62 protein-coding genes, 1 rRNA gene and 1 pseudogene (2 of these 64 cut by a window edge) are annotated in these 55,458 nt (G+C 59.8%); 36 read left to right on the top strand and 28 right to left on the bottom strand.

Features of this window, described 5'->3' with window-relative positions; translation table 11 throughout:
- The 4 genes from KI617_RS13640 to KI617_RS13655 form a co-directional block, all read right to left on the bottom strand.
- Window positions 1-1,507: ribosomal RNA gene (locus tag KI617_RS13640) — 16S ribosomal RNA — on the bottom strand (it extends 31 nt beyond the left edge of the window).
- A 135-nt stretch (window positions 1,508-1,642) separates the two neighbouring features.
- The gene (locus KI617_RS13645) at window positions 1,643-1,825 is read right to left on the bottom strand and encodes a hypothetical protein (protein WP_226447113.1); all 183 of its coding nucleotides are present in this window, start codon (window positions 1,823-1,825) and stop codon (window positions 1,643-1,645) included.
- A gap of 72 nt (window positions 1,826-1,897) precedes the next feature.
- A complete protein-coding gene (gene greB / locus KI617_RS13650; RefSeq protein WP_226447114.1) occupies window positions 1,898-2,455 on the bottom strand; it encodes a transcription elongation factor GreB in 558 nt (185 codons plus the stop codon).
- Window positions 2,455-2,790, bottom strand: a complete 336-nt coding sequence (locus KI617_RS13655) for a hypothetical protein (RefSeq protein ID WP_226447115.1) — start codon at window positions 2,788-2,790, stop codon at window positions 2,455-2,457. Before KI617_RS13655 ends, greB begins: the two co-directional genes overlap by 1 nt.
- Window positions 2,791-2,830: 40 nt before the next feature.
- Between KI617_RS13655 and KI617_RS13660 the strand changes: the two genes are divergently transcribed.
- A complete protein-coding gene (locus KI617_RS13660) occupies window positions 2,831-3,052 on the top strand; it encodes a DUF465 domain-containing protein (RefSeq protein WP_226447116.1) in 222 nt (73 codons plus the stop codon).
- 142 nt (window positions 3,053-3,194) lie between these two features.
- Here KI617_RS13660 and KI617_RS13665 read toward each other — a convergent pair whose 3' ends face one another.
- Both KI617_RS13665 and KI617_RS13670 read right to left on the bottom strand, forming a co-directional pair.
- Window positions 3,195-4,202, bottom strand: coding sequence for an inorganic phosphate transporter (locus KI617_RS13665; protein ID WP_226447117.1), 1,008 nt, complete (start codon window positions 4,200-4,202; stop codon window positions 3,195-3,197).
- Between the two features lie 14 nt (window positions 4,203-4,216).
- Window positions 4,217-4,855, bottom strand: coding sequence for a DUF47 domain-containing protein (locus KI617_RS13670; protein ID WP_226447119.1), 639 nt, complete (start codon window positions 4,853-4,855; stop codon window positions 4,217-4,219).
- Between the two features lie 107 nt (window positions 4,856-4,962).
- Here KI617_RS13670 and KI617_RS13675 point away from each other — a divergent pair, with 107 nt between their 5' ends.
- The 19 genes from KI617_RS13675 to fliD all read left to right on the top strand — a co-directional run bounded on the left by KI617_RS13675 (window position 4,963) and on the right by fliD (window position 20,518).
- The gene (locus KI617_RS13675) at window positions 4,963-5,295 is read left to right on the top strand and encodes a hypothetical protein (RefSeq protein WP_226447121.1); all 333 of its coding nucleotides are present in this window, start codon (window positions 4,963-4,965) and stop codon (window positions 5,293-5,295) included.
- Between the two features lie 19 nt (window positions 5,296-5,314).
- Window positions 5,315-6,361 (top strand): aldo/keto reductase, encoded by a 1,047-nt coding sequence (locus KI617_RS13680; RefSeq protein WP_226447123.1) that lies wholly within the window; start codon window positions 5,315-5,317, stop codon window positions 6,359-6,361.
- Window positions 6,358-7,152 (top strand): ferritin-like domain-containing protein, encoded by a 795-nt coding sequence (locus tag KI617_RS13685; RefSeq protein ID WP_226447125.1) that lies wholly within the window; start codon window positions 6,358-6,360, stop codon window positions 7,150-7,152. Before KI617_RS13680 ends, KI617_RS13685 begins: the two co-directional genes overlap by 4 nt.
- A gap of 201 nt (window positions 7,153-7,353) precedes the next feature.
- Window positions 7,354-9,192 carry a DEAD/DEAH box helicase gene (locus KI617_RS13690; RefSeq protein ID WP_226447127.1) on the top strand — a complete coding sequence of 613 codons (1,839 nt, stop codon included), beginning with the start codon at window positions 7,354-7,356 and terminating at the stop codon, window positions 9,190-9,192.
- Complete coding sequence (locus KI617_RS13695; protein WP_226447128.1) at window positions 9,131-9,406, top strand: hypothetical protein; 276 nt, start codon at window positions 9,131-9,133, stop codon at window positions 9,404-9,406. Before KI617_RS13690 ends, KI617_RS13695 begins: the two co-directional genes overlap by 62 nt.
- A 14-nt stretch (window positions 9,407-9,420) precedes the next feature.
- Window positions 9,421-9,627, top strand: a complete 207-nt coding sequence (locus KI617_RS13700) for a hypothetical protein (RefSeq protein WP_226447130.1) — start codon at window positions 9,421-9,423, stop codon at window positions 9,625-9,627.
- Window positions 9,611-10,048: a hypothetical protein gene (locus KI617_RS13705; RefSeq protein WP_226447132.1), complete on the top strand. Its 438-nt coding sequence runs from the start codon at window positions 9,611-9,613 to the stop codon at window positions 10,046-10,048. The genes KI617_RS13700 and KI617_RS13705 overlap by 17 nt, the downstream gene beginning before the upstream one ends.
- 67 nt (window positions 10,049-10,115) lie before the next feature.
- On the top strand, window positions 10,116-11,429 hold the full coding sequence (locus tag KI617_RS13710) for a DUF2325 domain-containing protein (RefSeq protein ID WP_226447134.1): 1,314 nt from the start codon (window positions 10,116-10,118) through the stop codon (window positions 11,427-11,429).
- A gap of 39 nt (window positions 11,430-11,468) precedes the next feature.
- The gene (hemP, locus tag KI617_RS13715; RefSeq protein WP_226447136.1) at window positions 11,469-11,645 is read left to right on the top strand and encodes a hemin uptake protein HemP; all 177 of its coding nucleotides are present in this window, start codon (window positions 11,469-11,471) and stop codon (window positions 11,643-11,645) included.
- Window positions 11,646-11,749: 104 nt separating this feature from the next.
- Window positions 11,750-12,385: an energy transducer TonB gene (locus tag KI617_RS13720; RefSeq protein WP_226447138.1), complete on the top strand. Its 636-nt coding sequence runs from the start codon at window positions 11,750-11,752 to the stop codon at window positions 12,383-12,385.
- A gap of 2 nt (window positions 12,386-12,387) precedes the next feature.
- Window positions 12,388-13,131 carry a MotA/TolQ/ExbB proton channel family protein gene (locus tag KI617_RS20455; RefSeq protein ID WP_319004113.1) on the top strand — a complete coding sequence of 248 codons (744 nt, stop codon included), beginning with the start codon at window positions 12,388-12,390 and terminating at the stop codon, window positions 13,129-13,131.
- A 1-nt stretch (window position 13,132) separates the two neighbouring features.
- Window positions 13,133-13,558 (top strand): ExbD/TolR family protein, encoded by a 426-nt coding sequence (locus KI617_RS13730; protein ID WP_226447140.1) that lies wholly within the window; start codon window positions 13,133-13,135, stop codon window positions 13,556-13,558.
- A 184-nt stretch (window positions 13,559-13,742) separates the two neighbouring features.
- Window positions 13,743-14,288, top strand: a complete 546-nt coding sequence (locus KI617_RS13735; protein WP_226447142.1) for an iron transporter — start codon at window positions 13,743-13,745, stop codon at window positions 14,286-14,288.
- A gap of 3 nt (window positions 14,289-14,291) precedes the next feature.
- Window positions 14,292-15,812 (top strand): carbohydrate porin, encoded by a 1,521-nt coding sequence (locus tag KI617_RS13740; protein WP_226447144.1) that lies wholly within the window; start codon window positions 14,292-14,294, stop codon window positions 15,810-15,812.
- Between the two features lie 8 nt (window positions 15,813-15,820).
- Window positions 15,821-16,153, top strand: coding sequence for a cupredoxin domain-containing protein (locus KI617_RS13745; protein ID WP_226447146.1), 333 nt, complete (start codon window positions 15,821-15,823; stop codon window positions 16,151-16,153).
- A gap of 184 nt (window positions 16,154-16,337) precedes the next feature.
- Window positions 16,338-17,141, top strand: a complete 804-nt coding sequence (locus KI617_RS13750; protein ID WP_226447148.1) for an FTR1 family iron permease — start codon at window positions 16,338-16,340, stop codon at window positions 17,139-17,141.
- Window positions 17,134-18,525, top strand: a complete 1,392-nt coding sequence (locus KI617_RS13755) for a 4Fe-4S binding protein (RefSeq protein WP_226447150.1) — start codon at window positions 17,134-17,136, stop codon at window positions 18,523-18,525. Before KI617_RS13750 ends, KI617_RS13755 begins: the two co-directional genes overlap by 8 nt.
- Entirely contained in the window at window positions 18,522-19,007 is a 486-nt protein-coding gene (locus KI617_RS13760; RefSeq protein ID WP_226447152.1) for a hypothetical protein, read from the top strand. The genes KI617_RS13755 and KI617_RS13760 overlap by 4 nt, the downstream gene beginning before the upstream one ends.
- A 512-nt stretch (window positions 19,008-19,519) precedes the next feature.
- Window positions 19,520-20,518, top strand: coding sequence for a flagellar filament capping protein FliD (fliD, locus tag KI617_RS13765; protein WP_226447154.1), 999 nt, complete (start codon window positions 19,520-19,522; stop codon window positions 20,516-20,518).
- 118 nt (window positions 20,519-20,636) lie between these two features.
- Here fliD and KI617_RS13770 read toward each other — a convergent pair whose 3' ends face one another.
- On the bottom strand, window positions 20,637-21,029 hold the full coding sequence (locus KI617_RS13770; RefSeq protein ID WP_226447156.1) for a glutathione S-transferase N-terminal domain-containing protein: 393 nt from the start codon (window positions 21,027-21,029) through the stop codon (window positions 20,637-20,639).
- A gap of 391 nt (window positions 21,030-21,420) precedes the next feature.
- On the opposite strand from KI617_RS13770, the gene KI617_RS13775 reads away from it, so the two are divergent.
- Window positions 21,421-22,365 carry a leucine-rich repeat domain-containing protein gene (locus KI617_RS13775; protein ID WP_226447158.1) on the top strand — a complete coding sequence of 315 codons (945 nt, stop codon included), beginning with the start codon at window positions 21,421-21,423 and terminating at the stop codon, window positions 22,363-22,365.
- Window positions 22,366-22,531: 166 nt separating this feature from the next.
- Here KI617_RS13775 and KI617_RS13780 read toward each other — a convergent pair whose 3' ends face one another.
- On the bottom strand, window positions 22,532-23,815 hold the full coding sequence (locus tag KI617_RS13780; protein WP_226447160.1) for a S41 family peptidase: 1,284 nt from the start codon (window positions 23,813-23,815) through the stop codon (window positions 22,532-22,534).
- 342 nt (window positions 23,816-24,157) lie between these two features.
- Complete coding sequence (yjjJ, locus tag KI617_RS13785) at window positions 24,158-25,453, bottom strand: type II toxin-antitoxin system HipA family toxin YjjJ (RefSeq protein WP_404826718.1); 1,296 nt, start codon at window positions 25,451-25,453, stop codon at window positions 24,158-24,160.
- Window positions 25,454-25,706: 253 nt separating this feature from the next.
- On the opposite strand from yjjJ, the gene KI617_RS13790 reads away from it, so the two are divergent.
- A complete protein-coding gene (locus KI617_RS13790; RefSeq protein WP_226447163.1) occupies window positions 25,707-26,087 on the top strand; it encodes a hypothetical protein in 381 nt (126 codons plus the stop codon).
- 31 nt (window positions 26,088-26,118) lie between these two features.
- On the opposite strand, the gene KI617_RS13795 is transcribed toward KI617_RS13790, so the two are convergent.
- The 4 genes from KI617_RS13795 to KI617_RS13810 all read right to left on the bottom strand — a co-directional run bounded on the left by KI617_RS13795 (window position 26,119) and on the right by KI617_RS13810 (window position 28,038).
- Entirely contained in the window at window positions 26,119-26,538 is a 420-nt protein-coding gene (locus tag KI617_RS13795) for a hypothetical protein (RefSeq protein WP_226447165.1), read from the bottom strand.
- On the bottom strand, window positions 26,516-27,106 hold the full coding sequence (locus KI617_RS13800) for an ArsR family transcriptional regulator (RefSeq protein ID WP_226447167.1): 591 nt from the start codon (window positions 27,104-27,106) through the stop codon (window positions 26,516-26,518). The genes KI617_RS13795 and KI617_RS13800 overlap by 23 nt, the downstream gene beginning before the upstream one ends.
- 111 nt (window positions 27,107-27,217) lie before the next feature.
- A complete protein-coding gene (locus KI617_RS13805) occupies window positions 27,218-27,448 on the bottom strand; it encodes a DUF2789 domain-containing protein (protein ID WP_226447169.1) in 231 nt (76 codons plus the stop codon).
- A 107-nt stretch (window positions 27,449-27,555) separates the two neighbouring features.
- Entirely contained in the window at window positions 27,556-28,038 is a 483-nt protein-coding gene (locus KI617_RS13810) for a glutathione peroxidase (protein WP_226447171.1), read from the bottom strand.
- A gap of 280 nt (window positions 28,039-28,318) precedes the next feature.
- Between KI617_RS13810 and KI617_RS13815 the strand changes: the two genes are divergently transcribed.
- The 11 genes and pseudogenes from KI617_RS13815 to bfr (KI617_RS13865) all read left to right on the top strand — a co-directional run bounded on the left by KI617_RS13815 (window position 28,319) and on the right by bfr (KI617_RS13865) (window position 36,644).
- Window positions 28,319-28,783, top strand: a complete 465-nt coding sequence (locus KI617_RS13815) for a PaaI family thioesterase (protein ID WP_226447173.1) — start codon at window positions 28,319-28,321, stop codon at window positions 28,781-28,783.
- Between the two features lie 305 nt (window positions 28,784-29,088).
- Entirely contained in the window at window positions 29,089-30,300 is a 1,212-nt protein-coding gene (locus KI617_RS13820; protein ID WP_226447175.1) for an MFS transporter, read from the top strand.
- Between the two features lie 104 nt (window positions 30,301-30,404).
- Entirely contained in the window at window positions 30,405-31,049 is a 645-nt protein-coding gene (locus KI617_RS13825; protein WP_226447177.1) for an SOS response-associated peptidase, read from the top strand.
- Window positions 31,050-31,101: 52 nt separating this feature from the next.
- Window positions 31,102-31,512, top strand: a complete 411-nt coding sequence (locus KI617_RS13830) for a phage holin family protein (protein ID WP_226447179.1) — start codon at window positions 31,102-31,104, stop codon at window positions 31,510-31,512.
- Between the two features lie 11 nt (window positions 31,513-31,523).
- A complete protein-coding gene (nudC, locus tag KI617_RS13835; RefSeq protein WP_226447181.1) occupies window positions 31,524-32,303 on the top strand; it encodes an NAD(+) diphosphatase in 780 nt (259 codons plus the stop codon).
- 23 nt (window positions 32,304-32,326) lie between these two features.
- Window positions 32,327-33,136 (top strand): alpha/beta hydrolase, encoded by an 810-nt coding sequence (locus tag KI617_RS13840; protein WP_226447183.1) that lies wholly within the window; start codon window positions 32,327-32,329, stop codon window positions 33,134-33,136.
- Window positions 33,137-33,389: 253 nt separating this feature from the next.
- Window positions 33,390-33,647, top strand: a pseudogene (locus tag KI617_RS20390) (FeoB small GTPase domain-containing protein); the annotation flags it as partial.
- A gap of 85 nt (window positions 33,648-33,732) precedes the next feature.
- Window positions 33,733-35,340, top strand: a complete 1,608-nt coding sequence (locus KI617_RS20395; RefSeq protein ID WP_264180014.1) for a ferrous iron transporter B — start codon at window positions 33,733-33,735, stop codon at window positions 35,338-35,340.
- Window positions 35,337-35,594, top strand: coding sequence for a ferrous iron transport protein A (locus KI617_RS13855; RefSeq protein ID WP_226447185.1), 258 nt, complete (start codon window positions 35,337-35,339; stop codon window positions 35,592-35,594). Before KI617_RS20395 ends, KI617_RS13855 begins: the two co-directional genes overlap by 4 nt.
- 72 nt (window positions 35,595-35,666) lie before the next feature.
- Complete coding sequence (gene bfr / locus KI617_RS13860; RefSeq protein WP_226447187.1) at window positions 35,667-36,152, top strand: bacterioferritin; 486 nt, start codon at window positions 35,667-35,669, stop codon at window positions 36,150-36,152.
- Window positions 36,153-36,161: 9 nt separating this feature from the next.
- Window positions 36,162-36,644, top strand: coding sequence for a bacterioferritin (gene bfr / locus KI617_RS13865; RefSeq protein ID WP_226447189.1), 483 nt, complete (start codon window positions 36,162-36,164; stop codon window positions 36,642-36,644).
- A gap of 57 nt (window positions 36,645-36,701) precedes the next feature.
- Here the strand turns inward: bfr (KI617_RS13865) and KI617_RS13870 are convergent, their stop codons facing one another.
- Window positions 36,702-37,775 (bottom strand): Ppx/GppA phosphatase family protein, encoded by a 1,074-nt coding sequence (locus tag KI617_RS13870; protein ID WP_226447191.1) that lies wholly within the window; start codon window positions 37,773-37,775, stop codon window positions 36,702-36,704.
- Window positions 37,772-38,347, bottom strand: coding sequence for a DUF4337 domain-containing protein (locus tag KI617_RS13875; RefSeq protein WP_226447193.1), 576 nt, complete (start codon window positions 38,345-38,347; stop codon window positions 37,772-37,774). Before KI617_RS13875 ends, KI617_RS13870 begins: the two co-directional genes overlap by 4 nt.
- A gap of 163 nt (window positions 38,348-38,510) precedes the next feature.
- On the opposite strand from KI617_RS13875, the gene KI617_RS13880 reads away from it, so the two are divergent.
- On the top strand, window positions 38,511-38,714 hold the full coding sequence (locus tag KI617_RS13880; protein ID WP_226447195.1) for a (2Fe-2S)-binding protein: 204 nt from the start codon (window positions 38,511-38,513) through the stop codon (window positions 38,712-38,714).
- A 148-nt stretch (window positions 38,715-38,862) separates the two neighbouring features.
- Here KI617_RS13880 and KI617_RS13885 read toward each other — a convergent pair whose 3' ends face one another.
- The 10 genes from KI617_RS13885 to hemN form a co-directional block, all read right to left on the bottom strand.
- Window positions 38,863-39,993, bottom strand: a complete 1,131-nt coding sequence (locus tag KI617_RS13885) for a DUF1513 domain-containing protein (RefSeq protein WP_226447197.1) — start codon at window positions 39,991-39,993, stop codon at window positions 38,863-38,865.
- Window positions 39,994-40,020: 27 nt separating this feature from the next.
- Window positions 40,021-41,034 (bottom strand): Fe(3+) ABC transporter substrate-binding protein, encoded by a 1,014-nt coding sequence (locus tag KI617_RS13890; RefSeq protein ID WP_226447199.1) that lies wholly within the window; start codon window positions 41,032-41,034, stop codon window positions 40,021-40,023.
- A 19-nt stretch (window positions 41,035-41,053) separates the two neighbouring features.
- On the bottom strand, window positions 41,054-43,225 hold the full coding sequence (locus KI617_RS13895) for a TonB-dependent receptor (protein WP_226447201.1): 2,172 nt from the start codon (window positions 43,223-43,225) through the stop codon (window positions 41,054-41,056).
- 238 nt (window positions 43,226-43,463) lie between these two features.
- Window positions 43,464-44,510 carry a selenide, water dikinase SelD gene (gene selD / locus KI617_RS13900; protein WP_226447203.1) on the bottom strand — a complete coding sequence of 349 codons (1,047 nt, stop codon included), beginning with the start codon at window positions 44,508-44,510 and terminating at the stop codon, window positions 43,464-43,466.
- 35 nt (window positions 44,511-44,545) lie between these two features.
- Entirely contained in the window at window positions 44,546-44,752 is a 207-nt protein-coding gene (locus KI617_RS13905; protein WP_226447205.1) for a heavy-metal-associated domain-containing protein, read from the bottom strand.
- A 5-nt stretch (window positions 44,753-44,757) separates the two neighbouring features.
- Window positions 44,758-46,515 (bottom strand): putative bifunctional diguanylate cyclase/phosphodiesterase, encoded by a 1,758-nt coding sequence (locus KI617_RS13910; protein WP_226447207.1) that lies wholly within the window; start codon window positions 46,513-46,515, stop codon window positions 44,758-44,760.
- 13 nt (window positions 46,516-46,528) lie between these two features.
- Window positions 46,529-48,718: a heavy metal translocating P-type ATPase gene (locus tag KI617_RS13915; RefSeq protein ID WP_226447209.1), complete on the bottom strand. Its 2,190-nt coding sequence runs from the start codon at window positions 48,716-48,718 to the stop codon at window positions 46,529-46,531.
- Window positions 48,715-49,140 carry a universal stress protein gene (locus tag KI617_RS13920; RefSeq protein ID WP_226447210.1) on the bottom strand — a complete coding sequence of 142 codons (426 nt, stop codon included), beginning with the start codon at window positions 49,138-49,140 and terminating at the stop codon, window positions 48,715-48,717. The genes KI617_RS13915 and KI617_RS13920 overlap by 4 nt, the downstream gene beginning before the upstream one ends.
- A 13-nt stretch (window positions 49,141-49,153) precedes the next feature.
- The gene (locus KI617_RS13925) at window positions 49,154-49,825 is read right to left on the bottom strand and encodes a sulfite exporter TauE/SafE family protein (RefSeq protein WP_226447212.1); all 672 of its coding nucleotides are present in this window, start codon (window positions 49,823-49,825) and stop codon (window positions 49,154-49,156) included.
- Window positions 49,826-49,889: 64 nt separating this feature from the next.
- Entirely contained in the window at window positions 49,890-51,293 is a 1,404-nt protein-coding gene (gene hemN, locus KI617_RS13930) for an oxygen-independent coproporphyrinogen III oxidase (protein ID WP_226447214.1), read from the bottom strand.
- 85 nt (window positions 51,294-51,378) lie between these two features.
- On the opposite strand from hemN, the gene fnr reads away from it, so the two are divergent.
- Entirely contained in the window at window positions 51,379-52,122 is a 744-nt protein-coding gene (fnr, locus tag KI617_RS13935; protein WP_226447216.1) for a fumarate/nitrate reduction transcriptional regulator Fnr, read from the top strand.
- A gap of 4 nt (window positions 52,123-52,126) precedes the next feature.
- Here the strand turns inward: fnr and KI617_RS13940 are convergent, their stop codons facing one another.
- Window positions 52,127-52,519: a DUF302 domain-containing protein gene (locus KI617_RS13940; RefSeq protein WP_226447218.1), complete on the bottom strand. Its 393-nt coding sequence runs from the start codon at window positions 52,517-52,519 to the stop codon at window positions 52,127-52,129.
- A gap of 178 nt (window positions 52,520-52,697) precedes the next feature.
- Complete coding sequence (locus tag KI617_RS13945; RefSeq protein ID WP_226447220.1) at window positions 52,698-53,858, bottom strand: porin; 1,161 nt, start codon at window positions 53,856-53,858, stop codon at window positions 52,698-52,700.
- Window positions 53,859-54,278: 420 nt separating this feature from the next.
- On the opposite strand from KI617_RS13945, the gene KI617_RS13950 reads away from it, so the two are divergent.
- Entirely contained in the window at window positions 54,279-55,232 is a 954-nt protein-coding gene (locus tag KI617_RS13950) for an IS1595 family transposase (RefSeq protein WP_226447230.1), read from the top strand.
- A gap of 7 nt (window positions 55,233-55,239) precedes the next feature.
- Here the strand turns inward: KI617_RS13950 and KI617_RS13955 are convergent, their stop codons facing one another.
- Window positions 55,240-55,458: the end of a TonB-dependent receptor family protein gene (locus KI617_RS13955; protein ID WP_226447232.1), read on the bottom strand. The gene runs 1,974 nt beyond the window's last position; 219 of the gene's 2,193 nt are visible here — the last part of the coding sequence; the start codon falls outside the window, past its right edge; the stop codon is at window positions 55,240-55,242.

Genomic DNA, 55,458 nt, shown 5'->3' on the forward strand with positions numbered 1-55,458 from the left:
CGGCTACCTTGTTACGACTTCACCCCAGTCACGAACCCCGCCGTGGTAAGCGCCCCCCTTGCGGTTAGGCTACCTACTTCTGGCGGAACCCGCTCCCATGGTGTGACGGGCGGTGTGTACAAGACCCGGGAACGTATTCACCGTGACATGCTGATCCACGATTACTAGCGATTCCGACTTCACGCAGGCGAGTTGCAGCCTACGATCCGGACTACGATCGGCTTTCTGGGATTGGCTCCCCCTCGCGGGTTGGCGACCCTTTGTACCGACCATTGTATGACGTGTGAAGCCCTACCCATAAGGGCCATGAGGACTTGACGTCATCCCCACCTTCCTCCGGTTTGTCACCGGCAGTCTCGTTAAAGTGCCCAACTAAATGATGGCAATTAACGACAAGGGTTGCGCTCGTTGCGGGACTTAACCCAACATCTCACGACACGAGCTGACGACAGCCATGCAGCACCTGTGTTCCAGCTCCCTTTCGGGCACACCCAAATCTCTAAGGGCTTCTGGACATGTCAAGGGTAGGTAAGGTTTTTCGCGTTGCATCGAATTAATCCACATCATCCACCGCTTGTGCGGGTCCCCGTCAATTCCTTTGAGTTTTAACCTTGCGGCCGTACTCCCCAGGCGGTCAACTTCACGCGTTAGCTCCGGTACTAAATGGTTTTACCCACCCAACACCTAGTTGACATCGTTTAGGGCGTGGACTACCAGGGTATCTAATCCTGTTTGCTACCCACGCTTTCGTGCATGAGCGTCAGTATTGGCCCAGGGGGCTGCCTTCGCCATCGGTGTTCCTCCACATCTCTACGCATTTCACTGCTACACGTGGAATTCCACCCCCCTCTGCCATACTCTAGCCTTGCAGTCACAAACGCAGTTCCCAGGTTGAGCCCGGGGATTTCACGCCTGTCTTACAAAACCGCCTGCGCACGCTTTACGCCCAGTAATTCCGATTAACGCTCGCACCCTACGTATTACCGCGGCTGCTGGCACGTAGTTAGCCGGTGCTTCTTATTCCGGTACCGTCATCCACACAGGGTATTAACCCATGCGTTTTCTTCCCGGCTGAAAGAGCTTTACAACCCGAAGGCCTTCTTCACTCACGCGGCATGGCTGGATCAGGGTTGCCCCCATTGTCCAAAATTCCCCACTGCTGCCTCCCGTAGGAGTCTGGACCGTGTCTCAGTTCCAGTGTGGCGGATCATCCTCTCAGACCCGCTACAGATCGTCGCCTTGGTGAGCCTTTACCTCACCAACTAGCTAATCTGATATCGGCCGCTCAATCAGCGCAAGGTCCTAAGATCCCCTGCTTTCCTGCTCACAGAATATGCGGTATTAGCGTAACTTTCGCTACGTTATCCCCCACTGAAAGGTACGTTCCGATATATTACTCACCCGTTCGCCACTCGCCACCAGGATTGCTCCCGTGCTGCCGTTCGACTTGCATGTGTAAGGCATGCCGCCAGCGTTCAATCTGAGCCAGGATCAAACTCTTCAGTTTAATCCAACAATATAACTCGCATTCTCACTGACGGTAGATTGCTCTACCTGAATGGATTTCTCCATCCTTACTTCAGTGCGTTTGCCTTTAATGCTTTTTTGTGACCAAAGTCACTTCGCATCAAGACACCCACACTTATCGGTTGTCCAATTTGTTAAAGATCAATTCCACCGCGCCAAACCAGAAGTCCGTCAGCAGCAGAGAGGCAAGATTATGAAGCAAACCCCTCACCCCGTCAAGCACTTCAGCAAAATTTCTTGCTTCGCCTGACTCTTCCACCCCGCCGAAAAAACCCGGCGCTGCAGAAGAGGTGCGCATTATATAGAACCAAAACCCACCGTCAACACCTTTACAAAAATAACACCAACAAAACTCGCCTCTCCAACAAAATCAGGCTATTGCCTCATAACGAACTTCAAGAATATCTATTTCCCGGACACCAACAGGACTTTGAAAGCGGATCGAATCACCTTCCCGAGCTTTTATAAGGGCTCGCGCCAAAGGAGATATCCAACTGATGCGCCCTTTGGATACATTGGTTTCATCTACACCAACGATCGTGTAGGTATTTGCAATGCCGTTTGCGTCAGCAATTGTTACTGTGGCGCCAAAAAATATCTGATCGTTACCACCCTGACGCAGAGGGTCAATCACTTCAGCCACATCGAGACGCTTAGTCAGGAAGCGAATGCGGCGATCTATCTCACGTAATCGCCGCTTACCATATATATAGTCGCCATTTTCGGAGCGGTCACCATTTGATGCGGCCCACGAGACAATCTCAACCACATGTGGGCGCTCCCTTTTGACGAGGTGCTCAAGTTCACTCTTCAGCCGATCATGTCCGGCCGGCGTAATGTAGTTTCGCGTTCCCGCAGGAAGCTTTAGTGACGGCTCAAGCTCTTCGTCGTCATCGCCATCAGCCTCCCGTACAAACGCTTTATTCATTAGTAGCCGATACTGTAATGCTCGACATCAATCCGAATCAGTTCGCGACCTAGAAGGGCCGCCGTATATTTGGCAAATTGCTCGGCCCAGATTCGCTGATCGCGAAATCGGTTTTCCCCTGCATATTTTGCGACGCTCAGAATGCGATCAACGGCAAGGATTTTGCCGGTCGGGGTAGCCACATCGCATTCCAGCACTGTAAATTCATGGTCGAACCACTTGCGCGCTTCTTCAGGCGCAGCCCCGGCGGGAAACTTGAATTCGAATTCTTTTTCTTTGCCGAACGAGACGATTACATGGTGCTGCATTTCTCTCTCCTCCGTTGATCTGTTCAAGGTATTCTAGCAAAACAACAGAAGCTGTCAGGAGTTGTCAATGTCACTTCACCCGCTGAGCGGAGCAGAAATCAGCGATATCCGTACCCAGCTGCATGAATTGCAGATTGAGCACCGCGACCTTGATCTGGTGATCACTCACCTGATCGAGAATCCACCGCCGGACGACTTGCTGATTCGACGCCTGAAAAAACGCAAACTACTGTTGAAAGACCGCATTCTGCAATTGGAGGAGATGCTGGTACCAGATATTCCCGCCTAGCGATTGCCCGGAGGTAGGCGAAAAAAAATCCAGTAAACACTGCCGAGTAAGCAGGCAATTGCCAACTCCCAGAGGATGGTAAAGCACCATACGCTTCCTGCCAGCATCGCCAGCAGGAGCGCAAAAGCGATGATCCTGAAGGTCAGAGAATCAAGGTACCGACGTACCAAGCCAATGCTGCCATCGCAGCACTGCAGGGAATGGTCAGAATCCACGCCCAAACGATACCACCTGCCACCCCCCAACGGACTCGACGAGCACCGCGCGTCGAACCAACTCCGGCAATCGCGCCGGTGATGGTATGGGTGGTGGAAACAGGAATACCGAAGGCCGTTGCGAGAAACAGGGTAATGGCACCGCCGGTATTGGCACTGAAGCCACGGGCTTGGTTAAGTTTGGTGATGCGGTTGCCCATGGTCTTCACAATACGCCAGCCGCCAAACATGGTTCCGAGACCCATCGCTGTGTAACACGAGAGCACAATCCAACCCGGAATGGCATCAGTGGTCTTGGATATACCCGCGGCAATCAGCAACATCCAGATGATGCCGACGGTTTTTTGTGCATCATTGCCACCGTGCCCAAGGCTATAGGCCGCAGCAGACAATAACTGGAAACGCCGGAAGTGTTTATCGACCTTGCGTGGCGCCATGTTTCGACAGATCCACGAAATGATCACCATCAAGGCACCACCGATCACGAAGCCGAGAAGCGGAGCCACGAAGATGAACGCGATGATCTTCAAAACGCCAGCCGATACCAGGCCGCCAAAGCCTGCTTTGGCGACGGCAGCGCCGACCAAGCCACCGACCAAGGCGTGAGACGAAGATGACGGAATGCCGTAATACCAAGTAATGATGTTCCAGACGATGGCGCCGATCAACGCTCCGAAGATAATGTAATGATCGACAATCGACGGATCGATGGTGCCCTTGCCGATGGTCAAGGCTACCTTGAGCGGAAACAGGAAATAGGCGAGAAAATTGAATACCGCAGCCCAGATGACGGCTTGATGCGGTTTAAGAACCCGGGTTGAGACAATAGTCGCAATTGAATTAGCCGCATCGTGGAAACCGTTCATGAAATCGAACAGCAAGGCAACAATGACCAGGGTAATGACGACCCCGAGGCTGATATTAAGGGAGTCCATTCCGAGCTACCCGCTCAGGAGTTTTCTAGAACGATGGCCTCAACAGTCCCGGCCACATCCTTGCAGCGATCGGTCACTGACTCGAGCAGTTCGTAAATTTCCTTGAGCTTGATGACCTCACGCACATCCGGCTCTTCGCGGAAGATTTTGGACATAGCACCACGCAAGGAGCGATCGGCCTCAGACTCGAGTGCATCGATTTGGTGGCAGAGCTTGAGAATTGCCGGGGCGTTATCCATGCTGTGCAGGAGTTTGACGACCGACTGAACGCAAACGCAGCAGTTCTCGGTAACTACGGCCATTGCCTTGGCGTCCTGCGGAACCCGACGAATATCGTAAAGCGAAATTGATTCAGCCACATCCTGCATGATGTCCAGGATGTCATCCATGCCATTGATCAACTGATGGATTTCATCTCGGTCGAACGGCGTGATGAAGGATGTGTGGAGTTGTGACAGCGTGTCGTGGGTAATTGCATCTGCCTTGCGTTCAAGTTCATCAACCTCTTCAGCAAATTTGGCCGCCAGTTCCGGCTGATCTACCAAGGCAGCGATCAGGTTGGACAGGGCCTTCCCTCCTTGAGCGATCAAATCCGCATGCGAGTTGAAAAGGTCAAAATACTTGCCTTCTTTTGGCATCAAACGACCAAACATGACAGTTCCGTGAAGTTATTGTTACAGAGGTTGATTCTAGCACGCAGCCTGAATGGGCTCATCCCTGGATCGCTGATGAAGGAACTTCTTCCCGCTAAAATTGACCAATGACAGATTTTTCATTCTCACCCGATGCCTTCGGCGATCGTTTCGAAATTGGCGCATTGCCATTGCCGCGCCCGCCCGCTGGCTATGCGGTACAGATGCTCGATACCGATCGCTTGCTGGATCGGCAATCCGGTGATTTTCTTCCGGTAAGATCATCCGGACTCCAGGCGCTTTTCGAGAGCTTTGACGCGGCGTACGCAGCGGCTCGGGCCTGGGTGGAAACTCGCGCCACAGATCCGGACCAGCACCAACTGGCCATCGTCCCGGCGGGCTACGATGCAATTCTGGAACGCCACATACTCATATATGGCGTTCTCGGCGGACAACCATGATTCATTTCGGAGACTTCCCATGACCCCTTTCCAAAAAAAGCCGCTTGGGCGCAACAACTTTCAAGTTCCCGAAGTCTGCCTTGGCACCATGACCTTCGGCGAACAGACCAGCGAGAGCGATGCGCACGCCCAACTCGACTTTGCACTGGCCAATGGCATCAATTTCATCGACACCGCCGAGATGTACGCCGTCCCGCCACGCGCGGAAACCTGTGGCGCCTCGGAAACCATCGTTGGCCACTGGTTGAAGGGACAAGCCCGCGACAAGGTGCTGATCGCGACCAAGGTAGCCGGCCCCAGCCGCAACCTGCACTGGATTCGCAACGGTCCGCCAGCGATGGACGGAGCCAATATCCGGGGTGCCATCGAGGGTTCTCTGCAGCGCCTGCAGACGGACTACGTCGACCTCTATCAACTGCACTGGCCCGAGCGCAACCAGCCGATGTTCGGGCAATGGCAATTCGATCCGGACAAGGAGCGCGACGGCACATCCATCCGCGAACAACTCGAAGTACTCGGCGAACTCGTGCGGGAAGGCAAGGTCCGCCATATTGGTGTTTCGAACGAGCATCCGTGGGGCATCATGCAATTCACCCGGCTGGCCGATGAACTGGGCCTGCCGCATATCGTGTCGACGCAAAATTCCTACAGCCTGCTGAACCGGACCTTTGAAGCCGGACTGGCCGAAGTCTGTCATCGCGAGCAAGTCGGCCTACTTGCCTACTCGCCGCTCGCTTTCGGGCACCTGACCGGCAAATATTTGAACAGACCGGATGCACCGGGCCGCCTGACCCAATGGCCAAGCTTCGGACAACGCTATACCAAACCCAACGTTATCCCTGCCGTTCAGGCTTACGCAGAACTGGCCAGAAAAAACGATCTGACACCAACCCAGTTGGCACTTGGGTTCACCCGATCGCGCTGGTTTGTTGCCAGCACCATCATCGGCGCCTCATCACTTGAGCAACTGACGGAAACGCTCCCCGCCACGCAGACACCGATGTCGCCAGAAATTCTCGCCGAGATCGACGCTATCCACCTGCGTTATACCAACCCTGCACCATGACCGAAGCGCTGTTTCCACGCCTTGCCGAGGCACTCGCTGCGACCGACATCGCCGAGAAAATTGCATTGACGACGAAAATCGCTGCCGAGTGGAAAAGCGGCAAATTGGATTGGCGAGACACAGCGCCAATCCCCCTGCTTTGCGGCCGCCCGGCCAGACCAGCACTGGTAACGCACAAGGAGGTGCTCCAGCGCAGTCCGCAAACGCCGGAAGGGCGAGCGCACCTGTTGCACGCCATCCTGCATATTGAATTCACCGCGATCAACCTCGCCCTTGATCACGCTGCCCGCTTCCGCACCATGCCTGAGCAGTACTACGCCGACTGGATCGGTGTTGCCGCCGAAGAAGCCGAGCACTTTCTGCTATTACAAGAGCGCCTGCAGTCGCTGGGGCATGAGTATGGCGACTTCCCCGCCCACGCCGGACTCTGGGAAATGGCCGAGAAGACAGAAAACGACGTCCTGGACCGCATGGCGCTGGTACCCCGCCTGCTCGAAGCGCGCGGCCTGGATGCGACACCGCCCATCCAAAGAAAACTGGAAGCGGCCGGCGACCATCAAAGTGCCCGCGTACTGGACATCATTCTGCGCGATGAAATCGGCCATGTCGGGCTTGGCGATCGCTGGTTTCGTCACCTTTGTGCCGAACGTAACCTGGAACCGGAAAGCACTTACCGCGAGCTCCTTACCCACTACAAAGCCCCATGGCCACAGGCCCCGATGAACGAATCCGCCCGAATTTCAGCAGGATTCAGCCCGGATGAACTGGCGGGATTGGCAAAAAAAAGGTAGAATAATCAACTCAATGCGTTGATGCATCGCCCGCAGTAACTCCGAGCAGCCCCCGGTCTTTCAGGTTCTTGTGCAGGATTCACCCCATTGATTCATTCCCCGGCATGGCTGCGTCGGGGTCACCCAGGCCGCCCGACCTTCGGGCCAATCCGTCGCCAGTTATAACAACGTCAAAGGCGGCGAGGAAAGGAAATAGCATCTATGTCGACACCTGTCGAAAGCTTTGCCGATCTCGGTTTAAGCGACACCCTACTCAAGACTCTCACTGAAATCGGCTACGAAACTCCGTCGCCCATTCAGGCCCAATGTATCCCTGTTCTGCTCGAAGGTCATGACCTGATCGGCATGGCCCAGACCGGCACCGGCAAGACCGCCGCGTTTGCGCTGCCGCTGATGGAACAGATCGACGTCAAGCTGATGAAGCCGCAAGCCCTGATCCTGACGCCGACGCGCGAGCTGGCCATCCAGGTTGCCGAGGCGCTGCAAAGCTACGCCAAGAACCTGCCCGGCTTCCACGTGCTGCCGATCTACGGCGGCCAGAGCTATACCATCCAGCTCAAGCAACTGTCGCGCGGCGCCCACATCATCGTCGGCACCCCGGGTCGCGTCATGGACCACCTCGAGCGCAAGACACTCAACCTCGACAACCTGAAGACCATGGTTCTCGACGAAGCCGACGAAATGCTGCGCATGGGCTTCATCGACGACGTCGAGTGGATTCTCGAACGCACCCCGGCCCAGCACCAGACCGCCCTGTTCTCGGCCACCATGCCGGAACAGATTCGCCGCGTTGCCCAGAAGTATCTGGTCGAGCCGCGCGAAATCAAGATCAAGTCGGCCACCGCCACTGTGGCTGCCATCCGTCAGGTTTACTGGCAGGTTTCCGGCATGCACAAGCTGGACGCCCTGACCCGCATTCTGGAAGTTGAAGAAGATTTCGACGCCGCCATCATCTTCGTGCGCACCAAGACCGCGACCGTCGAACTGGCCGACAAACTGTCGGCCCGTGGCTACGCCGCCGCCGCCCTGAACGGCGACCTCAACCAGCAGATGCGCGAACGCGTCATCGAGCAGTTGAAGTCTGGTGCCCTGGACATCGTCATTGCGACCGACGTCGCCGCTCGCGGCATCGACGTGCCGCGCGTCAGCCACGTGGTCAACTACGACATTCCGTACGACACCGAAGCCTACGTGCACCGTATTGGCCGTACTGGCCGCGCTGGCCGCACCGGCAATGCCATCCTGTTCGTCGCACCGCGTGAAATCCGCATGCTGCGTACCATTGAGCGCGCTACCCGTTCGCCGATTGCCCCGCTGACCCTGCCGAGCCGTGCCGATGTGACCAACAAGCGCGTCGCTGACTTCAAGGGCAAGGTAATTGAAGTATTGAACGCCGAAGGCCTGGATTTCTTCGCCAACATCGTCTCGCAAATTGCTGAAGAGCAAAACGTCAGCGCCGAGGAAGTCGCTGCTGCGCTGGCCATGATGGCCCAGGAAGGCAAGCCGCTGCAGATCGCCGGTGAAGATCCGCGTCCGGCCCCGGCTCCCCGTCCGGGCAGCTTTGGCGAAAGCGATCGCAAGCCGCGTTTTGAAGACCGCGGCGATCGTCCGCGCTTCGAAGATCGTGGCGAGCGGCCGCGTCGTGAAGACCGCCCGGCCCGTTCGGCTCCGGCTGGCGACATGGTGCGCTACCGCATCGACGTGGGTCGGGATCATGGCGTCGAAGTGCGCGACATCGTCGGTGCTATCGCTAACGAAGCCGGCATTGAAAGCCGTTTCATCGGCCGTATCGGTCTTTACGACGAATCCAGTACCGTTGAACTGCCGGCCGGCATGCCGGGCGAAGCCTCGAACGCCCTGAAGCGCACCCGCATTCGTGGCGTGCCGATCAACCTGCGTCCGGATGAAGGTCGTCCGGATGGCGCCGGTTCTGGTGGCGGCGAACGCAAGTTCAGCGGCGAGCGCAAATTTGGAGGCGGTGATCGCAAACCTGAAGGCGATCGCGGCGGCTTCAAGAAAAAGAAGTTCGGCGACCGCTAAACCAGCGTTCTCCCGCAAAAAGCCACGGCAAGTCTGTGGCTTTTTTGTGCCATTTTCATTGTTGAGAATTATTCTTGTTTACATCCTACAAAATATCCTTAAGATAGGAATCGTTCTCAACAATCCAAACACCATCATGCACTCGCTACTGGCCCATGTTTCGATTGCCGCCCTGCTGCTCGGCTGGGCGCTCTTCACCTTGACGCCCATCTGATCCGGAGGAAATCCATGCCATCAAGCCACCTTTGGGCCGGCGCACTTAGCCTGCTCCTGATTCACGAAGAAACCGGCTGTGTTCATTCGGCGCTGAATGCAGCCCGACTGCTTGAGCAATTGATTGAAATCGAAGATCTCGACGACGATACCCGCCGCCTCTGCGAGCGGGCCAGCAGCCGTCTGACTCGACAGGAACCCCGCCATGCTTGCGCCGCTTAAGGATCGGAGCATTCTCGAACGCGATGATGCTGCCGAGCAACCAACCGAAAGCGACTTGCTGGCTGAAAATTTCGCGCTGAAGCAGCGCTTGCGGGAAGTTCGGCAATTTCAGAAAAGAACGGCAACCGCAAGCACTTGCCGGATTGTTGCCATGACCAACGAAAACTTCCGGCTGGCCGAACTCAATCGAAACCTGCAGCAACGAATCGATGAGCTGGAATCCGGGCAAGCGATCATCGGGCTCGGCCAGCAGTTGATGACATTGCAGCAGGAAAACGACGAACTGTGCGATGCCGCGCAGCGCGTCTGGTTTCTCGACCGCACGCTCTGTGCCGCCCACCACGAATGTGAACGTCTGGCCCGAGAACGCGACGCTGCCCTGGCTCGCCTCCAGTCACGCACCGACAGCCTGATGGGCTGATTCTTCAACCTGCCAGCCAACCGGGCTTCCGGCGAGCCAGCCAGCGAATTCCCCCTGGAGTCCGAGCATGCCCGAAATCCCCTACCACGTTGCCGGTGGATCGTTTGCCAGCCGTCGCCCTGAACCACTCGAACTGCATCACGCCCCGCCGTTCCCGGCATCAAGCCTGGCAGCCACGCCATTGAGCTCACGCCGCCGCAAGTTGTGGGAAATCCCCCACAAATTTCATTGCCCGGTGATAGGCAGCTGTTTTCAGGCCAGCGAACTGCGTTCTCTGATGAACAAGGTAATGCACCTGCCTCGCGATACCAGCGATTTCGTGCTGCATACGACGGCCGTAGGCACCTGCGAAACGCGCACCCGCCTCGCCGAAGTGCTGCACAAGACGCTGGAAAAGCGCTTTCACCTGACCATCAAACGCTATGCCGCCGCCAAATGCGCCGAAGAGGTCCGCGAAAACTGGCAGCGCGCCGTGCAGAACGGTGCCGAGATTCCTGCTGCGCTGTGGGCGGCTTGGACGCATCCGGCCTGCGACGCCCTGCTGGAGCAGGAAATTTACGGCGACATCCACATGATTCAACATCAGGTAGGCAGCGGCACGCGAACCGATCTCAAGACCCTGCAAGCGGTTCGGGAAGAAAACACCGAGTTGCGGCAACTCATCGAAAGGGTACGCCGGGAAGCCGAAGCGGCTCGCCATGAAAAAGCACTGGAAACCCGCCTCCTGGGCGAACGAATCGTCGAGTTGCGGGCTGAGCAAACTGGCCGCGATGCCTGCATTGCCAATCTTTCCGCCCAGCTCGGCGCCTTGCGCGACAGCCTGCCCAGGCTCAAGGAACGCCAGACGCTGGCCCGCCGAGCCGACGATGCAGAAGCAAGAGCCACGGCACTGACCGCCCAGTGCCGCAACCAGCAACTTGAAATAGAACGCCTGCAGATCAAACTCAGAAATGCCGAGCAACCCACCTCCACCGATTCCTCCGACAACGCCGACAACTCAGCCGTTCCGCCGGGCAACGAGCGGCTGGACGGCAAATGCGTACTTTGCGTAGGCGGACGGGCTGGCGCCGTCGAAGCGTATCGCGATACGGTGGAACGGCACGGCGGCCGTTTTCTGCACCACGACGGCGGCCTGGAGGAAAGCCTGCATCGGATAGACGGGGTGCTGGCGGCGGCCGATCTGGTCATCTGCCAGACCGGATGCATCAGCCATAACGCCTATTGGCGGGTCAAGGAACAATGCAAACGCACCGGCAAGCCCTGCGTTTACGTCCGGGGCAGCGGGGTTTCAGCCTTCGGCCGGGCACTGGGCAATTTTGGCACACCGGCAGACAGCGATAGCTTGATCGACGAAAGCATTGTTGACAATAATTCTCATTAACGAAATAATACGAACCATTCTCGTTTGCGTTAGTCCTTCATGAACCAGCCACCAAATCTGCCCTGTCAGAACCCTCCCCCCGCTTCCGGCAATGACCGGCCGCGTGTCCATAGCAGCGACTTGCTGCAAGGCACTTCGGCCGTCGAGATCGAACATGCCGGCCAGCGCTACCTGCTGCGGGTCACCCGCGAAAACAAGCTGATCCTGACCAAATAGTTTTCCCTCCGTTGTAAACCTCTCGTTCCCATAGCCAGCAAGCAGAACGCCAGCAAGCCAAGGGTTTTTTGCAGCACTTTGGGGCGACAAGCGAACAAGAATTTATGAGCTACGCCCTCTCCCGTCCTTCCTCCACCCGTCGCGGTGGCCTGCTGGGCATCGTCGTCGGCGCCCACATCGGCGTCATCCTGATCGTCATGGCGGCCAAGACCGTGGCGCCGCAGATCATGGAAATGCCGCTGATCGTCGACCTGATCCAGCCGGCCCAGGAAAAACCGCCCGAAGCCAAACCCCTGCCGGTCGTCAAGCCACAGCCGGTGCAAACCCGTCCGACCCCGCAAAAGCCCGTTCCGGTCATCGAGGCAACGCAGAGCACCCAGCCGGCACCTGCCGCCCCGGTCGCCACACCGCCCGACGTCAAGCCGGCCCCACCCGCCCCGCCGGCGCCTGAGCCGATGGTCCAGGCCCGTTTCGACGCCGACTACCTGAAAAATCCGGCCCCGCCCTACCCACCGCTGTCGAGACGCATGGGCGAGGAAGGCAAGGTCGTGCTGCGCGTTTCCGTCAGCCCGCAGGGGATGGCGGAAAGCGTCGAGATCAAGACCTCGTCGGGCAGCCAGCGTCTGGACGAAGCGGCGCAGAAAACCGTCCGTGTCTGGAAGTTCATCCCGGCCAAGCGTGGCGACATCGCCGTCCAGAGCTTCGTCCTCGTCCCGATCATTTTCAAATTGGAGCAATAGCAATGCAGGAAACCGCACAAAACGCCTTCGGCTTCGCCCACCTGTGGGCGGCCGGCGACCTCGTCTCGCACACCGTCGCCTACATCCTGGCCGCGATGTCGATCGCCAGCTGGTATTTGATCCTGGCCAAGGCCTGGGACTGGTATCGCACCCGCCGCGCCGCCAAGGCAGTGGCCGGCTTCTGGGCCGCGACCAGCGTTGGCGAGGGTATCGAGAAGCTGCGCCAGAGCGGCGAGGACAGCCCCTACGCCCAGCTCGCCGAGCAGGCCAACTGCTGCAATCATGAATGCGAAGCCGTCACCGGCCGCCTGGCCTCCCGCTTCGACCCGGCCGAGCAGATGGAACGCGCGCTCCGCCAGCAACTGATGGTGACCCAGGCCGGCATGGAAAACGGCCTGACCCTGCTCGCCACCACCGGCGCCACCGCCCCCTTCGTCGGCCTGTTCGGCACAGTGTGGGGCATCTACCACGCCCTGGTCGCCATCGGCCTCTCCGGCCAGGCGGCGCTGGAAAAGGTCGCCGGCCCGGTCGGCGAGGCGCTGATCATGACCGCCGCCGGCCTCGCCGTCGCGCTGCCCGCCGTCTTCGCCTACAACGCCTTCACCCGCGCCAACCGCGTCGTGCTGGCCGATCTCGACGCCTTCGCCCACGACCTGCACGCCTTCTTCACGGTCGGCAAGCCCTTCGTCGCCAACAGCGCCCAGATCCACCCGATGCGCGCCCGCGCTGCCGCCGAGGTTGCATAACATGGCCATGGGTTCCTTCAATTCGCCGGGCAGCCAGATGCCGACGGCGGAAATCAACATGACGCCACTGGTCGACGTGATGCTGGTGCTGTTGATCATCTTCATCATCACCGCGCCGCTGATGACGCACCAAGTCAAGGTTGACCTGCCGCGTGCCGCCAGTACGCCGACGCCGGAGAAGCCGATGACGCTGCAGGTGTCGATCACCGGCGAGAACCTCATCTACGTCGGCAACGACACGGTGGACCGCAACGGCCTGGAGCAGAAGTTCCGCGAGGCCGTGGCCCAGGACGCCAACGTCGAGATGCACCTCAAGGCCGACCGCAACACGCGCTACGAGACGGTCGCCGAGACGATGAGCGCCGCCCGCCGGGCCGGCCTGACCAAGATCGGTTTCGTCACCCAGCCAGGCAGCGAAAACAATTAAGGAGACGCTGAAATATTCGTCATTCCCGAATTAATCAGCAGCGACCCGACAACAAGAACATCAGCCCGTCTTCAAGCCTTTTAACCAACTAACGTCCTCAAGCCAGCCAGTCGCCCCTGCCATCCAGATTCGATCAATCGGCGGGAAAGGCCAGCCAGCCAGAAACTTTTCAGGGAGCTCCACCATGTTGTCCACCAAAAAACTCATCTCCGCCCTGGCACTGGGTGCCGCGCTGGCCGCTCCGGTCCTGGCCCTCGAATACCCCATCGGTGTGCCGCAACAGCGCGCCGGCATGGAAATCGCCGCTGTTTACCTGCAACCCATCGAAATGGAACCGGAAGGCATGATGCGCAAGGCCGCCGAATCGGATATCCACATCGAGGCCGACATCCACGCCCTGGCCAACAACCCGAACGGCTTCGAGGAAGGCGCCTGGATGCCCTACCTGCTGGTCAAATACGAAGTCTCCAAGATTGGCGGCGACTACAAGGTGGCCGGCGATTTCATGCCGATGGTTGCCAACGACGGCCCGCACTACGGCGAGAACATCAAGTTGGCCGGCCCGGGAAAATACAAGGTGAAGTACACCATCCTGCCGCCCTCGGAAAACAAGCAGGCCCACTTCGGCCGCCATACCGACCGCGCCACCGGCGTTCGCCCCTGGTTCAAGCCGTTCGAAGTCGAATACGAATTCACCTACGTCGGGATCGGCAAGAAGGGCGGGTACTAAGCCATGAAACTCGCCCAACTGACCGCTGCGCTCGTCGCGGCGGGGCTGGCCCTGCCTGCGCTGGCTGGCCCCAAGGAAGCCGATCTGCTCAAGAAGCTGACGCAACGGCTGGAGAAACTGGAGGCGCGGAATGCCGAACTCGAGAAGAAGCTCGAAACTCGCAACACTGACCTGGAAAAGCAGGTCAAGACACTGAAGAGTGAAAGCGAAGCCATCACCGCCGGCCTCGATAGCCCGCGGATGTCACAGTACGAGCCGGAGCTGACCGTGCGTCTGAAGGCCGTCGAGAAGGACGCCCTGGAAATGAAGAAGGCCGCCCGGATCGCCGAAGGCCTGGAAGGCATCAAGGTCGGTGCCTCGCTGGCGACGGTGGGCCAGAAGGCCTACGGTCTGCCCGATGGGCTGGAAAACGGCACCTCGCAACTCAACTACCGCGCCGACGTGTCGGTTGAACTGCCGCTCGCCCCGGTTGGCGACATCGAACACAAGCTGTTCGCCCACCTGCGCATGGGCCAGGGTCTCGGCCTGAACGCCGCCTTCTCCAACCTCGGCCACTTCGCCAGTGCGCCGAACGCCCTGGCCTTCCGTGCCTCCGGCGCCAGCCCGGACGACTCGGTCGCCATCCTCGGCCAGGCCTGGTATCAAGCCGCGATCCCGCTGCCCTTCCTCGGCTTCAAGCCCTATTCCCGCGAAACGCTGGAGCTGACTTTCGGCAAGATGGACATCTTCGGCTTCTTCGACCAGAACGCCGGTGCCGGCGACGAAGGCAAGCAGTTCCTGAATTCGGTTTTCGTGCATAACCCCTTGCTCGATGCCGGCGGTGAAGTGGGCGTCGATGCCAATGGTTTCCAGCCCGGTTTCGTTGCTTCCTACCTGAACTGGTTCGACAAGCCGCAGCCATGGCGCGTCTCGATCGGCCTGTTCGGCGCCGGCGACCGCGGCTCCAACTACCAGCGCAGCCTGTCCTCGCCGCTGCTCATGGTGCAAGCTGAAAAGCAGTTGCGCTTCGACGGCCTGCTCGGCAACTACCGTGTCTACGGCTGGAACCGCAGCCAGGGCACCGACTTCGACGGCACCCAGACCAAGCACACCGGCGTTGGCGTCTCCGTCGACCAGCGCATTGGTGACGGCGTGACGCTGTTTGCCCGCTACGGCAAGCTGATCAAGGGCGAACTGCCGTTCAACCAGGCCCTCACGGCCGGTGCCGAGATCAACGGCAGCTATTGGGGCCGTGCCGCCGACGCCATCGGTATCGCCGGCGCCTGGCTGCAATCCGGCAAGGGCTACCGCAACTACTATGCCCTGAACGGTGGCGTTTCGGCATGGCTGGACGATGCACAAACCACGTCGGCCTACAACTTCGTGCCGCAGGGTGCCGAGAAGGTTGCGGAAATTTACTACCGCTATCACCTGTCGCCGCAGTTCCAGTTGTCGCCTGACTTCCAGGTCGTCACCAACGGCGGCGGCAATGCCGATGCCAAGTCGGTCAAGGTCTTCGCCTTGCGCGCCAACATCGCTTACTGAGGAAACCCATGAAACACGCTCTCCATTCCGTGGCGCTCGCCCTGTTGCTGATGGCCGGCCAGGCCATCGCCGACGACATGCCGACCTTCAAGGTCTTGATGAAGGACGGCAAGATCATTCCGGCAACTGTGGAAGTACCGGCCAGCACCCGCTTCCGCCTGGAAATCAAGAACGAAGGGCCGGGCGCTGCGGAATTCGAGAGCATCGAACTGAAGAAGGAACTGGTGCTGGCGCCCGGCGTCACCCGGAACATGGTTTTCTTCCCGATGAAACCGGGCACCTACAAGTTCTTCGACGATTTCCACCCGGAAACGGGGCAGGCCAAAATCGTCGCCAAATGAAGTCTCGCTACCAACCCAATGCGCTTCAGTTAAGGCGGAAAACCCTTGAATTCGTCATTCCCGCGAAAGCGGGAATCCAGTCAATCGGCTATCGGTGGATTCCCGCTTTTGCGGGAATAACGCTTAACTGAATCGCATTGCCCCTACCAGCCAGCCAAATCAACCAGCCAGCAAGGAACACAGTATGGGTAACGCATTTTTTGTCGTTTGGCGGGAAAGCCTCGAAGCTTTCCTGATCGCCGGGATTCTTTTCGCCTGGCTGCAAGCCAATGACAACACCGGCAAGGGCAAGCGCGCCCTCTTTCTCGGCCTCGGTGCCGGCGTCGGCCTGGCCCTGCTGCTCGGCTGGGCGCTGCTCTCGGTGCAGGATGAGCTGACCGGCGAGGCGCTGGAAATTTTCCAGACCGCCACCCTCTTCGTCGCGGCCGGCCTGATTACCCAGATGGTGTTGTGGATGCGCAAGCACGGCCGGATGATCAAGGCCCGGCTGCATGCCGATCTCTCTGCCGCGGCCGAAAAATCCGGCTATCTCGGCGTCGCCGTCGTCGCTGCGCTGGCCGTGGCCCGCGAAGGCGCCGAGACGGTCATCTTCCTCTACGGCCTGGCCCAGGGCGGCGAAATGCAGGCGCTGGCCGTCGGCACCGTCACCGGTCTGGCTGCCGCCACGCTGACCGCATGGCTGGCCGCAAAATCGCTGGCCAGGCTGAACATCGCCCTGCTGCTCCGCTTGTCGTCCATCCTGCTGCTTATTCTCGCGTCCGCCCTGCTCGTCGCCGCCCTCGACCGTCTGGTCGGCGCCGGCTATCTGCCCCCCCTGCTCGACCCGGTGTGGGACAGCTCGCTGCTGATCGACGACACCACCCAGGGTGGCAAGCTGTTCGCCGATTTCTCCGGCTACCGCGCCCGCCCAGCCCTGTCCGAACTGCTGATCTGGGCCGGCTATTGGGCCGGTGTGCTGTTTGCCTGGCGGAGAACCGGCCGTGGCTGAGCAAGTCCTCAAGTTCTACCCGCAAAAGCCGGCCAGCCGACTGGAAAGCCTCGGCCTGTGGCTGCGCCGCCATCGCGGGGCTATCGTCGCCGTGCAATGGCTGATTGTCGTTTTCTATTCGGTGCTTGTCGTCATTCCCGCCTTCCTGCCGCTGCCGCCGGATCAGGCGCACATCTGGGACAACCTGCGTCTGTTCGCCCAGTTCTGCTTCTGGGGCCTGTGGTGGCCGGGCGTCATGATCGCCACGGTAACCCTCGGCCGCGTCTGGTGCGGCCTGTTCTGCCCGGAAGGCTTCATCTCCGAGCGGGTCAGCCGCTACGGCCGCGGCAAGGCCCTGCCGCGCTGGCTGAAATGGCCGGGCTGGCCCTTCATCGCCTTCGTGGGCACCACGGTTTACGGCCAACTGGTCAGCGTTTATGAATACCCCCAAGCCGCGCTGCTGGTGCTTGGCGGCTCGACCGTTGCCGCCGTCGTCATCGGCCTGCTCTACGGCCGCGAAAAGCGCATCTGGTGCCGCTACCTGTGCCCGGCCTCTGGCGTTTTCGCCGTGCTGGCCAAGATCGCGCCGATGCACTACAAGGTCGACCGTGCCGCCTGGGATCGCCATGAAGGCGAGTTCGAACCGGTCAATTGCGCCCCGCTGGTCGATGTGCGGCGCATGACCAGCGCCGGTGAATGCCACGCCTGCGGCCGCTGCGCCGGGCAGCGCGATGCCGTCAGCCTGAGCTGGCGCTCGCCCTTCAGCGAAGTGCTCGACCCGCATAACGAAGCCAAGACCGCCGACGCCATCACCCTGCTCTTCGGCGTGCTCGGCGTCGCTACCGCTGCCTTCCAGTGGACAGTCAGCCCGTGGCTCCTGCACATCAAGCTGGCTGTGGCCGAATGGCTGGTCGAGAACGACCACTTCGCACTGCTCTCCGACGACGTGCCGTGGTGGCTGCTCACCCATTACCCGGAAGCCAACGATCTGTTTACCTGGCTCGACGGCAGCCTGATCCTTGCCTACCTGCTGCTCGGCGGCGCCCTGATCGGCAGCCTGCTACTCATCGGCACGGCCAGCGCCAGCCGCCTGCTGCGTACGCCGCAACTAACCTGGCAGCGCTTCTCGATCGCCCTGGCGCCGATGGCCGCCGCCAGCGTCATCCTCGGCCTGACCATGCTCACCGTCACCCACCTCAAGGCAGAACATTTCTGGCTCGGCTGGCTGCCCTGGTTCCGCAGCACCTTGCTCGCCCTCGGCTGGCTGGGCAGCGTCACGCTGGCCCTTCTGCTGGTAGCCCGTTCTGGCGCTGGCAAGGCGCGCCAACTGGCAGCTGGTCTGATCATGCTCTGGCCGCCCAGCCTGATCTGCACCATCTGGGTTCTGGTCTTCTTCGTCTGGTGAACCCCGCCATCCCCGCCCCCTCGCCACGGGCCGGCCTGGTCGATCTGGTCGGCCTGCTGCTCACCGTGCTGGCGCTGGTCGTCACCTACAAGCTGACCCGGCCGCCACCGGTCATCCCGGTGACCGACCTGCCGGCAGCCACCTGCGATCTGCAACGCGAAACCTGCCACCTGGCCCTGCCCGGCGGCGGGACGCTGGAACTGCGCGTCGCAGGCCGGCCGGTTCGTCCGAACCAGCCCTTCGTCATCGAAGCCCGCAGTGAAAACACCACCCTGCATCCACTGGAAGTCGTCATACGGGGCATCGAGGTTGTCATGTCGAACACTGCCAAACCCTTCGAACCCGATGGCCAGGGCGGCTACCGGCTAGAAACCTCGCTGCCCATCTGCACCGTCAGCCGAATGACCTGGGAAGTCAGCGTGACCCTCGAAGCAGACGGCGAGCATCTGCGCTGGCCCTTGTTTTTTGTGACCGAGGGCTGAAGTGCTCAGCTTCAATTCACAACCTGGCAGCCCGCTTCCCACTTCCATTTGATTTCTTTCAGCGCTTTGCGAAGTGCTCTGCGGCAAGCTCTACCCGGGGATCTTCGGCAATTTCCTTACCCCGGCGCGCCGGAAGCGCTTGCGAGACAGGTAATTCAGCAATAACGGGGGGTCAGGCCTCTACTGTTATTCGCTACTACCATTCGGTCAGATGCCAAAAACAGCCAAAAAACGGCCAGTTTCTCCTTGGCTGGTCTTGCCGCTCAGCCGTCAAAAATCACCTGCCTTGCCGGGAACGTGTCGGCTGGTTTCTGGTCTGTCATTGAACGTTGAAGTACTGCCCGATACGTTCCGCTGCCTTGGGGTTCCTTGTGCTGCAAGCGGGCCGACCGGGAGGTTCTGCTTTGCGCCGCTACGACCCAAGACCGTGCGGAAGAGCGGTGTGATTGTTGCTTGTAATTAGACTTGAAGCAGGGCGAGGGCCTTTGGCCTTCGAAACAGTTGGAGGCGTTATGTCGGTCAATGGAATTAACAGCAACAGTCTCGATTTCTCAAAACTTCTGGGCGGCAAGGCAACGACGCCGGTAGCCGGCTCGGCTGGAACGGTGGATTTCTCGTCCGCGCTGAAGTTGCAGATGGCCAGTATTGAATCGCAAACGGTCGGTTCGCTGGTTTCGTCCGCGCTGGGCTCTGGCAAGGCGTCGGGCGGGGCGAACTTCGCCGATATTCTCGGGGCCGGCAACACGGCGGGCACTTCATCTCTGGAGGCCTTGCTGGGCAGCGCCGCCAGCATGAGTGGCACGAATGGCGTTTCGGCGGCGGGGCGCAACATGGCGTTGTTCGATCCGGAGTCGGCCTACCGAATGATGACGGACATCAACGCCAAGGCCGTCGCCTACAAGGCCGAGGCGTCCGAAATGGGCGATATGAAGTCCTACGTTTCGACACTGCAGCAGGAGGCTATCAAGCTCGGCAGCAGCGATGTATCGACCGGCGGCGAGGATATCCGCGGCCGCGTGCAGGCATTTGCCAATGCCTACAATGGCTGGATGCAGCGCTTCGGCAGCGAGTTGAAGGATGGCGGCATGCTGGCGGGCACGCAGGCGGCCAAGGTGTCGCAGTGGGAACTGGAGCAGAGCATCGCCAATCCATTCAATGGCGCCAAGGACGGGCTGCACGGCATGGCTGACCTCGGCCTGAGCATTGATCCGGTGACCAAGCTGGCGACCGTGAATAACGCCCGGCTGGATGCCGCGCTGGCCAACAACAAGACGGCTGCAATGGGCGCGATGCACGAATTCACCGCCAATTTCGCCAAGTCGGCTGAGCTGTTGAACTCAGCCGGCAATTTCATTAATAACCGTCTGGACAATCTGTCCCGCGTCATTGGGTATATCGACACCAACATGGCGTCCCTGCAGGTCGAATTTGGCCTGGGTGACCCGGCTAAACCGACCGGGCAGCAGGCCAAGGCACTGGCCAATTACAATGCGACGCACGGCATTGGATGAGTTGGCGGTTTTAGCGTGAATGAAGAACAGCAGCCTGACTTGAAAGAAGCCGAGGCTACTGCTCAAACAGGCTGGAAAACACGCTGAAAAACGGGCCGTTCAATATCGGCCTGGTACGTCAGGCGGCAGCAAAACGGCTGCGTAGATACTTGATGATCTCGCCGGATTCGTACAGCCACTGCGTGTTGCCGGCCGGATCGGTGATTTTCAGGCAGGGCACTTTTGCCTTGCCGCCACCGTTCACCAGATCATCCCGATTGGCTCCCGGTTGTTGCGCATCCAGCTTTTGCACGTTGAGCGCCAGACGCCGCATCTCCTGGCGCACCTTGATGCAGAACGGGCAGGTCTTGTACTGATAGAGGACGATGCTGGCGCACTGCTGATCGACCTCGGCCTGACTCGCGGCTGGCCGCGACATGCCCTTCGGCCGGGTGACGAATTCGCCGAGCAGCATGAAGGGGCCGAGAATGACACGAAGTGTTTTGAAGAAAGCTCTGACGACTGTTTTCATGAGTGATGACTTGATTCCGTAAAAAGATGGGCTTAAGGCAGTCTATACGCTATGGAGTTCCTCGCGGCTGACGATAACCTGTACAGCGGCAATCGGTGTCACCTCTGATGTCACCAATAAATCGCCCCCCCAATTCTGTTCAGTTAAGAGGAAAAACCTTTGAATTGGTCGTTCCCGCGCAGGCGGGAACCCAGAAATTTCAACGCACTGGATTCCCGCCTGCGCGGGAATGACGCTTAACTGAACGGTATTAGGGTCAGCCGCCTATTGTTTAATGCCATTATTCGCCGCACGACGCCAGACTTGGCAGCTTGGTTGCAGCGTCGTCATCGGCCTCGGGTTTTCGAGGCATTTTCTGGCCGCCGCAGCCTGCAATGAACGGGGAAATTTTATGAGCCTGTCGATGGACGAATTCCGCAAGCAGCTTCAGGAAGCCGTACTTGCCGCGCAGGAGAAGGCAAGACGGGCCGGCCCACAGCCCTGGCACGGCTTCTGGTATCACCGGCCGGACGAGGATTTTCCGCCCCGCAGCGTGCGCCGGCCGGAGGACTATACCGGCGGCGAACACCTGGCCATCGCCTGCACCCAGACCGAGCTACCGGCCAAGGCCCAGAAGGCGCTGGTAGAGGCCTGGTGCGAGTTCCTGCCGACCCTGAATGGCGTCCGCTATCTGTGGTTCCAGTCGCGCACGCCGCAGGAACTTTTCGACGCCGCCTGCCGCATCCCGTCGCTCGAAGGCCTTTACGTCAAATGGAGCGGCATCTCCTCGCTGGCTGCCCTGCCGGCGCTGGGCAGGCTCAAGGCGCTGCATCTTGGCAGTTCGCCCGGCGTGACGAACATCGACGTGCTCGGCGAAATGTCCTCGCTGCGCTGGCTGGAACTGGACAATCTCAAGGCAATCACCGACCTTTCGCCACTCTCCCCCCTGACGGCGCTTGAAGGCCTCGGCTTTTCCGGCGCCGAAGGCAAACGCCAGACGCTCACCACGCTGGCCCCGCTCGCCAACCTTACCCGGCTGCGCTGGCTGCACCTCGGCGCGATTCACGTTGCCGACGGTTCGTTACGCCCGCTCGGCAATCTGACTGCATTGCGCTGGATCGGACTGGGCAATTTCTTCGACGTCAGTGAATTTGCCTGGCTGGCCGCCGCGCTGCCTGAAGTGACATCGGACTGGACGAAACCCTATCTCGACCTGAGCCACCTCGGCATCCGCTGCAAAAAGTGCCGCACGCACGCCATGGTGATGCTGTCCGGCAAGGGGCGCGGCACGATCTGCCCGGAATGCGATGCCGCGAAGCTGCAAAAGCAGCTGGCTGCCTTTCTGCCGGCCCCATAGGCACCTCACCGGCCCCAAGCAGCCGGCGTTCGAGGCGCTCAAGCGCTAAGGCAACCTGCTACAGCAATGGTCGCCACCCGCGACTGGCGACCTTGCCGCCAGCGCCTTCGTACAGATGCCTGATGATCTCGTGAATCGCCCCGTTTTCACTTCCCTTTGTTTTCTTTCAGCGCTTTGCGAAGTGCTCGGCGGCAAGCGCTATACAGGGGTCTTCGGCAACCTCCTTACCCCGGCGCGCCGGAAGCGCTTGCGACACCGTTAAATCAGGGCGGATTCCCTGCTCGGCCCATGACTTGCCCGAGGCCGTGCGCATGACTTCGGTGGTGATTTTGATCGCACTTTTATCCTTCAAGGGGAGCAGTGTCTGGACACTGCCGATTCCAGCCGTTGTCTGACCGATGACGTAGGCCCGCCCGGCTTCCTGGAGGGCTGCTGTCGCTGCTTCGGCGCCCGAGGCCGTTCCATGGTTGACCAGGACGACTAACGGAATTTTTTGCGCCGCAGCTCTTAGCAAGGCATTGTCGAAGAGGGGGCGCGGATCGAAGTTTTTGGAGCTTGCATCCTGCTGGCGAGCACGATACGTTCGCTCCCCCTCGCGGCGGGACGCCATGGTTATCACCGCCGCATCCTCGGGCAGGAAGCCTGCTGCCAGGGCGATGGCGCCATGAAGCAGGCCGCCGGGGCAGTCGCGCAAGTCGACAACAACGCCTTTCAACGGCCGCAATTGCAGGATCAGCAGGGCGCGGAGGGCCTCCGCCAGTTCTTCTGCCAGAATGGCGCCCAGCTGCGGAATCCGGATGTAGCCCAGTCGTTCATCGATTACCTTGGCAGTGATGCTGGCTTTATGGATGCGCTCCCGCCTGACCTCGTAGCGCACCGCCTCGGACGATTCAGGCAGCATCACTTCGAGCGACGCGACGGACCCCACGGGTCCCCGCAAGGCCGCGGCCACTTCCGGCAGCGACATGGACGCTGCCGGTTTCCCGTCGATGGCGACGATTTGGGTGCCTGCGCCGATACCTGCTTGGGCGCTGGGACCGCCGTCAATCACCGAAACGATCTCGGCACCAAGCTCTGACTTTCTAATTTCCAGCCCGATAGCAGCGTCCCCTGGGGAACCCATGAGGGTCTTCAATTCCTGGGCGTTCAGATAGGCCGAGTGCGGATCGAGCCCCCCGACCATGGTGCGCAGACAAGCGTCGGCCTGAAACCGGGCCGGCGCCGCAGGAATCAGGCTTGCTGCGGCGACACACCGGTTTACCGCGGAATTTAAATCGGGAGCGGGATAGTAGCCGTCTCGAATTGCCTGCAGAACGAGCGGCACTCTGGGATCGCTTCGCAGCCTCTGCATGACGGAACTGACATCCGGCGAGTATTGGGCGACGGCTACCCCGGGGGCCGCCACTACAACAACCGCTGCCCCAATTCCGCAGATCTTTTTGAAGGACATCGGCGCGCACCCGAAAAATATGACGTACGGGAGGCTATCACTGAATAGCAGTGCCTACAAATTGGTCAAAGTGGCGGCGAATATTGGATTTCCGAGCATCTGTGGTCAACGCCGAGGCACAAAATTTCCAGGTGCTCAGCTTCGGAATACGAATGCGTTTCCCCTCTGAGGGAAAATGCTGGAAGTGTTTCTCAATGCTGACAAAACGCTGCATTTGTCCAACATGAGAAACACTATGCCAGCCAAAACCGGCCTCCCCAGTCCATAGTCATCGAAGTGTCGTTTTTTCGGTTGCACCCAAGGCCAGCCGTTGCATCTATGGTCGTGGAAGCCGCTCACGCGCTACCCCAGCCGCCCAATCCGCTCCCCTGCCATCTGCAAATGCCTTCCCAGAGCAGAGAGGCATTCGCCAAATCCGACACTGAATCCCGGTTCATTGTTCAGGCCCCCCAGATAGGCTAGTGCCAGTAGCAGAGCCTTGTGCCACAGCGCGGTGCTGATCTGACTGTCGAATCCGACAGCGGGCAGTGTGGCAGGGAGTTCGCCGCTGCTGCGTGGGGCGAAGACCATGGGGAGCATGTCGTAGGCCGGGGCTAGCTGATAGGGGCGGCCGCTGTCGGTAACGAAGGAGAGGTTGCCGGGGTGCATGTCGGTGTTGCCGATCAGTGTGCCGAAGGCGTGCAGCAAGCAAGCGGCTTCGTGCGCTTGGCTGGTGATGTGGCGCTCGGCGAGCAGGCGGGCGGTGATTGCTGGCCAGCCGCCGCGGCCAAGGCCGATGAATTCGGCATCCATCGCGCTGAGCGAGATGAGGCCGCGCCGACCGTGCGGGCCGATACGGTCGAAGCGTTCGACTTCGAGAAAGCGTTGCGGGCCGTGATCGAGGATGCGCGTGGCGACGGCGGCGATGCCGTTCTCGCGCAACAGCGTGAGTGCGTGGTGCTCGGCCAGCAGCAGGTCGCGCCACCGTTGGGCGATTGGGTTGTCGGCGCCCGCTTCGACATCAAGCGAAAACTTGACGAGCACGTGGCGCGGGCCGTTGGCGGTTTCGGCATAGGCGCCGAACTTGGGTTGCTCACCACCGGCCGAAGAAGCCGGGGCTTCGCCGCTGAGCGCTTGCCGGGCTCGTTCGGCGTAAGCGGTGGCGAGCGAGGCTGCCGGCACCGCCACCGGCTCGGGGCGCTGGATGAAGTGCTCGCGGCCGGCGTCGCCGAGTATTAGGTTGCCAACAGCATCGTTACCCGGCTGGCTGAGCAGGGCGCGCAGGATGTGCTCTTCCTGCCAGTCGCCCAGGCGGGGTGGCAGGCCGAGCGATTCAGCCTGAGCGGCGACGAAGGCTCGACCAAGAAAACCTTGCGGCCGCATGTCGTCGAGCCACCAGGGGAAACCTTCGCTGTGGCTGGCGCTACCCTCGGCGTTGGTCATCACGTAGCCGGTGGGCTGCACCGGGCTAAGTTGCCCGAGCGCTTCAACCTGGCCTTCAGGCGTAACACGGTAGATAGGAACATCCAGCATGGCCAGCAAGGGCCGGCGCAGCGCGTAGTGAATAGATCGATAGGGGCCGAAGCGGATAATCTGATTGCCCAGCGTCTGGATGACACGAGACAGCGTGGCTTGGCTAATACTCGAATTTTCGGCCAACTGCCGTGCTGTTAGCGGGCCGCTAGCAAGTAATGCTCTGACGGTTAGCGCGTGATTTGCCTGCACTTTGAATCGATTCATGAATAGATTGACGAATAGATCATAGTCAAAGTAACGCAGATTGGCTATCGCTAAAACAGGGATATGCAACCCATTGGTCTCGCCTGCCAATTGACAATTTGACCAGCATTCAGGCTTTCTCCGCCCCCGCCCTTCTGCGAAAATCCCGGCTTTTCCAGCCCTCAGCCCAACCATGATCCAAGGCCAATTCCGTTCGTCCATCCTGCAGGTGCCGGCAGAGGTGACGCCGCTCAAGTTCCGAGGCTATCTACGCAAGGAGATCGAGACGGTGCAGGCGACGGCGCAGAACGAGGAGGACATCATCGTTGTCCGCTTGTTCGTGCTGGAAAAGGTGCTGTTCGGACTGGGACCGAAGAAGGTCGACAGCATCCTGCAGGGCGTTGTCGGGAAATGCCCGAACATTCAGCGTATCGAACTGGAGGCACTGGTACGGCCTTTGACTCTGGATGAAATGCAGGAAGCCGCCGATGAGGCGCAGGAAACGCTGCAGGCGCTGAGTCATCGGGTGATGGCTTCGGGTGGCAAGCTGGGGCCGGCTACTGGCGGGAATTAATCTGCAGTAAACAAGGTTTATCCGGAGCGACTCAGTTTTCGATCAGCTTGCCAGCGTCGGCAATCAGCCCGGCCACCAGCGTGCACAACTCCGTGATGGTGGATTCTTCAACATCGAGAAAACCTTCGTACTCGGCAAGATTCCGTTTCTGGTGGGCGCTATCCAGAATGCGCCATTGAATCGCCGACCAGCCGAGGGTGTGGGGCAAGCACTGGAAGACGGTATAACGGTTTTCGCTGCGGTAGCCGTGCCAGCGCAAGGCGGCGAGTGCTGCCGCATGGGCGGCGTTATAGGCGCTGGTGAAACGGCCTTCGGCGGAAAGATTACCGAGTTGGGCGTCGTTCAATCGGGTACGTGCCATGGCCAGCATTCGCCTGGCTTCGGCTTCGTTGCGCGGCTCGGCTTTGAGCTGACCGATGCGAACCAGATTATCCAGCGCTGGCTGGCTCAAGGTCTTTTCCGATCAGGGGCAGGATGGGTTGGGCAAGGACACGATTGATGAAGGAGTCCGGCTCGGCAAGTCGTTTTGAATATTCGGATGGCGTGTAGCAGTTGGGGTTGATCTTCCGCCCAAGTTGGGTTTCCAGCGGCAATAACAGGCTCAGGATTTCGTTGAGGGAGAGGTTTTCTCCAACCAGCATCAGGTCGATATCGCTTTGGGCGGTGTCGGTTTGTTTGGCGACGGAGCCGTAGATGAACGCACTATCCAGCCGGGCGGCTATGGGCTGCAAGGCTTCGCGCAGCAAAGGGGCGGCGCCGAGCGTTTTGCGCGTCAGCGCGACCAGTTCTGCGTAAACAGGGCTTTGCGGATTGGCTTGAAAACGCCGAAGGTTGCCGACACGTTCCGAAAGAATCAGGCCTGCATCGACCAATCGGTTCAATTCCCGTTGTAGCGATGCGCTGCCCAACTCTGTCAGGCGACGCAATTCGCTCAGGTGATAGCTCCGGTCAGGCTGACCGAACAACCAGCGGAACAGGCTGGCCTGGCTATCGGAGAATAGTGCGGAGGCAATCGACATGGCTAAATATTAGCACGATCATGCCAATATTTGGATCGAGCTTGCTAACAGCCGGTTTCCAGCCAGCAGTTATTCTCCCCGCCGATCCCGGATGTTTCGATTCGCAAACGCCTATCGCAGGCGCCCGTTGAGCTCGTCGATCACCGCCGACCAGTCGGCGTCTTCGATGATTTCCTCCTTGAGAAAATCCCTTTGCGCCGAGGTCCAGAAGGGCGCCCGGTAGAGGGCTATATCGTTTTCCAGCGGGCGATGGGCGGCGATGAAGTTTTCGACGGCGGCCTCTTCGCTGGGCAAGCCGAGTTGGGCAAACAGGTTGTTCATGGTGTGCAGTTGGGCTTGCATGGCGGACTCCTTTTTCGCAACGGCTGACTATTCGACGGATACGGGCGGCTGCAGTTCCGTTGCGAGGAAGCGATGGCGCTCGGCTTCCATCGCTCCCCCGGCAAGCCTTACAACTGGGCTTCGACCGCCTCCACCAGTTCATCCGGCCGGGTGGCCGGGGCATAGCGGTGAACAACCTTGCCTTCGCGGTCGATCAGGAATTTGGTGAAATTCCATTTGATGGCCTCGGTGCCGAGGATGCCGGCTGCTTCGTGCTTGAGCCAGGTGTAGAGCGGATGGGCGTTGTCGCCGTTGACGTCGATCTTGGCGAAGAGCGGGAAGCTGACGTCAAAACGCGTCTGGCAGAACTGGCCGATGGCTGCGGCGTCGCCGGGTTCCTGCCCGCCGAACTGGTTGCAGGGGAAACCAAGGACGACGAAGCCCCGGTCCTTGTACATCCGATAGAGTTCTTCGAGGCCGGTGTATTGCGGGGTGAAGCCGCATTCGCTGGCGGTGTTGACGATCAGCAGCACCTTGCCGCGATAGGCGTCGAAATTCTGGAGGTCACCATTCAGACGTTGGGCGTTGAAGTCGTAGAGGGTTTGGCTCATTTTGATTTGATCGTTCCGGTTCAAGTCGTTGCGTTCAAGGGCGGGTTCAAGACTATGAGTAGCGATGTCGACATTGGTTCGACGATTCGTTGCATCCCTTGGTCAGGCTTGCCATCGCGGCCTGTCGCAAAACCGGCATTTGCGTCTGCCGGAAAAACTTTGGTTTGTTAAATCAATAACGTTGCCCATGGCTGAATTTGCACGCCGGCTGTCCGCCTGAACAGTGGCCGCCATGCAAGAGCTGGCCTACGATGCCGTTTTGCCAAAAAAAGGAAACAGCATGCAGGCATTTCAGGATTACTACCCCGAGAACCTGGCCCATTGCTACGGTTGCGGCCGCAACAACGAGCACGGGCATCAGATCAAGACTTTCTGGGAGGGCGACGAAACCGTCACCCACTTCCAGCCCCGTCCCGAGCACACGGCGATTCCCGGCTTTGTCTATGGCGGCCTGCTCGCTTCGCTGATCGACTGCCATGGCACGGGCACGGCCGCCGCCGCGATGTACAAGGCGGAGAACCGCAGCATGGACAGCCTGCCGGCCTTTCGCTTCGTCACCGGTTCGCTGCAGGTCAGTTACCTCAAGCCGACGCCACTCGGGCCAGTACTCGAAATTCGCGGCAAGGTGAAGGAGATCAAGGGGCGCAAGGTCGTGGTCGAAGCCACGGTATACGCCGACGGCGTGGCCACGGCACGTGGCGAGGTGGTCGCCCTGCAAATGCCTGACACCTTTGTGGCGAACTGATCTCGGGCGGTTTTCGCGCGGCGTTGGTTGATCCGCCAGCAAACCCTCCCCAGCCCTCAATACCGTTCTGTTCAGCGCCATTCGCGGCCTCGACACACCCGGGACTCCGCTTCTCGGCGGGCGAAGCGGGAATCCGGTACGTTGAAATCCCTGGGTTCCCGCCTACGCGGGAACGACGAATTCGAAGGGTTTTAACCCTCTTTCAGCCGCGCTTTCCTTGAATTATTCGGCGCCACGCGGTCGAAGCTATCAACTGCCGCCCCGGGCAGCGTATCCTTGCTGCCCACGCCGTATTTCCCGCCCCCATGACCACCGCGCTTTCTCCCCGTGCCGAACGCTTCTTCCTGCTGACGCTGGCGGGCATCCAGTTCAGCCATGTGCTGGATTTCATGATCATGATGCCGCTCGGGCCGATCCTGATGGCGGCCTTCGGCATCGGCACGCACGAGTTCGGTCTGCTGGTGGCGTCCTACAGTTTCAGCGCGGCGCTCTCCGGGATACTGGCGGCGACTTTCGTCGACCTGTTCGAGCGCAAGCGGCTGCTGCTGGTCAGCTTCACCCTGTTTGCACTGGCGACGCTGGCTTGCGGCCTGGCGCCGAGTTATTCGATGCTGATGCTGGCCCGCGGTCTGGCCGGGGTTTTCGGCGGCATCATGGGCGCACTGGTGCATACGATGATCGGCGATGCCATTCCCTTTTCCCGGCGGGCCAAGGCGAGCGGCATTGTTTCAAGCGCCTTTTCGGTGTCGACCATTGCCGGCGTGCCTTTGTCGCTGTGGCTAGCCAACCATCTCGGCTGGCGGGCGCCGTTCGTGATGATCGCTGCGCTGAGCGTGGTCTTTCTCGTGGTCGGCCTGCGCTTCCTGCCGGAGTTGCGGCATCACCTGAGCGAGGAAAAGCGTGCCCACCTGTTCTCGGCCACCTTCAGCGTGCTGGGCGACAGCAACCACCTGCGCGCCCTGCTGTTTTCGGCGCTGATCATTTTTTCCGGCTTTACGGTCATTCCGTACATCACCGTCTATGCGGTCAACAACGTTGGCATCGCCCAGCAGGACATTCCCATCGTCTATCTGATCGGCGGGTTTGCCACCTTCATCAGCGCCCGGCTGATCGGGCATTGGGCCGACAAGCACGGCAAGGTCGAGGTTTACCGCAAGGTGGCGCTGCTGGCCATTCTCCCCTTGCTGGCAGTGACCCACGCCGGGGTGCTGCCGCTATGGATCTGGCTGATCTGCACGACGAGCTTTTTCGTGCTGACTTCGGGGCGGATGATCCCGGTCATGGCGATCATCTCTTCGGCCGCCCAGCCCAAGCTGCGCGGTACTTTCATGTCGTTGAACGGCACCGTGCAATCGCTGGCCATGGGCCTGGCCACCACGCTGGCCGGTTTTGTGACCTCGCTCGATGCCAGCGGCCGGATCGTCGGCTACCCACTGGTCGGCTATGTCGCCGTCGCGGCGAATCTGCTGGCGATCTGGTTTGTCTCGCGCATCGTGATGCATGGACGGAATACGTAGGCACTCTCGAACACAGACTTCTGCCTTCGCGAGAGTCCGTGCTTGATTACCGTGTCAACAATACTGTATAAACCACTGTATATCGTATCACCGGAGATGCCGCCATGTGCGGAAGCTACGAACTCAGGGCCAAGGCCAGGGAGCTGAACAGGCAGTTTCCGCCGCTTCATCTTGGCCCGCCCGAAATGCCCCATGGCGTAGAAATGCGGCCGGCCGAGCCGGTGCTGATGATCACTGCCAACGGCGCCAGCTATCGGGGCAGCCAGGCCCGCTGGGGGCTGGTCGGGAGCTTTCTCGACCGGGAACCACGCACCCCGCCAATTACCTTGCCTGGTGAAGGCCTGGTGACCAAACCCTTCTACAGCAAGATCCTGAAGAGAAACCGCTGCCTGATTCCGGCGACTGCCTTTTTTGAATGGCAGTCGCCTGCCAAGCGCAGACAGAAGCTGCGCATCAGCCACGCCAGGGGGAAAGTCCTGATGTTCGCCGGCATTTTTGACCACCATCCACTGGCCGGAACGACCTGCGCCATCCTGACTACCGCCGCCGATGCAACGCTCAACGACATTCATGACCGCATGCCGCTAATCCTCGATCGTGAGCAAGGCATGTTCTGGCTGGGCGAGCATGCCGAATTTCCGGACGAAGCCTTCGAGGTGCTTCTGCAAAGCGCCTCACCACAGCCGCTGGTGATCGAAGCGGTCATCGAAGAAGCGCCTTCGCCGCAGTTGTCGCTCGCCTTCGCTTAAACTGCGAACTGGCTACCGGGCGGACTGCGCTCATTTCAAAGAAGGTAAAGACATGTTCGACAATCTGGCGGGGTTTTTCATCCAGTGGGGCATCACGGCCCTATGCCTGTGGGTGGCCAGCCTGGTATTCAAGGGCATCCGTTTTTCCAGCACATCGTCGCTGATCGTCTCTGCCCTGCTCCTCGGCTTTGCCAATGCCGTCCTCCGGCCGCTGGTGGTCTTCCTGACCCTGCCCATCACGCTGATTACGCTCGGTTTCTTCCTGCTGGTGATCAACGCGCTGATGCTCTTGCTGGTCGCCAAAGTCGTCAACGGCTTCACGATTTCCGGTTTCTGGACGGCCTTTTTCGCCAGCATGTTCATCTCGATCCTGAGCATGGCGCTGGGCACGCTGGCGCCGAATGCCGAAATGACGATCTACCGGCTGCCCGAGCATCGCTCGGCGCAGACCATCTCGATGTGAGCCGCCGCAAGATGACTCAAACCGCTTACTGGATTCTGCGATACGAACATCGCCTGCTGACGATCACCGGAAATGGGGCAGAGTCGATTTTTCCGTCCGGCCTGGCCGCCGACTTTGGCCATCCGGCCAACGCACTGCCCATCGGCGAATTGCATGGCCGCCCCTGCTACGCCGCCGATGTCGCGCAATTGCCGGAAATCCCCGGCAGCGAACCAACGCCCCTGCGCGCCATCTTCCAGCTTGCCGGGAGCGAAACCTTTGCCCTGGCCGGCCGCGCCACGCAGTTGCTGGATTGGCAGAACAACCATCGTTTCTGCGGCAAGTGCGGTAGCGCAACCGTCATGAAAACCGGCGAACTGGCCATGCATTGCCCGGCTTGCGGGCTGCTGGCCTATCCGCGGATTTCACCGGCGGTGATGGTGCTGGTCCGCGATGGCGACAAGCTGCTGCTCGGCCGTAGCCCGCACTTCAAGCCGGGCGTCTACAGCGCCCTGGCCGGTTTTGTCGAACCCGGCGAAACGCTGGAGGAATGCGCTGCCCGCGAGGTTCGCGAAGAAGTCGGCATAGCAATCACCAACCTCCGCTACTTCCACAGCCAGCCCTGGCCTTTCCCCAACTCCTTGATGGTCGCCTTCTTCGCCGACTATGCTGGCGGCACGATCACACCCGACCCGAAGGAAATCGAGGCCGCCGACTGGTTCCCGCTCGACGCGCTCCCTATCCTGCCGGAGCCGATCAGCATTTCGCGCCGGCTGATCGATGCAGCCTGCCAACAAGCCGATAAATCTTAAAAAACCAACCAGAAAACAGCAAAATGACCCGACGCAAAACCAAGCTTCACCGCCACCCCACCACTCGTCCAGCCGCACGCGCCAACCTGCTTTTCGTTCATGGCGGCTACGTGGATTCGAGCTGTTGGCAACATAACTTCATCCCGTTTTTCCAAGGCCATGGCTACAACTGCTACGCCGTAGACCTGGCCGGCCATGGTGCCAGCGATGGCGGCGAGCGCATTGACGACTTTGGCATCGACGATTACGCCGCCGATGTGGCGCATGCGATTGAGCAGATTGACGGGCCGGCTATCGTTATCGGTCACTCGATGGGCACGATGGTGCTGGAACGCTATCTCGAAAAAGGCGAAGCAATTGCTGCCGCCCTTCTTTCGCCCGTCCCACCGACCGGCACGCTCCCCAGCGCAATCGGCCTGACGACGCGCTTTCCCGGCTTTCTGCAAGCCATCGAAAAAACGCTCAACGGCCAGATTTCCGACGAAATCGAAGAAGTCTTGACCCGTGCCTACTTCGCCAAGGACATGACCGTTCAGGAAGCCAGGCGCTTTATGGAGATTGTCGTCCCTGAGTCGCAGAAAGCGATTGCAGAAATGGCGACTGTCTTGATGCAGCGGCCAAAATCGCGCCAAAAACTGCCTGTTCTGGTCATGGGCGGTGAAGAGGATGCGGTGTTTTCAAGTTCCATGCTCTATTTTTCAGCCGTGCCATGGCGGGCCGAAGTGCGGCGCCTGCCCAATCTCGGTCATGTCCTGATGCTTGATACGCAGTGGGAGTCAGCTGCCAATGCGCTGCTCGAATGGATGGACAAGCTGGTTCCGGCGAACGATTAAGTAGCTGCTGATTTATTCGAAAATGTCATTCCCGCGTAGGCGTGAATCCAGAAAAATCAACAAATTGGATTCCTTCCCACGCGGGAATGACGAATATTTCAGCGTCTCCTTACGTTATTCCACCGGGCATTTGATAACGCCTCTCAATTGCAAAAACTTGGCGTAGATCATCAAAAGCTGATGTGATCCGGCGTAAAGTAATGCTCGGCTCGGCACCGGCCGGGCATTCAGCAACGCCAGAAACCCATAGAACGTGACTACCTCTACACCAGCCGCCAACGCCATCCTGCTCGTTGGCCACCCCAACGTCGGCAAATCGGTACTTTTTCATCGCCTGACCGGCGCCTACGTTAACGTTTCGAACTACCCCGGCACCACGGTCGAAGTCACCCGGGCCAACACCCGTTTCGACCGCGAGGCGGTGCTGCTCGACACCCCCGGTGTGCTGGCCCTGCCGTCGCGCAGCGATGACGAGCGAGCCACCATGCGCGCCCTGCTCAACGAGTCGTCGCGTTGTCTGGTGCAGGTGGGCGATGCCAAGAACCTTCGCCGGACGCTGACCTTGACCAGCCCTGCTGGCCGAACTCGGCCTGCCCATGGTGCTGGCCCTGAACATGCACGACGAAGCCGCAGCCCGCGGCGTCATGGTCGATATTCCCGCACTCTCCGAAGAATTGGGCATCCCGGTGCTGGCCACCGTCGCCACTGGCGGCGAAGGCATCGGCGAGCTGACCAACAATCTGGGCCATGCCGGCCGGGCCGAAGCCCTGCTCCGCTACGACCCGGAAATTGAAGCCGACATCGGGCTGGTGGCCGAAGCCATTAGCCGCGATGCACCGCACCCTCTGCTGGCGGCGCGCGGGCTGGCCATTCTTTATCTGGGCGGCGACTCGGTCGTCGCCGACTGGCTGGCCGAGCACGCCGGCGAAAACCTGCCGAAACTCGAAGCGCTCCGCCAGTCTGCCGCCGAACGGGCCGAAGGCGACCTCCCGGCCCTGCTTGCCCGAGAACGCACCGAAGCCGCCGATACGCTGGCCGCCAGCGTCATCCAGCGCGCCGTCAAAAGTACGCCGCTGCTGTCGCAACGCATTGGGCAGTATGTCGTGCATCCGCTGTGGGGCATCCCCATCCTGCTTGGCGTGCTGTTCGCCGTCTATGAATTCGTTGGCGTCTTCGGCGCGACAACCCTCGTCGGCCTGATGGAAGAAGGCCTGTTCGAAGGCATCCTCAATCCAGCCTTCACCAATCTGGTCAACGCCGTCGTTACCGCGCCATGGCTCAGTGAACTGCTGGTCGGCCAGTACGGCCTGTGGACCATGGGCATGACTTACGCGCTGGCGCTGATCCTGCCCATCGTCACCACCTTTTTCTTTGCCTTCGGCGTGCTCGAAGATTCGGGCTACCTGCCGCGCCTGACGGTCATCGCCAACCGGCTGTTCGCCTTGATCGGCCTCAACGGCCGTGCGGTGTTGCCGATGGTCCTCGGCCTCGGCTGCGTGACGATGGCAACGCTGACGACGCGCATCCTGCATTCGCCGCGCGAACGGCTGATCACCATCTTCCTGCTGGCGCTGGCCATCCCCTGCTCGGCGCAACTGGGCGTCGTGCTCGGCATGTTGGGCGGGGTGTCCTTTACCGCCGTGCTGATCTGGGCGCTGGCCATGCTCGGCGTCCTGCTGCTCGCCGGTTTCCTTGCCGCCAAGCTGATCCCCGGCCGGCGCATTCCGCTGGTCACTGAAATGCCGCCGATGCGCCTGCCCATTCTCGGCAACGTGCTGAAAAAAACCGGTGGCCGGCTGAAGTGGTACCTGATCGAAGTCATCCCGCTCTTTTTGCTCGGCACCTTCATCATGTACGCGCTCGACAAGTTTGGCGCCCTGCCGGCCATCATCGAAGCGGGTGAACCGCTGGTTTCCGGCTGGCTCGGCTTGCCGAAAGAAGCCTCGGCCGCCTTTGTCATGGGTTTCCTCCGCCGCGATTTCGGGGCCACCGGCCTGTTCGCAATGGCCGACCACCTGAGCCCGATCCAGGCGGTAGTCGGAATGATCACCATCACCCTGTTCATCCCCTGCTTCGCCAGCCTGATGATGATGGTCAAGGAACAAGGCGCCAAGGTCGCCCTTGGTATGGTCGCCGTCATCGTCCCCTTCGCCTTCTTCATCGGCGGTCTGTTCAACCTCCTTCTCCGCGCCGTCTGGTCATGAGTCCTGCCCACGAAGCCCGCCTGCCCCTCGCCTTCATCCCGCCCGGCAGCGAAGTCCGCCTTACTGCGCTGGGCGACGAAATCGACCCGCTCCAGCGCGAACAGCTGACGGCCTACGGTCTGGCCGAGAATCGGCCGATCCGGGTACTGCAGCAACGGCCGATGACCGTCATTCTTGCCGACGAAGTGGAACTAGCGCTCGAACATGCGGTCGCACGACATATCTGGGTAGAAAAGCTGGCCGTCGACGCCTAGAATGGGCGCTCAGGCAAGCCAGCCGATTTTCGCCAGCCAGCCTCCCGATTCCCACGACCTCCGGAGAACGCCATGAAGGGCGACAAGAAAATCATCGATATCCTGAACGACCTGCTGACTGGCGAACTGACCGCCGTCGATCAATACCTGATCCACGGTGAGATGTATGCCGACATGGGCCTGACCCAGCTGGCCGAGAAATCCATCCACGAATCCGATCACGAGCGCCAGCATGCCCGCGCGCTGATCCAGCGCATCCTCTTCCTGGAAGGCAAGCCCGATCTTTCCAAGCGCCATGTCATGAAGATCGGAAAAACCGTGCCGGACATGATCAAGGCCGACCTGGCGGTTGAATACTCGGTAGACGGCGATCTCAAAAAAGCCATGGCCGCCTGCGAAAAGGCCCAGGATTACGTCAGCCGCGACATGCTTGGTGTCCAACTCGAAGACACCGAAATGGACCACGCCTACTTCCTCGAAAAGCAGATCAGGCTGATTGAGCTGGTCGGTCTGCAAAACTACCTGCAGAGCCAGATGGGCTCCGGCAGCCCGGCCTAAGGAGCAACCATGAAAGGCGACAAGAAAGTCATCGAAGCCCTGAACAAGGTGCTCAAGAACGAGCTGACCTCGATCAACCAGTATTTCCTGCATGCCCGCATGTTCCGCAACTGGGGCCTGGAAAAGCTCAACGACTACCAGTACAAGCAGTCGATCCGCGTCATGAAGGAAGCCGACGAAATCATCGAACGCGTCCTTTTCCTCGAAGGCCTGCCCAACCTGCAGAACCTCGGCAAGTTGCTGATCGGCGAGCATGTGGTCGAATGCCTGCAAGGCGACCTGAAGTACGAACGTGAAATCCAGCATCCGCTGCTGATCGAATCCATCGCCCTGTGCGAGGAGCTACAGGATTACGTCAGCCGCGACCTGCTCGAAGAACTGCTCGAACATTGCGAAGAAGCCATCGACTGGCTGGAAACCCAGCAAAGCCTGATCGAAAATGTGACCCTGCCGAATTATCTGCAGGCTCACATGGAGCCGGGCGGCGACTAATCCCTCACGCCCCCCGTGCCAGCCGCAGCGAGTGCTGCGGCTTTTTTTACGCCTGAATCAAGGGCAGGTCGCCGGATCGGTGGCGTAAGCCGCCAGACCGACACTGCGCAAGCGCTCCAGATAGCAAGCGTAGTGGCTTTGCCAGGCAAACGCATGATCGTCCGCCAGCAAGCCGGGCAGGTTGGTCAAGTCAATTTCAGCCACCAGCAGGCGCTCCCCACCCGTTGCCTGCAGCAAGCCTTCGACCAGCAGCATGTCGGAGAGCAGCCAGGCCAGATGCCGCGAACCGCCAAGCAGAGCGGCTGTTTCCTCATGGCTCAAACGGGCCAGCCGTTCGATGGCCGCAGTCAGCTCGGCGCGCTGAAACCCTGCTCCTTCGCCATTGCCGACAGAAAACTGGCGGACCGCCGGCAATACGCCCCGGCTGACCGGGCGACTAATCGCCGTCATGCTGACCGGTTCAGGCAGTGCGCTACCAACCACCTTCAGCTTTTCGGCCAGCAGGTCGCGCGCCATCGCCAGTTCGTCACCGGTCATTGGCTGCAAGCTGCAGGGGGTTGATTCCGAATTGCGTATTTCCCGACAAAGATGGCGGTGCCAGACCTTCTGGCCCAATGTTTCACCGAATGTTGTCCGCTCCCCGGCTATCTGCAGGCTGCCGCCGCCGATATCGAGCACATGCGTTGTTTTCAGGGCATCACCCAACAGTTGGCGTGCCCCGAAATAGCCGTAGGCTCCCTCTTTCAACTGGGGAATGACCAGAACCGCCACGCCGCTGGCCGACCAGATGCGCTGAAGGATGCTGGCCAGATCGCCGGCGCCCTGATCTATCGCCAGCCGCCAGGCCGAGAAACCGCCGCCGACACGCTCGCATTCCTTCGAGAAACCTGCCTTCTCCGGCAAATCCTGGAGCGCCGTGATCGTCGGCGCTACCGTCTCTTCCAGGCTACGCCCGGCCCACAGCGGACCAAGGTAATCGATATCCCCGCGCGCCGTCACGCTACTGTTGTCTGCCCCGGCCCGAATACCGGACGAACCGATATCGAAGGCGACGCGACAAGACGACTCAGCCGCAACGGCTGTTGCCAGCAGGGCAAAAACCAGCCCGCCAAGCGTGCGTCGTGTGATCAAAGGTGGAGATATCCCATCACACCAGCCACCAGCCCAAGACCCGTTGCCCCCAAAACACCGGCCAGCAGCCAGCGCTTTCGCGTCAGCAGGGTGATCGCCGCCAAGGCGATGGCAATTTGCAGCAAGGTCGTGGCCAGCGCCCAGCGCTCATGCACATGCATTTCCGCCTCGCTCTTGTGATCAGCTTCCTTGGCCGCCGCCTCAAGCTTGTCGGCCTCGGCCTTGATTTCTTCCTTTTCCTTCTTGTAGCGCTCGACGGCTTCCTTGAACTTTTCCTGCGCCTCGCCCGTCGTCAGCGTGACCGACAACTCGGCCAGATTCTGCTTGTTGCTCTTGGCCTGGTAGTAATTCCATTGGTTCGAAGCCGAGGTTTTCTGAATGGCCGCCTCGTTCTTGTAGAGCAGTGCCGCATTCTGCGAATGGCCACCCATGTAGCCAAAAATGGCGCCGACCGTTGACAGGATGGCTGTCAAGACAGCCAGACGCGATGTGAAACTGTCGCCGCCATGCTGGGCAACATGCTCGACCTCATGATCGTGCGGACCATGGACGTGAAAACCGTGTCCTGACATTGAATTCTCCTTGTATCTGCGGGGGACCACACAAAGTGGCAGGGCGAATTCTAGCGCCACCGGCCGAATATTTTCGGGAAAAGCAAAACGCGTATTGACATTCATTCTCATCTACATACAATGAGAACTGTTCTCAATAGATATCGTTCGTGGAGTTCCGTTCATGTACGTATGCGTCTGCCAGGCAGTTACCGACCGCCAGATCCGCGAAGCCGCGCAAGATGGCGCTCGCACCCTGAAAGATCTGCGCCGCGATCTGGGCGTGACCCGCGATTGCGGACGGTGTGCCTCCTGCGCCAGGGAATGTCTGGCCAAGGCCAATCAGGGCGAAGACAAACCGGGCAAGGTCATGCTCAAGGCAGCCTGAGACAAAGGCACCGAACAAAAAAGCGGAAGCTAATTGGCTTCCGCTTTTTCGTTTCAACGGGGGTACACCGCCATTTTGGTCCTACCCCTGATATCAAGGCCCGCCCACTGCATTGCCAGCTGATTCAGCAGATACCGGCCGGCCATGATCACGCCTCGCTGATCAGCGTCCAGTGGTTATCCAGCGCCATCGGCTTCGGCCAGGGCAGGAAGACTGCCTTGGCGGTCGGGTGCCAGCGCACCAGCCCCAAACCGGTGCCCACCAGCACGCCACCTCCGGGATTCGGTCCAGACCATTCAGTCAGTGCATAGGCTTCCTGCAGCTCGACAATCGGTACCAGCTTGTCGGGAGCACCCGGATGCCAGAGCTGCGCCAGGCCAACCTGGTTGCTGGACAGGGCAAAACCACCGTTGTAGGCGGCCGCGATATCGCCCGCGTAGCCCGCGCCATCACTTGCCCGGGTCGGCATCAGCAGTTCGTCGCCATCCAGTACGGCAAGAATCGGCGCCGCAGCTCGCCGGGCAGCATCGTCATGCTCGGCCTGCATGGCCACACCGAGGTAAGCACGACCGGTCGTGGAATGGCTCCAGGCCAGATGTCTGAGGCTAAGTCGGGAATCGTCCACCGTCCATTTGCGCAGGAGCTTTCCATTCGCGCCATCGAGCCTGACCAGCGAGGAATCCATGCGTTGCAGGTCGAATTTCTTGTCGGTCGGCGTCCGCGGAATGCCGCCATTGGCGATCATCAGATGGCCGTCAGCATCGAGCAGCAACTGGTGCGGCTCCATGCCGTGGGTATCCCATTCGTCGATTTTCTTGAGCGATACGCGATCACGTACGCCGATCCTGCCACGGCCGCTCTTGAAATCGGTTTCGGTGGTGTAGATCACGTCGCCGCTCAGGCTGGTGATGGCGTGGCCATTCAGGCGCGCGGTGGAGGCATCGTCCTCAAGGCTGATCTGCCGGCTTACTGCACCTTGGGCATCGATGCGCATCAGCCAGGCACCGGGACGAACTCCGGTCACCAGCAGGCTGCCATCCGCTTCCGGCAGCAGGCCGTGCGGACGCGTCGGCAACGGAACAGCATGGCGAATTTCCAGCTTTTTCTTCTGCCAGTCCGCCGCCAGCACCCCGCCGTAATAGGTATCGCCGGGATTCGGCCCACGCCATGCGGCAGCGATCAATGCCGAGCGTGCTTCACTCCCGGCGGCGGAAGCAAGCCCGACTTGCGGCAGCACGCCGCAAACCCCGAGCATTTTAAGAAAGTGACGTCTGTTCATAGTCATCATCATTTGATGCATTCCTTCTCAGCGATAGCCGGCTCGGTCGAGCAGCTTCTGGGCCGCCACGACGTTCTTGGCCAGGGCACCAATCGGCAGCATGTCGGCCTTGAACTTGCCCATCGCCTCCAGTGCCGGATTGCCGGTCACCACACTGGACACCACCGGCCATTCATTGTTGCCGTCGGCGAAGTAGCGCTGAGCCTCATCGCTGGCCAGGTATTCGAGGAACTTGACTGCTGCTTCGACGTTCTTCGAAGTCTTGACTACGCCGGCACCGGAAATGTTGATATGCGTACCGTGATTCGCCTGGTTGGGCCAGACGATGCCGACGCGCTCCATCATCCGGCGCTCTTCGACCTTGTCGGAACGGATCAGGCGTGCCAGGTAGTAGGTATTCGACACCGCCACCCCGCACTCACCCACGGCGACCGACTTGATCTGGTCGGTATCGCCGCCCTTCGGCGCCCTGGCGAAGTTGGCAACGACACCCCTGGCCCACTCCTCGGTCTTCGCCTCACCATCGTGTGCAATCAGCGAGGCGACCAGAGACAGGTTGTAGGGATGCGACCCCGAACGACTGCAGACCTTACCCTTCAGCTTCGGGTCAGTCAGCGATTCGTAAGTCGCCACATCCTCGGCCTTGACCGCGCTACGGTTGTAGATGATGACGCGAGCCCGGGTCGAGAAGGCAAACCAGGTTTCTGTGTGCAGGTGCGCCGGGATGCGGCTTTCCAGCAGCTTCGACCTGACCGGTGCAAACAAGCCCAGCGCATCCGCATTGGCCAGGCGCGCCGCATCGACCGTGATGAACACATCGGCCGGGCTGTTGCCCCCCTCGTTGCGAATGCGCTCCATCAACTCGTCCTCCTTGCCATCGATCCGGTTGATCTTGATGCCGGTCTGTCGGGTGAAGTTGTCGTAGAGCTTCTCGTCAGTCTGGTAATGACGGGCGGAATACAGGTTGAGGACTTTCTCCTGCGCCCGCACGCCAACACTCGCCAGCACCGCTAGCGCGATCAGGGCCAATTGCTTTTTCATGAACGTGACTCCGTTGCGATCAGAATTTGTACTCGGTGCTCAGAATGAAGCGGCGAGCCTGGCCGGGCACTGTAAAGGCGCCGTTGTCATACAGGGCGTCGTAATACACTTTGTCGAAAATGTTCTGGACGTTGAACTTGACTGCGTACTTCGGCTGGTCGTAGGAAATCATGGCATCCCAACGGGTATAGGACGGCACCCAATTCGGATTGAAGGCTGCCGTACCCGTCGGAGCACCGCCGTAACGCTGACTCTTGTACTCCATGCCGCCACCGATCTTGAAGCCGTAAGGCAGTTGATAGGTGGTCCACAGGTTGAACGTCTTCTTTGGCGTATTGCGCGGCATCTTGCCAATGAAGTTGACGTTTCCGTTGCTCGGTGCCACTTCAATAATCTCGGCATCGATCAACGACAGGCCGCTGAACACTTCCCAGTTGTCGGTCAGGCGCCCGGCCAGTTCCAGCTCCAAGCCGTTGGATTCACGTTTTCTCGTCAGGACTGGATTGTTAGCCGCCGTATCGAGATCGGTGTTGCGCTCCCAATCCTTGGTGGCGTGGTATAGCGCCGCCCGAAATGCGAGATCCCCGCCCAAAAGCAACCATTTCGCCCCCAGCTCGACGACTCGTGAGCGTTCGGCCGGATACTGGCTACCAGAGGATTGGTATAAGTCAGATGTCGGGCTGAATGAATCACTCCAGCCCAAGTAGTAGTGCTGGGCAGCCGTCGGCTGCCACGACAATCCACTCCGATAGCTATTCTCGCCAAAATCACCCTTGAACGACGTTGCCGTGTTGCCTGATACCGAGACGTACTCCGAGCGCATTTCGTCACGGCGCAAGCCTAGCGTCAGTTTCCAGTCTGGCACGAACTCGAGCGTGTCCTGGACGTAGGCGCTATACGTATCGCCCTTGTAGCTGCTCGGGGGTGCAGAGGTGAACTGTCCCGGCTTGTACAGCGGATTGGTCGCCGTTCCCAGGTTCCGCAAGGACCAGCGGATCGAGTCTTCGTTGAGATATTCGACGCCAGTCACCAGCTCGTTCTTCATGCCGAACAGCATGAAGTTCGTGCTCAAGTCGCTCTGCAGCACATAGTTGTCGGTTTCGAACTGGCGGGTCTTGGCCTGCTGCTGTGTGCTGTTCGCGGTCAGCGTATTTTGCCCGGCCACCGCCCAGTATGAACGCTTGTAATTGGCTGCCCGCAGCACAGTGCGCCACTGGGTATCCGGCGAAATCTTGAACAGGTAATTCATGGTGGAGACATTGGTCTCGCTGTCATCGAAGTTGGCATCGACACCGTAGTAATTGCCAGCCTTGGCCATCGTTTCATTGGGCCTGCGATTCACGAAGGGGATGCCGTAGTCGGCTCTATCCTGCGTTTTGACCCACAAGTGACTCAGCGTTACTTCATGGTTGGTTCCCAAGCCGAAGGAAATGCTCGGTGCGAAGCCCATGCGATGGATTTCCGGCTCCGTGCCGGTATACGGATTGCTGCGAGCACTACCCTCATCGCGATTCATCACATTGATGCGGAAGGCCGTCGTATCGCCAATCCGCTGGTTCAAATCAGCCTTGACCTCCTGAAAGCCATCGGTGCCGACACCGACACCCACCTTGTTGATGCCGTACAGCATCGGCGTCTTGCTGACCTGGTTGATCACGCCGCCGGCCTGACCGCGCCCGAAGAGCATCGCCGCCGCACCGCGCAGCACATCGATCTGCTCCAGATTGAACACTTCGCGGTTGTATTGGGCGGTATCGCGAATGCCGTCGAGATACATGTCGCCGAAGGTATAGAAACCGCGCAGGTTCATATTGTCGCCAGCCCGCCCGCCTTCGGCCGCATTGAAAGTCAGGCCCGAAACGTTGCGCAGGGCTTCGCGCAGCGAGTTCGCTTCCTGCTCCTCGATCAGTGCCCGGGTTACCGTGGTGATCGCCTGCGGCACGTCATGCGGATCCTGCACGACCTTGCCGACGCGGGTCTTGGTGGAGCGGTAGCCATCCGGCTGGTCCTGCGTGGCGGTGACGGTTACCGCCTTCAGGGTCTTGTCATCCTCGGCCCAGGCTGAGCCACCGATAGTGAATAGTGCCGTGGCAACAGCGGCTGCCACCGGCAGCATTTTGCCGAACGGCAGGGCGACATCAGAGGAAGAAGCAGACGAGGCCTTGCGCCCCGACATTTTGGCAGTTTTCACAGGCAAACCTTTTTGTAGTCAGTCGGTAATGGCTGGCTGGCATAAAGGCTGGCTTGCCGAACGTTGGGTTCGTATGCGCGCCAACCCTGGTGAGAGAAAGTCAGGAATCGAATCCTGAACTCACCGGGTTAGCGCAAACGATAATGCGAATATATCGCATTTACAAATTAGAAACAACTTGCCCCTGCCCAGCGTTTATTAATACGGGAGCAAAGTGTTGTTTATTGCATCAGGAACGTCAGATGACGTCGATACCCGGCTCGCCTTCAGCCATTTCGCCGACGACCGAAACGTGCGAGAAGCCGTGCTGCAGAAACAGGGAGAGCACTTCGGTGACCGTATCCGGCGAGCAGGAAACCAGCAAACCGCCGGAAGTCTGGGGATCGGTCAGCAAGGTCTGTGCGATGCCTTCGAGGCCGGTGGCGATGCGCACTCGCTCGCCGTAGCTTGCCCAGTTGCGCCCTGAAGCGCCGGTCATCAGGCCGGCCTGCAAGAACTCGCGGGCCTTGGGCAAGACCGGCAAATCCTGGTAATTGACCGTCGCCCGCAGGCCGCTGCCCTTGCAGACTTCCAGCAGATGGCCGGCCAGCCCGAAGCCGGTGACATCAGTCACGGCATGAACACCATCGAGACAGGCCAACACCGGTCCCGGCGTGTTGAGCTGGGTCGTAGTCTCGACCATGGCTTCGTAATCCTTGGCCTGGAGTTGGTCTTTTTTCAACGCGGCACTGTAGATGCCGACACCCAGCTGCTTGCCGAGAACCAGCTTGTCGCCCGGCTTGGCCCCGGAATTGCGCTTCAGGTGCTCCGGATTGACCAGGCCGATGGCCACCAACCCGTAGATCGGTTCCACCGAATCGATGGTATGACCACCAGCAATCGGGATACCCGCTGCCCGGCAGACATCCTCGCCACCTTGCAGAATCTGGCCGATGGTTTCCAGCGGCAGGACATTAACCGGCATGCCGACCAAAGCCAGAGCAAAGAGCGGCGTCCCGCCCATGGCGTAAACATCCGAGATGGCATTGGTTGCTGCGATGCGCCCGAAATCGCGGGGGTCATCGACGATGGGCATGAAAAAATCGGTCGTCGCGACAATCGCCTGCTGCGAGTTGATCTGGTAGACCGCGGCATCGTCGCTGGTCTCGGTACCGACCAGCAACTGCGGCGGAATGATGCTGCCCGTGGTGCCGGCCAGGATTTTCTGCAATACGGCGGGCGCGATCTTGCAACCGCAGCCACCACCATGGGAAAGCTGGGTCAGTCTTACTTTTTCTTGCGGCACGGCTGTTCTCTCGGGAAATGCTTGTTGAGCTGTTTTTATTCGGCGTCGAAGCCGGCGTCCTCGATGGCATTGACCAAGGCATCACGGGTCACCACCTGCGGATCGAAAGCAACGCGGCCCTCGGCCGCCTCCAGGGAAATCTCGGCGCTGCTCACGCCTGCCAGGGCGCTGAGTACGCCAGAGATATTCTTGACACATCCTTGGCAGCTCATGCCGCCAATCTTGATCACGGTGTTTTCCATTGCTCTTACCTGTTGATAAATGGTTGAAGACGCAGCATATCGGCCATTCCATCCGCCGACATCGGGCGACTGAAATAGTAACCCTGGGCCATGTCGCACCCCATTTTACGCAACAGCGCCAATTGTTCGACTTTTTCTACACCTTCGGCCAGTACCGTCATGCGCAGACTGCGCCCCATGCTGACGATGGTCGAGGCGATGGCCCAGTCATCGGGGTCGGTTTCGAGGTCATTGACGAAGGAGCGATCGATCTTCAGTTTACCGACCGGAAAACGCTTCAGGTAAGCCAGCGATGAATAACCGGTACCGAAGTCATCGAGGGAGAGCTCGACGCCCATCCGGTGCAGGGCTGACAAGGTTCCTAAGTTGATATCCGCATCGTGCATCACAGTGCGTTCGGTCAATTCAAGCTCAAGGCGACTGGCGTCCAGACCCGAGGTGGCCAGCGCCCCCGCCACCATCTCGACAAAGCCGGCCTGACGGAACTGCACGGGAGCAACGTTGACGGCCATGCAGATCGGGGGCACCCCATCGTCGCACCAGGCTTTTGCCTGCCGACAGGCTTCGCAGAGCACCCAGTCGCCAATCGGATTGATCAAGCCCGTTTCTTCGGCCACATGAATGAAACGGTCCGGCATGATCAAGCCCAGTTCCGGATGCAGCCAGCGAATCAGCGCCTCGACACCGATGATCAAGCCAGTCTCCAGATTCACCAGCGGCTGGTAGTGCAGGATAAATTCGTTCTGAACCAGCGCCCGCCGCAGATTGCTTTCCATCAGCAAGCGGTCGAGCGTCGTTGTATTCATTTCTCTCGCGTAGAACTGGAACGCATTGCGCCCAATTTCCTTGGCCCGATACATCGCAGTATCGGCATTGCGGAGCAAGGTTTCCAGCTCGCCACCATCGTGGGGATAGATGCTGATTCCCAACGATGGGGTCACGGTCAGTTCATGCCCGGCCACCTCGAACGGCCGGGAAAAAACCTCGACCAGCCGCCGCGCCACTTCAGCTGCCGCCGCCGTGTGGAAGCCCGGCATGGCGAAAATGAATTCATCCCCCCCCAAACGGGCCAGGGTATCGATACGTCGGACCACGCTATCGAGACGCCGCGCTACCTGGCACAGCAACTCGTCACCGACGCTGTGCCCAAGCGAATCGTTAACTCGCTTGAAATGGTCGAGGTCGAGAAAGATAACGGCGATTTCGGATTTTTCCCGCTCAGCCGCCGCCAGCAATTGCTCGAAACGCTCACGCAGCAATCGGCGATTCGGCAAGCCGGTCAATACATCGTAATCAGCCAGTTCGCGTATTCTTTGTTCAGCCGCCTTCTGTGCCGAAATATCCAGCACGGTGCCGACGGAAGCCGGCAGCCCACCGATAAGCGATGGCGATCCGAGCACCATGATCGGGAAAGTCGAGCCGTCCTTGCGTATTCCAGTCAATTCATAATTGTGGCCAACGACACCCGCCGCCCGTAACTGCATCTGCTCGATCACGAAGGCATGCTGATCGGGCAGGATGAGGTCAAGCGGCCCCATCTGCTCGAGCAATTCCTCGGCAGGATAGCCAAACATGCGCGACAGGAAGGGATTGACGTACTTGAAGCGCTGATTCTGAAGCACGAAGATACCGACCTGAGCGGCCTCCATGGTGCTTCGGAACATTGTTTCCTGCTCGGTCATCGCCGCAGCGCTTCCCGCCGTTCCCGCATTGCCACCAGAAAACAATTGTTCAATTATCTTTTCCCCGACCCCTATGGTCATCGAAACTCCATTCCTACCGCCCAGCCTGGCTTTTAGGCCGCCAGCGCTTGAGCAGAAGCGAGTTCGAAACCACTGAAACCGAACTCATCGCCATCGCCGCCCCCGCCACTACCGGGTTAAGCCACCCCAAGGCGGCCAGCGGAATTCCCAACACATTGTAGATGAAAGCGAAGAAAAGATTTTGGCGGATTTTCCCCAAGGTGGCCGCCGATAGGGCAATGGCATCGACAACCCCGAGCAGATCGCTGCGTATCAATGTTAAATCTGCCGCCTCGATAGCTGCATCCGAACCCGCCCCGATGGCGAAGCTGACATCCGCCGCCGCCAGTGCCGGCGCATCGTTGATACCGTCGCCCACCATGGCCACGACCCCGCCGCCAGCCTTCAATTCCTGAACGGCTGCCGCCTTGTCGCCGGGCAGGATACCGGCCCGGAATTCATCGATTCCCGCCTCTGCGGCAATGGCCGCCGCCGTCGCCGCGTTGTCGCCGGTCAACATCACCACCCGGATGCCGCGCTCGCGCAATCGGCTTACGGCCAGCCGCGAAGAGGGTCGCAGGGCATCGGCCACGGCGAAAATAGCCAAGGTCGATTCACCCTCGTTCAACGCCACGACAGTCTTGCCGGCCTGCTGCAACTCACCGACCACCGAGTCGGCCGCCAGCCCCAGCCAGGTCGGCGAGCCGAGGCGCAACGCCCGGCCATCGATTTCGCCCTCGACGCCACAACCGGGAATCGCCTTGAAGCCGGCCACTTTTCTCTCGTCACTACCCGTCTGGACTGCCGTTCCCGCCGCCACAACGGCCTTGGCCAGGGGATGCTCGGAATTCTGCTCAAGCAGGGCCGCTAGGCAGAGTGCCTCGTCGCCAGCCAAAGCGCGCGGCACCACATCGGTCACCTGCGGCAGGCCGCAAGTCAGCGTGCCGGTCTTGTCCAGCGCCAGCACGGTGATGCGCTCGGCCCGTTCGAGCGCCTCGGCATTCCTGACCAGAATCCCGGCCCTGGCACCCTGCCCGGTACCGACCATGATGGCCGTCGGCGTGGCCAGACCCAGCGCACACGGACAGGCAATGACCAGCACGGCCACGGCATTGACCAAGGCCTCGGCAAAGTCGCCGGAATAAATCCACCAGCCGACAAAGGTCGCCAGCGCAATGGCACACACCGTCGGCACGAAGATCGACGAAATCCTGTCGGCCAGACGCTGCACCGGCGCTTTTGACCCTTGCGCCTCACCGACCAGCCGGATAATGCCGGCCAGCAAGGTGTGCTCACCAACGCCGGTGGCCCGGCAGCGCAAGGCGCCCTGCCCGTTGGCCGTAGCGGCAAAGACCTTGTCACCGGCCCGTTTGCCCAGTGGCATGCTTTCGCCAGTCAGCATGGCCTCATTGACACTCGATTCGCCGTCGACCACCTCGCCATCGACCGGCACACTTTCGCCCGGACGAACCAGGAAGACATCGCCCGGCATCAACGCCTCGACAGCCATTTCCACCCACTGTCCGTCACGCTCGACGCGGGCCGTCTTAGGCTGCAGACGGATCAACGACTCGATGGCTTCGGAAGTTCTGGCCTTGGCCCGCGCTTCGAGCAACTTGCCAAGCAGGACCAGCGTGATCACCGCCGCACCGCCCTCGAAATAGACGTGCTGGTTGAGACCAAACAAGGTCACCACCGTCGAAAAGCCCCAGGCCATGCTGGTACCGAGGGCGACCAGCACATCCATGTTGGCGCCACCGCCACGCAGGGCCTTGTAGGCACCATCGTAGAAACGCCAGCCGATCCAGAACTGCACCGGCGTCGCCAGCACCAGTTGCAGCCAGCGCGGCAATTCGTTCAGATGACCGTGTTCACCGAACATGAACAGCATCTGCCCGACCAGCGGCAAGGTGAGCGTCACGGCAATCCAGAATCGCCGAATTTCCCGCTGATAGACACGCAGCTTTTCGGCTTTTTCCCGTTCGCGTGTCTGGCCATCGACTAATTCGGCGGTAAATCCGGCCTTCGCCACGGCCGCCACGACAGCAGCCTCATCGGCTGCTTCGGTCAGCCGCACCCGCGCCCGCTCGGCCGCCAGATTGACATTGGCCTGCATGCCGGCTTGCCGGTTCAGGACTTTCTCAAGACGCGCCGAACAGGCAGCGCAAGTCATGCCACCAATGGCAAACTCGACAACCCGGCCCCGGTCAGCCTCGTCGGTCATTTGACCAGCAATACCGGACAGGGTGAAAGGTGCAGCACACGCGTCGCCACCGAGCCCATGACCATACCCGCCACCGCGCTACGACCATGCGTCCCCATGATGATCAGATCGCAGGCCAGGTCATCAGCCATCTTTCTGATCACCTCGGCTGGCTGACCAACGTGGATATGGGTCGTATGAAAACGCCCGGCCGCATCCAGCTTCCGCTGTGCTTCGACGAGTTGTTCCTGCCCCTCTTCCAGATAGTAGGCATGCAAGGTTTCCTTGCCGACGTGGGCCTGTACCCGGCCAATCGGAATCGGGGCATGGACATGCAATAGATGGATTTCCGGCACGTCGCGGAACCAGGCCGCATGGCTGATCAGGTGCTCAACGGCACGCAACGCACAGGCCGAACCATCAACCGGCAACAAGATTTTCATGGTGTTTTCTATCCTAAAGCCCGCCTGACAGACGCATCAGGCCGAGGAATCCGTATAGACCAAAGCCTAGCACCAACAGGCCGGAGAGGGTACGCACAATGGGGCGACGCACGAATTCGTTGAGCCGGGCCAGCACGATGCCGGCGAGCAGAAGATTGGGCAAGGTCCCAAGCCCGAAGGCCAGCATCGTCAGGGCACCACGCCCGGCCGACCCCGTGCTGAGCGCCGTCGCCAAGGCGCTGTAGACCAGACCGCAGGGTAGCCAGCCCCACAGCACGCCCAGCGGAAACGCCTGAACCACGCTGCGCACAGGCAGGAAACGTCGGGTCAAAGGTTGCAGACGTCGCCACAGGCTCTGCCCGGCCCGTTCGGTTAAGGCCAGCGCCTTGGTGACGCCGAGCAAATAGAGGCCCATCGCCACCAGCATCAGGTTGGCAATGAAATACAGAATCAAGCGGGCCGGCACCTGCCCTTCCAGACCCATGCTGGCCGCCCCCAGTGCCCCGGCGATAGCCCCGGCCGCTGCGTAGGAAAGAATGCGCCCGCCATTGTAGGCAAAGTGCATGGACCAACGGGCTGTACCGCCCATCGACAGGGCGCCGACGATGCCGCCGCACATGCCGACGCAATGGGTACCGCCAAGCAGACCAACGAGAAAAAGTGCGAGATAGCCGGAATCAGGCATCGTACAAACCAGTAGTCACCGAAGCAGGCAGTTTACTCTGCCCACCCGGCACTACGCACGGCAATCAGATGACTTTGGAGTAGGTCGCCCGCTGGCGTCCCGCCCGCAGGTAGCGGTCGAAGACCATGGAAATGATGCGCACCAACAAGCGTCCCGGTGGCAGAACGGTGATCCACTCGCGTTCGATCTTGAGCAAACCGGCCCGCTCCATTTCCTTCATGTCTTCGAGTTCGGCCGCGAAATACTTGTGGAAGTCGATCAGATGAGCACTTTCGATGCTCTCGATGGAGAGCTCGAAATGACACATCAGCGCCTGGATGATCGAGCGACGCAGGATATCGTCAGCGGTCAGTTCGATGCCACGGAAGACCGGTAAGGCACCGGTATCGAGGCGATCGTAGTACTCGTCCGCAGTCTTGACGTTCTGGTAGTAGGTCGGCCCGACCTTGCTGATCGACGAGATGCCAAAAGACAGCATGTCGCAGTCGGCGTAGGTCGAATAGCCCTGGAAATTGCGGTGCAGGCGGCCTTGACGCTGGGCGACAGCCAGTTCGTCATCCGGCTTGGCAAAGTGGTCCATACCGATGAAGACATAGCCTGCATCGGTCAGCTTCTTGATCGCCAGCGCCAGAATCTGCAGCTTGGTATCGGCTGACGGCAGATCACCATCGTTGATCCGGCGTTGCGGCTTGAACATGCTGGGCATGTGTGCATAGTTGTAGATCGACAGGCGATCGGGATCCATCGCCAGCACGCGCTCCAGCGTCCGGTTGAACCCCATTACCGTCTGGTGCGGCAGACCGTAGATCAGGTCGACAGAAACCGACTTGAAGCCGTTGGCCCGTGCATCACGGATGACACTGTAGGTCTCTTCCTCGCTTTGAACCCGATTGACGGCAACTTGTACCTTTTCGTCGAAATCCTGCACCCCGACGCTCATGCGGTTGAAACCGAGTTCGCCCAGCAAGGCGACTGTGGCCGTATCCACCTTGCGCGGGTCGACTTCGATCGAATATTCGCCGCCATCAAGCAACTTGAAGTGCTTGCGGGTTTCGCCCATCAACTGGCGCATCTCGCTGTGCGACAGGAAGGTCGGCGTACCGCCGCCCCAATGCAACTGGATGACCTCGTGCTCACCGTCGCGGCCTTCCAGTGCCGCTGCCTGAATATCCAGCTCCTTGGCCAGATATTTCAGATATTTGGCGCTGCGCCCGTGATCCTTGGTAATGATCTTGTTACAGGCGCAGTAGTAGCAAATAGTGTTACAGAACGGGATGTGGAAGTATAATGAAAGAGGTCGACTGATCCCGCCGATGTTGCGCTTGCCAAGCCAGAGTTTGGCTGCATCGGAGTCGAAAGCCTCGACAAAGCGGTCGGCCGTCGGATAGGACGTATACCGGGGGCCGTTGACGTCAAAGCGGCGAATGATCTGCGGATCGAAGACGAGGTTTTCAGTTGCGAAATTCATTAGGCAAGCCATCAAAAGTTGATCGGATTATGTTCGGATGGCATGGTTTTGCGGTTGACTTGGATCAAGCTAACGCAGGTTGCCAATGGCACATACACGCCCATTAAATCAGGAAATATCGCTGTCCGTCATCAAGACGGCCTGCTCAAATTGCAATCTGCGCGAACTGTGCCTGCCCTTTGGCCTCAGCACGGAGGAACTTGAGCGCCTCGACGACCTGGTTTCCACCCGTCGTCGCATCAAGCGCGGCGATCACCTGTACCGCGCCGGTGAAGGTTTTGATGCAATTTACGCTATCCGCAGCGGTTTCTTCAAGACTGATGTGCTGCTTGAAGATGGCCGTGACCAGGTCACCGGTTTCCAGATGGCCGGCGAACTGCTCGGGCTGGATGGTATCAGTACCGAACACCATACCTGCAATGCCATCGCGCTCGAAGACAGCGAGATCTGCGCCATACCGTTCTCCCGCCTGGAAGGTTTGTCGCGTGAAATCCACACGCTGCAACACCATTTCCACAAGGTGATGAGCCGGGAAATCGTTCGCGACCATGGTGTGATGATGCTGCTCGGCACCATGCGCGCCGAAGAGCGGCTGGCTGCCTTCCTGCTCAACCTGTCGCAACGCTTCACCGCCCGCGGCTTCTCGCACGCCGAGTTCTACCTGCGCATGACGCGCGAGGAAATCGGCAGCTATCTCGGCCTGAAGCTGGAAACAGTGTCTCGTGCTTTTTCCAAGTTCCAGGAAGAAGGCTATATTGCCGTCCAGCAGAAGCACATCCGGATTCTCAACGTTAATGGCCTGAAGGCCTTGATGAATCACCGAAGCTGACGCCTTACCAGCGCAGCTTCGCCAGTTCTCCGGCTCGTTCGACCAACTTGAAAAGCAAAGCCTGGGCTTTAGCTCGGGCTGGTGTCGCGCTCCCCGGGGAACGGTAGACCATCACCACCCGCTCGGGCTCGGCAGCCGTCACGTAGATAGCGATCGACAACGGACAAAGGGCAATCTGGGCCGGATCTTCGGTCACCATCCGCCAAGCTAGGGCAGCACTGCAAAACTGAAAGATTTCGGCTTTAAGGAATGGCGTTGCCGCCCCCTCGCCCCCGGTGCGCTGCAACATCTGGTTGAACGGCAGCACGGCCCCGACCACCAAACCCTCAGCCTCGATAACCTCGATCAGCGCGTCGCGCGCCGTCGGGTAGTCACTGCCAGGGATGGCGTAGGTCAAGACGTCATCCGTCGCCCAGGCCTGTGGCGCCAGGAGTATCCAGAGACTCAGGAGGCAAGCGAAAAAACGGGGCATCCTTGAGGACGCCCCGAACAGATGCAAGAAGGACATCTGACGCAAGACTTGCTCCCGGCTGCGAAGTTATCTGAATCGAAGCTTCGAAATCCGGCCAGAAAACTTAAAAAGCATGCTTGATACCCATGGCAAAGCCATTGACGCCGGTACCGGAGAGCCCGGCCGAATTACCCATCGGGTTGATGGTGAAAGAGGCGTTACGATCGTTCTTGATATGGGCGTAGTCGGCATACAGCTCGGTCCGCTTGGACAGAGCGTAGCGACCACCGATTGCCCACTTGCTGGCATCGGCATCGCTCAGGGTCTTGTCCTTGACCTGGCCGTAGCTGACCAGCATTTTGGCCTTGCCGAACGGTACGGTAGCGCCGAGGAACCAGTTGCGGCGATCATATTCCTGGCCAGCCGCCAGTCCACCCAGATTCTGCAAACCGGCAGTGGTGGCGTCGAGATCGATATTGCCGCCAATCAGCGAGTTCTGCTGGCCCTTGATCACGTCGTAAACACCACCGATCTTGACGAAGCCAAAATCGTAGGAAACGCCACCGGTAGCCACATACAGACGGCTATCCGACAGACCTGCCGCCTTGGTGGTTTCGTAGTCCAGATCGACGCTCAAGGGGCCATTGGCGTAGATCAGGTTGACAGAGAACAGGCGGTCATCGGCGTTACTGCTGCCAGTGATGGCGCTGACACCGTTAGTATGAACGCCTTGCAGGCTGCCTTCGTTACCCTGGGTATTGGTGGCCGTCGCCAGAATCAGCGTAAAGCCGTTCCAGGCCGGTGAGATGTAGGCGATGGCGTTGGCCGCACGGTCGTACTGGGTGGTCATCGAGGCGAAGTTGCCGACCGAGTAGTTGGTGAACGGGTTGTACTTGCCATAAATACCGTAGCGCAGGCCGTCGAGATAACCGGCAACGACGGTACCGAAACCACCGGTCAGGCCAACGTAAGAGTGCCCCGCCTGGTTCAGGCCACCGCCAGTGTCGGGATTGAAACGATACTGAATATCGAACAGCGCCTTGAGGCCATTTCCGAGATCTTCGACACCTTTGAAGCCGAGGTGGCTGAAAGAGGCGGCTTGGCCGATGAAATTGCGAGCCTGGTTGGTCGTGCCCACGTTGCCGCTGGCCGGCACAGCACCGTTGCTGCCGCTGGTAGTCATCCAGCCCATGTCGATGTTGCCGTAGATGGTCACGTTGGATTGGGCAAAGGCAGCGCCGGAGGTGGCGGCGGCGATAGCCAGGGCGATAATTTTCTTCTGCATGAATAGTCTCCAGATATTTATACCGAAATACGCCCAACCCCCTCGGGCACGGCGACTTCCCCCCAAGCACCGCAAGCGGCGGCAGCAAGGATGCACCTTCATTGCGAAGCTCATGCCAGGATGAGGAAACACATCACCAATCAGATTAACCAATTGATAGCAATAGGTTTTACAGATAATCGACCGAAACACCCAAAAAGAATTCTGAACAACCGCATGCTCATTATTTGGACAGCAGGTGATTTACTGCCCCAAAAAACAACACCCAAAACGGTGGACAAAAAAAGCCCGGCACGCGGCCGGGCAAGTTGAGACACGAGGCAATTCAGAACCTGATTAGCAACAATCGTCAGCCAGTCTCACTTGGTGAGACTGAGCACCCGTAGAGTGATTGCCATCGGACAACGAGAGGTGGCGATCATGGCGATGAACAGAATCCAATTTCAACCGGGGTTGTCGATGCCGGAATTTCTCAAAGACTACGGTACCGAGGCGCAATGCGAACAAGCGCTCGAAGCGGTACGCTGGCCTGAAGGATTTCGCTGCCCGCGCTGCGCAGCTACGGGGCACTATGTACTGCGGGATGGTACGCGCAAGGTCTTTCAGTGCAGCGCCTGCCGTCATCAGGCGTCACTGATTGCCGGAACGGTGTTTCAGGGCACCAAGCTGCCCCTGAGCACTTGGTTCCTGGCGATCTACCTGATCAGCCAAGCCAAGACCGGCCTGTCGGCGCTGGCCTTGAGGCGCCAACTGGGCGTCAGTTACCCCACGGCCTGGCTGATTCACCACAAACTGATGCAGGCCATGGGCGACCGGGAGGCGCGCTATGCGCTGGAAGGCAAAGTCCAGGTCGATGATGCCTATCTGGGTGGCGAGCGCACGGGTGGCAAGGTCGGGCGGGGCTCCGAAAACAAGGTCGCCTTTGTCGCTGCCGTCTCCCTGACGGATGAGGGCCGCCCGCTGCGGGTGCGACTCACCCCGGTGCCGGGTTTTACTCTAAAGGCAGTGGCCGCCTGGGCCAAGGAGCACCTGGCCTCGGGAAGTACGGTGCTCTCCGATGGCTTGGCCTGCTTTGCTGCGGTTGCCGAGGCCGGCTGCACGCATCGCCCGACAGTCATGGCTGGACGTAAGCCGAGGGAGGTTCCCGCATTCAAGTGGGTCAACACCGTGCTCGGCAATCTCAAGACTAGCTTATCGGGTTGCTACCATGCCTTCGACTTCCAAAAGTACGCGGCGCGCTACCTCACCGCCTTCTGCTACCGCTTCAATCGGCGTTTCGACCTGCTTACGCTTAACCAGCGTCTCTTGGTCGCCGCGGCCGGTTCAGCGCCCCACCCGCTTCGCTTGATTCGGTTGGCTGACGTTCGTTGCTAATCAGGATTCAGAATGTGTAGCGGGCACTGACCCCGGCCAGCCAGGTACGGCCCGGTGCTGATTCATAGAAGCGGCCGTTGCTATCGCCGACAATGACCGAACCGACGTACTGGCGGTCGAAAATATTGTCGAAGCGCAGGAAACCGCGCAGGCTGAGCGGGCCGTACTTGCGATCGACGCCGAAGCGGAGATTGGCGACGGCATAGCCCGGCGCAGCCTGCCGTTG

Source organism: Ferribacterium limneticum (assembly GCF_020510625.1).
Classification (GTDB): domain Bacteria; phylum Pseudomonadota; class Gammaproteobacteria; order Burkholderiales; family Rhodocyclaceae; genus Azonexus; species Azonexus limneticus_A.

Coding starts and splice junctions, on each gene's coding strand:
- nudC (WP_226447181.1), top strand. CDS start 31,524: ATGACTCAAACCGCTTACTGGATTCTGCGATACGAACATCGCCTGCTG.
- KI617_RS13780 (WP_226447160.1), bottom strand. CDS start 23,815: ATGTCCTTCAAAAAGATCTGCGGAATTGGGGCAGCGGTTGTTGTAGTG.
- KI617_RS13830 (WP_226447179.1), top strand. CDS start 31,102: ATGTTCGACAATCTGGCGGGGTTTTTCATCCAGTGGGGCATCACGGCC.
- fliD (WP_226447154.1), top strand. CDS start 19,520: ATGTCGGTCAATGGAATTAACAGCAACAGTCTCGATTTCTCAAAACTT.
- KI617_RS13775 (WP_226447158.1), top strand. CDS start 21,421: ATGAGCCTGTCGATGGACGAATTCCGCAAGCAGCTTCAGGAAGCCGTA.
- KI617_RS13800 (WP_226447167.1), bottom strand. CDS start 27,106: ATGTCGATTGCCTCCGCACTATTCTCCGATAGCCAGGCCAGCCTGTTC.
- KI617_RS13925 (WP_226447212.1), bottom strand. CDS start 49,825: ATGCCTGATTCCGGCTATCTCGCACTTTTTCTCGTTGGTCTGCTTGGC.
- KI617_RS13665 (WP_226447117.1), bottom strand. CDS start 4,202: ATGGACTCCCTTAATATCAGCCTCGGGGTCGTCATTACCCTGGTCATT.
- KI617_RS13820 (WP_226447175.1), top strand. CDS start 29,089: ATGACCACCGCGCTTTCTCCCCGTGCCGAACGCTTCTTCCTGCTGACG.
- hemN (WP_226447214.1), bottom strand. CDS start 51,293: ATGAATTTCGCAACTGAAAACCTCGTCTTCGATCCGCAGATCATTCGC.
- KI617_RS13705 (WP_226447132.1), top strand. CDS start 9,611: ATGCTTGCGCCGCTTAAGGATCGGAGCATTCTCGAACGCGATGATGCT.
- KI617_RS13750 (WP_226447148.1), top strand. CDS start 16,338: ATGGGTAACGCATTTTTTGTCGTTTGGCGGGAAAGCCTCGAAGCTTTC.
- KI617_RS13790 (WP_226447163.1), top strand. CDS start 25,707: ATGATCCAAGGCCAATTCCGTTCGTCCATCCTGCAGGTGCCGGCAGAG.
- KI617_RS13920 (WP_226447210.1), bottom strand. CDS start 49,140: ATGAAAATCTTGTTGCCGGTTGATGGTTCGGCCTGTGCGTTGCGTGCC.
- KI617_RS13700 (WP_226447130.1), top strand. CDS start 9,421: ATGCCATCAAGCCACCTTTGGGCCGGCGCACTTAGCCTGCTCCTGATT.
- fnr (WP_226447216.1), top strand. CDS start 51,379: ATGGCACATACACGCCCATTAAATCAGGAAATATCGCTGTCCGTCATC.
- bfr (WP_226447187.1), top strand. CDS start 35,667: ATGAAGGGCGACAAGAAAATCATCGATATCCTGAACGACCTGCTGACT.
- KI617_RS13890 (WP_226447199.1), bottom strand. CDS start 41,034: ATGAAAAAGCAATTGGCCCTGATCGCGCTAGCGGTGCTGGCGAGTGTT.
- KI617_RS13840 (WP_226447183.1), top strand. CDS start 32,327: ATGACCCGACGCAAAACCAAGCTTCACCGCCACCCCACCACTCGTCCA.
- KI617_RS13660 (WP_226447116.1), top strand. CDS start 2,831: ATGTCACTTCACCCGCTGAGCGGAGCAGAAATCAGCGATATCCGTACC.
- KI617_RS13945 (WP_226447220.1), bottom strand. CDS start 53,858: ATGCAGAAGAAAATTATCGCCCTGGCTATCGCCGCCGCCACCTCCGGC.
- KI617_RS13740 (WP_226447144.1), top strand. CDS start 14,292: ATGAAACTCGCCCAACTGACCGCTGCGCTCGTCGCGGCGGGGCTGGCC.
- KI617_RS13805 (WP_226447169.1), bottom strand. CDS start 27,448: ATGCAAGCCCAACTGCACACCATGAACAACCTGTTTGCCCAACTCGGC.
- KI617_RS13905 (WP_226447205.1), bottom strand. CDS start 44,752: ATGGAAAACACCGTGATCAAGATTGGCGGCATGAGCTGCCAAGGATGT.
- KI617_RS13855 (WP_226447185.1), top strand. CDS start 35,337: ATGAGTCCTGCCCACGAAGCCCGCCTGCCCCTCGCCTTCATCCCGCCC.
- KI617_RS13950 (WP_226447230.1), top strand. CDS start 54,279: ATGGCGATGAACAGAATCCAATTTCAACCGGGGTTGTCGATGCCGGAA.
- hemP (WP_226447136.1), top strand. CDS start 11,469: ATGAACCAGCCACCAAATCTGCCCTGTCAGAACCCTCCCCCCGCTTCC.
- KI617_RS13770 (WP_226447156.1), bottom strand. CDS start 21,029: ATGAAAACAGTCGTCAGAGCTTTCTTCAAAACACTTCGTGTCATTCTC.
- greB (WP_226447114.1), bottom strand. CDS start 2,455: ATGAATAAAGCGTTTGTACGGGAGGCTGATGGCGATGACGACGAAGAG.
- KI617_RS13910 (WP_226447207.1), bottom strand. CDS start 46,515: ATGACCATAGGGGTCGGGGAAAAGATAATTGAACAATTGTTTTCTGGT.
- KI617_RS13720 (WP_226447138.1), top strand. CDS start 11,750: ATGAGCTACGCCCTCTCCCGTCCTTCCTCCACCCGTCGCGGTGGCCTG.
- KI617_RS20395 (WP_264180014.1), top strand. CDS start 33,733: ATGGTGCTGGCCCTGAACATGCACGACGAAGCCGCAGCCCGCGGCGTC.
- KI617_RS20455 (WP_319004113.1), top strand. CDS start 12,388: ATGCAGGAAACCGCACAAAACGCCTTCGGCTTCGCCCACCTGTGGGCG.
- KI617_RS13675 (WP_226447121.1), top strand. CDS start 4,963: ATGACAGATTTTTCATTCTCACCCGATGCCTTCGGCGATCGTTTCGAA.
- KI617_RS13885 (WP_226447197.1), bottom strand. CDS start 39,993: ATGAACAGACGTCACTTTCTTAAAATGCTCGGGGTTTGCGGCGTGCTG.
- KI617_RS13730 (WP_226447140.1), top strand. CDS start 13,133: ATGGCCATGGGTTCCTTCAATTCGCCGGGCAGCCAGATGCCGACGGCG.
- KI617_RS13875 (WP_226447193.1), bottom strand. CDS start 38,347: ATGTCAGGACACGGTTTTCACGTCCATGGTCCGCACGATCATGAGGTC.
- KI617_RS13825 (WP_226447177.1), top strand. CDS start 30,405: ATGTGCGGAAGCTACGAACTCAGGGCCAAGGCCAGGGAGCTGAACAGG.
- KI617_RS13815 (WP_226447173.1), top strand. CDS start 28,319: ATGCAGGCATTTCAGGATTACTACCCCGAGAACCTGGCCCATTGCTAC.
- bfr (WP_226447189.1), top strand. CDS start 36,162: ATGAAAGGCGACAAGAAAGTCATCGAAGCCCTGAACAAGGTGCTCAAG.
- KI617_RS13710 (WP_226447134.1), top strand. CDS start 10,116: ATGCCCGAAATCCCCTACCACGTTGCCGGTGGATCGTTTGCCAGCCGT.
- KI617_RS13880 (WP_226447195.1), top strand. CDS start 38,511: ATGTACGTATGCGTCTGCCAGGCAGTTACCGACCGCCAGATCCGCGAA.
- KI617_RS13915 (WP_226447209.1), bottom strand. CDS start 48,718: ATGACCGACGAGGCTGACCGGGGCCGGGTTGTCGAGTTTGCCATTGGT.
- KI617_RS13670 (WP_226447119.1), bottom strand. CDS start 4,855: ATGTTTGGTCGTTTGATGCCAAAAGAAGGCAAGTATTTTGACCTTTTC.
- KI617_RS13685 (WP_226447125.1), top strand. CDS start 6,358: ATGACCGAAGCGCTGTTTCCACGCCTTGCCGAGGCACTCGCTGCGACC.
- KI617_RS13735 (WP_226447142.1), top strand. CDS start 13,743: ATGTTGTCCACCAAAAAACTCATCTCCGCCCTGGCACTGGGTGCCGCG.
- KI617_RS13690 (WP_226447127.1), top strand. CDS start 7,354: ATGTCGACACCTGTCGAAAGCTTTGCCGATCTCGGTTTAAGCGACACC.
- KI617_RS13645 (WP_226447113.1), bottom strand. CDS start 1,825: ATGCGCACCTCTTCTGCAGCGCCGGGTTTTTTCGGCGGGGTGGAAGAG.
- KI617_RS13810 (WP_226447171.1), bottom strand. CDS start 28,038: ATGAGCCAAACCCTCTACGACTTCAACGCCCAACGTCTGAATGGTGAC.
- KI617_RS13745 (WP_226447146.1), top strand. CDS start 15,821: ATGAAACACGCTCTCCATTCCGTGGCGCTCGCCCTGTTGCTGATGGCC.
- KI617_RS13680 (WP_226447123.1), top strand. CDS start 5,315: ATGACCCCTTTCCAAAAAAAGCCGCTTGGGCGCAACAACTTTCAAGTT.